This is a genomic window from Saliphagus infecundisoli (assembly GCF_020177375.1).
GTDB classification, from domain to species: domain Archaea; phylum Halobacteriota; class Halobacteria; order Halobacteriales; family Natrialbaceae; genus Saliphagus; species Saliphagus infecundisoli.
This window is the reverse complement of the sequence record NZ_JAIWHV010000006.1, coordinates 54,599-109,143: the sequence shown is the minus strand read 5'-3', so window position 1 is coordinate 109,143 and position 54,545 is coordinate 54,599. Positions and strand designations below refer to the sequence as shown.

Genomic DNA, 54,545 nt, shown 5'->3' with positions numbered 1-54,545 from the left:
TCGACGAGGGCCTTGTCGGTCTCGACCTCGGCGACGGGCTGGTCCTCGCTCACGGCGTCGCCTTCCTCGACGAACCAGGAGACCAGTTCGCCCTCCGCGACTCCCTCCCCGACGTCGGGGAGTGTGAACTCCCGGACCATCAGAACTCCACCGCCTCCCTGATGCCCTCCGTGATCCGTGCCGGTTCGGGCAGGTAGTAGTCCTCCAGGCTATACAGCGGGAACGGCGCGTCGAACCCTGCGATGCGCTCGATGGGTGCCTCCTGGTAGAGCAGCGAGTGCTCCTGGAGGGTCGCGACGATTTCGGCCCCAAAGCCGCCCGTCTTGGGCGCCTCGTGGACGATCGCCGCCCGCCCGGTCTTCTCGAAGGACTCCACGATCGTTTCTTCATCGAGCGGCGAGAGCGTCCGGAGATCGACCACCTCGACGTCGATCTCGCCAGCGAGTTCCTCGGCAGCCTCCATCGTCGGCCGGGCCATCGCGCCCCAGGTGTAGACCGAAATATCCGTTCCCTCGCGGCGGACGGCGGCCTCGCCGATCGGCACCTCGTAGGGCTCGGTCGGAACGTCCTCGCGGAACGCCCGGTAGATCAGCTTCGGTTCGAGAAAGATCACCGGATCGGGGCTGCGGATCGCGCTCGCGAGCAGCCCCTTAGCGTCGTGTGGGGTACTCGGGACGACGACGGTGAGCCCGGGCTGGTGGGCGAAGAAGGCCTCGCTCGATTCGGAGTGGTGTTCGGGCGCCCTGATTCCCCCGCCGTAGGGGGCACGAACGACCATCGGACACGTGAATCGCCCGCGCGAGCGCGTTCGCAGGCGTGCAGCGTGGGAGACGATCTGGTCGAATCCGGGGTAGATGAACCCGAGGAACTGGATCTCGGCGACCGGCTTCAGTCCGTAGGCGGCCATCCCGATGGCGGTGCCGACGATTCCGGATTCGGCGAGGGGGGTGTCGATCACCCGGTCGTCGCCGAACTCGGCGTGGAGGCCCTCCGTCGCCCGGAAGACCCCGCCGTTCTCGCCGACGTCCTCGCCCATCACCAGGACGTCCTCGTCGCGCTCTAGCTCGCCGGCGAGGCCGTCGCGGACCGATTCGACTAGCGTGCGTGATTCGGTTTCGGTTTCGCCCATCTTACTCCTCCAGAAGCGCGTCGTCGCCGTGTTTCTCGCGGATCGAGTCGAACCACTCCATCTGGCGCTGGAGCCGTTTGGGCATCCCCTCGTAGACGTGTGCGAAGATCTCCTCGGGTTCGGGCCGTTCGACCTCCTCGGCGGCCTCGATCGCGTCGGCCACCTCGTCCTCGATGCGCTCCCCGATCGTCTCGACGCGGTCGTCGTCCAACATCCCGTTGTCCCGCAGGAACGTCTCGAGACGGGGGATCGGGTCCTTTGCCTTCCACTCCTCGACTTCGTCGTCGTCGCGGTACGCGGAGGGGTCGTCGGCGGTGGTGTGGGCGCCAAAGCGGTACTGGACGGCCTCGATCATCGTCGGCCGGAGTTCGTCCTCGGCGGGATCCTTCGCCTTTCGGATGGCGTCTCGGGTGACGTTGTACACCGCGAGCGGGTCCATCCCGTCGACCTGGACGCCCTCGAAGCCGTAGGCTTCTGCCTTCTGGGCGAGCGTCGCGCTCGCGGTCTGGCGCTCGCGGGGGACCGAGATCGCCCACTGGTTGTTGTTACAGAAGAAGACGGTGGGGGTGTCGAAGACGCCCGCGAAGTTCAGTCCCTCGTGGAAGTCGCCCTCGCTGGTGGCGCCGTCGCCGAAGTAACAGAGAAAGGCCCTCTCCTCGCCTTTCAGCTTCGACGCCCACGCCGCGCCGGTCGCGTGGGGGATCTGGGTCGCGATCGGTACCGCCACCGAGAAGATGTTGACGTCCTCGGGAATGTAGTTGCCCGTCTCGTGGCCCATCCAGTACAGCAGGGTGCGTTTCAGGGAGAGACCGCGCACGAGCGAGGCGCCGTGTTCCCGGTAGCTCGGAAACATCCAGTCGTCGTCGGCGAGGGCGTAGGCACTCCCGATCTGGGCGGCCTCCTGGCCCGACAGCGGCGGGTACGTCCCCATCCGGCCCTGGCGCTGGAGGCTCACGGCCCGCTCGTCGAACCGGCGAGCCAGACGCATGTCCTCGTAGATCTCGAGGAACTCCTCCTCGGAGAGGTCGGGGACTCGAGCCCCCTCGACGACCTCGCCCGACTCGTCTAACACCTGTACGCGCTCTCGGGGATCGGACTGTAGCGTACTCACGGCGAAGCCCTCCGGCACATATCTTCATCTTCTATCGCTCGCGTTAAAGGCATTTCGTAAATAGCTTGCTCTCGGTACGATTCTTGCCAGCAACCGCCGGATACCGACCTATCGACCACCGAAACCGCCGGTCGGTACCCGATCCGCAGAATACGGGCCGGGGGTCGAACGGTCCACCGTCCCGGCCAGGCTACCGATCCCTCGAACGGGTCCCGTTTCGGGCCGTCCCACATCCGACGCGAGATGCTGGCGACCGATTCCGGGACCCGGTTCGCGAGCGGTGGAACCACCCTCCGGAACCTCCCTGATCCTATATAGGGATACTGGGGGCTCGAGGGCGCTCATAGCCGAATTATATACGTTTAAGCGCCCGTTCGGGGACGTTGACGTGTGTCGACCCGCTTTCCGGGCGGAACCCGACCGACGACCCTACCCATGTCACGAACCGACGACCCGGCCACGATGGAGGAGGAGTCGATCCACGCGGCGTACGTTCTCGACGTCCGCATCGTCGAAACCCGTTCCCGGGACGGCCCCAGCTACCGGTTCGAGGCGCCGGGCCACGAGGGACTCGAGTTCGACGATCCCGACCTCGCCGAGCTGTACGTGGACGTCTACTTCGACGTCAACGGCTTCGAGGAGGCCGGCACCGGCGAACGGGGCGTCCCGCCGGAGATCATCCAGGCCGGACGGGACACCCTCGCGGCGTACTTCCTGACTCAGCCCTTCACCGACGAGAACTGGGTCGCTTCCTTCTACGGCGTGAAGACGGCCCAGGTCGACCGGTACGTCTCCTGGGTCCGCCAACGCGCCGAGGAGATCCGGAACGGAGCGAGAGAGCGGGGGATGGAGTGACTCGCAGCCGGATCCGGCGCACGAAACGGCTACGGCGACGAAACCGGCGATAGTCACGTCGACCGGGTTTTCCGTTCACCGATCCCGGCAGTTCTCGGACCTGTTATCGGGAGTCCCCCGCGGAGTACGTCCCGAACGGACCGCTATATATCGGTCCCGATACCCACCGATGGGTCGGATTCGTACGGAGTGATATTATAAAACGTCTTTAAAATAGATGCGGTGGAATCGACCGCATGGTCGAGTTCACCAGGCGGAAGCTGATGGCGACGTCGGTGGCGGCCTCGCTCGGCGCGAGCGTGGCAACCACGGCGAGCGCCCAGGAAGACGGGGACACGCCGCACGCACCGCACGTGCGGGGCGAGCTCAAACGCTTCTCCTCGACGGCGCTCGGCGCCGAAGTGACGGGACCGTTCGTCTTCGAGGACGGGACGCCGCTGTACAGCGTCCAGCATCCGAGCCGCGAGAACCCCGGTCCCTACGCCGAGGCCGGGATCGGCTACTTCAGCGGCTTTCGGTTCACGATGAACGGGGAGAGCGACGAGTTCGACGAGCTCTCGACCCCGCAGACCAACGAGGAACGGGGGGTCGTCCGCGGCGGTGGCGGCGGATTCACGTATCTCGCACACGGCCACGATCCGATCAACGGCGGGAGCGAGGAACTCGGCGTCGTCCAGACGCCCGACGGCGTGAACATCACGTCGGCGACCGGCTCGACGCCCGACGGCGAGGCCGTGAACTTCGCGGGGACCCAGTACGGCGACGCGGCGTACAACCCCGACTGCAACCAGTTCGTCGCCACTGACGACGACGGAACCGAGGGCTATCTCTTCACCAACTGGGAGAACAGCCCGGGAAACGTCTCGCGGATCCCGATCTCCTGTGTGGACGGCGAGTGGGAGGCCGACCTGGAGCACGCGATCAACATCGCGAACACCGAGGCGTTCCGCGAGATCGGCGGCACCCGAATCAACTGCTACGGCGACTTGAGCCCGTGGAACACGATGCTCTCCTCCGAGGAGAACTACGCCCATCCGCGAGTCACGCCGATGGCGACCGCCGGCGAGATCGTCGAGACCGGCTCGGGCGAGGGGCTGACCGGCGCCGCCCAGTTCTGGAACCGGCCGAACCCGAGTGCGATCCAGGAGGCCGTCGACGGCTACTACGGCGACGACGCCTGGAGCGTCCAGGGTTCGTGGGCGCTGACCGGCGTCGAGTTCCTCGCGTACTACCTCGGAGCCGACCCGGTCGATCAGGGCGGCGACGAGAGCGCCACAACCCCGATCGCTGACGTCTACCCCAACCCCTACGACTACGGCTACCACGTCGACATCCGCGAGCCAACGGCCGACACCCCGGAGCCGGTCAAGTACTACGTGATGGGACGGGCCTCCTGGGAGGCACCCGACGTCCAGTCGGACCTGAAGACGGTCTATGGCTGTTCGGACGGCGTGAACAAGGGCATCTATAAGTTCGTCGCCGACCGGAAGATCACCTGCTACGACGACCCGATGGCGCTCTCGGGAACCCTCTATGCCCCGCTCGTGACCAACGCGGCCGCTGCACGGGGCGGGTCGCCCGCGGACGTCCCCCTCGAGATCGAATGGATCCCGATGGCCCACGGCTCGAACGCGGAGATCGCCGGCTGGATCGAGACGTACGACGACGTCACCCAGGCCAACTACCTCGAGGCCCACTCCGACTGGAACGAGGGCGACGAGGTCACCGAGGAGATCATGGAGGAAGCCGACCGGGAGGTGATCGAGAACGGGAACCGAAACTACGTCACGAACGAGGAGATCGTCGAGTGGGCGAGCCAGTACGAGAGCGAGGGCTACGACGGCGTCGACGACGAGCTCCGGAAAGTGCCGTTCCTCGAGACCCGCGCGGCCGCAAAGGAGATCGGCGCGACGATCGAGTTCCGGAAGGCCGAAGGCGTCGACAGCGTCGACGGCGCCGGTCCCGGCGACTACGTCTACTTCGGCATCTCGGAGCTCAACGAGGGGATGGCGGACGACGACGGCGAAATCCGGCTCGACCGCGTCGACGGCGGTATCGTCTACCGGGGGCGACTCGACGAGGAGTACGACGTCTCGACGCTCGAGCCCGTCATCGTCGGCCCCGACGCCACCGATCCAGCCGACGTCGCCGACGACGCGCTGATTAACGTCGACAACGTCTACGTGATGGACGACGGGCGGGTTCTCTGTTGTGAGGACGCCGCCCAGCTCGGGCGGTCGTACTCGAACGACTGCCTCTACGTCTACACGCCCGAGGAGGGTCGTGGTAACGGGACCGGAAGCGACGCCGGAGCGGCGGACGGCGATGATGACGAGGCTGACGACGGAGACGATGGGAACGACGACCAGGACGCCAGACGCGGAGTCGGGCCAGCGGTGCCATCGAGAACGAGCCCCGCACGTCCGCTCCGATAACGTCAGTTTCCGACCGCGTGGGCTCGCTCGCGGGCCCGCTCGACGCTCTCTCCCTCCCGGAGGACGGCCTCGACGAACAGCTCGCCGGCACGGTACGACGATCGGACCATGGGGCCGCTGGCACAGTACAGAAAGCCCAGTTCCTCCTCGGCGACCCGGCGCCAGGTCTCGTACTTCCCGGGGTGGTCGTACCGGCGCACGGGGAGATGGGACTCCGAGGGCCGGAGGTACTGGCCCAGGGTGACGACGTCGACGCCGGCCTCCCGGCAGTCGGCGAGGGTGCGATAGACCTCGTGGTCGTACTCGCCGTGGCCGAGCATGATCGAGGTCTTGGTGTAGATCTCGGAGACGCGATCGACGTACTCCAGTACCGAGAGGCTCTGCTCGTAGCCCGCTCGCCGGTCCCGAACGGGGGTCTGGAGCCGGGAGACGGTCTCGACGTTGTGGGCGATCACGTCCGGGTCTGCTTCGACGATCTTTTCGACCAACTCCTCCTCGCCCCGGAAGTCGGGGATTAGGACCTCCACGAGGATGCCGGGATGGCGCGCTTTGATCTCGCGGATCGTCTCGGCGAAGTGGCCCGCGCCCTGGTCGGGCAGGTCGTCGCGGTCCACGCTCGTGAGGACGACGTAGTCCAGGCCGATCTCGGCGACGGCCTCGGCGACGTTTTCGGGTTCGTCGGGATCGAGTGCTTCCATTCCCCCGGTCTCGACGTCACAGAAGTTACAGCCCCGCGAGCAGCGATCGCCCATCAGCATGAACGTCGCCGTGCCGCCCTCGCTTCCTCCCTCGCCCCCGCTCCAGCACTCGCCCAAGTTCGGACAGTTGGCTTCCTCACAGACCGTATGGAGGTCGTGGTCGCGAAGCGTCTCCCGGATGTCGGCGAACTCCCGGCCCGAGGGCGGTCGCGTCTTCAGCCAGCCGGGCTTTCGCGAGCGGCTCATACCGTCACTGGTGTCTCGGTGGTGAAAAACCCACCTCCGTGACCCGCCACGACTCCTGTTTGTAAAGGAAATATCCAAACGTATATATGCGGATTCGCGGGATATACTGAGGAACCTTCCCGAACAGATGTTGGACGTATCCCGCGAGGAGATAGTCGAGGGCTCGCTCGCGCGGGCACTGCTGGTCCTCGCGGCACCGCTGCTCGTCCAGAACCTGGTGCAGGTGGCCCAGCAGGTAATCGATCTCTTCTGGCTGGGCCGGCTGGGCGCCGACGCCGTCGCCGCGGTCGGACTCAACTTCCCGCTGGTCGCCCTGCTCGGCGTCGTCGCGATCGGGACCCTCGTCGGCACCCAGATCCTCGTCTCCCAGCGGGTGGGTGCCGACGACCTCGTCGCCGGCCGGCGGGCGGCGGTCAACGGCACGATACTGGGATTCGTCCTCGGACTCGTCGTCGGCCTCGTCACCGCGGTCTTCGCCGGTGAGGTCATCGGCCTCTTCGATACGACTCCCCGCGTCGGCGAGATGGCCGCGACCTACCTCACGGTCTACGCGCTCGCGATGCCGATATTCTCGGCCAGCGACACCTTAGAGAGCGGCTTCGTCGGCTGGGGTGACACCCGGGCCGCCCTCTACATCAACGTCCTCGCGATCGGTACGAACGCCGTCCTCGACCCGTTCCTGATCTTCGGCTGGTGGCTCTTTCCCGAACTCGGCGTCGCCGGCGCCGCGCTCGCGACCGGGATCGGCTACACCGGCGGCTTGCTTCTGGGGATCGGGATGGCCCTCCGCGGGCGCAGCGGCCTCCTGATCGACCGCTCGGTCCTCGTCTTCCACACGAAGGACCTCCGCGAGATCGTCTCGATCGGCTGGCCCAACGCCGCCCAGTCGGCCGCGAGCCAGGCGGTCCGGGTCGTGATGATCGCCATCGTCACCGTCGCCGGCGGGACCGCCGGGGTCGCCGCCTACACGATCGGCGCCCAGGTCGCGACCGTCTCGTTCGTCCCCGCGACCGGCCTCCAGCACGCCGCCCAGAGCGTCATCGGCCAGAACCTCGGGGCCGAACGCCCCGATCGGGCGAGCCGGACCACCTGGATCGGGGTCGCACTCGCCGCGGGCACTCTCGTCCTCGTCGGCGCCGTCCAGTGGTTCGTCCCCGAGACGCTGACGCTCGTGTTCGTCCCCGACGCGACCGGCACGGAACTCGAGCTCACCGCCGACTACCTCCAGATCTTAGCCTACGGCTACTGGGCGATCGGCGCGACCTACCTTCTCAGAGGTGGGTTCAACGGCGCCCGCCGGACCCGGACGAGCCTGGTCGCGACCCTCCTCCAGTACTGGGCCGCCCGGCTGCCGATCGCCGCCGTCGGCGTCTACGTCCTCGGGGCGGGCGTCGTCGGGGTCTTTTGGGCGGTGACGCTCTCGAATATCGTCGCGGCGATCGGGCTCGGGCTCTACTACCGCCACGAGGTCGCGGACGGGATGTACGAACGAGCCGCGGAGGTCGCCTCGGGCGAGGAAGGGGACGACGGGGAGAGACCGGACGCGGAAACCGACGGGAACGGCGACGAAGGAACGAGCGCCGCGGCGGCGACCGACGGCTCCGGGGCGGGCTGAGTCCGTCGGTTCCTCGGGAAACTGGAGGGGAGTTAACTGCCCGACCGGAGCCGCCGTGGCGGATCGATCCGCTTGCTCGCCCAGCCGCCGATGCTCCCTCCGATCCAGCCGATGACGAGCAATATAACCACTACGATGAGGGTGGACAGCAGGGCCGCGAGGACTGCGGCGACTGCGGCGATCGAGTTTCCGGCGACCTCCGTCAGGGGAGGATAGCCCCACCACTCGACGAGCGTCGTCGCGCTCCCCCAGACGAGGATCGGCGCCCCACCGACGAGCCCGGTGAGCGTTCCGGCATGGACGGGGGATTCTCCCCGGATCCCGTACAGATACCCCGAGATCACGCACGCGGCCAACAGGGAGGTGGCCTCGACGGAGTCGGGCGTCAACAGCCAGTTCGCGCCGACGGTAAACGGGATCGAAGCGAGTCCCAGGAGGACCGCCGTCCGGAACCGCTCGTCGGTCGCGTTGACGAGCAACATCCGTGCCGTGTTCATGATATGATGATAACCACTGAATGACATATCCGTTCGGGCGAAAGAGGACCCTGATCGGAGACAGAAACCCCTTTGGCTCGCCGACCCCCCTCTCCGCTCGATGGAAGTCGCCGAGGTGCTCCCCGACTTTGCCGACGCCTTCGCCTTCGAGGAGTTCAACCGGATGCAACGGGAGACGGTGCCCGCGATCCTCGAGCAGGAGGGGAACGTCGTCGCCTCCGCGCCGACGGCCTCGGGGAAAACGGCGATCGCGGAGCTGGCGATCTGTAAATGTCTGGACGACGGCGGGACCGCCCTCTTCATCGCCCCGATGCGGGCGCTGACCAACGAGAAGGAAGGCGAGTGGGATCGTTTCGAGGACCTTGGCTACTCGGTGTACGTCGTCACCGGCGAGCGCGAACTCAACCCCCGCCGCGCGCGCCGCGCGGACATCCTCGTGATGACCCCCGAGAAGGTCGATTCGGCCACTCGAAAACACGATTCGCGCAGGTACGACTTCGTCACCGACGTCACGTGTTGCGTGATCGACGAGGTCCACCTGCTCGACGCCGACCGCCGCGGGTCGGTCCTCGAGGTCACCATCTCGCGGCTCCGGCGGCTCTGTAGCCCCCGGATCGTCGCGCTGTCGGCGACGATGAAGAACGTCGACGACGTCGCGGCCTGGCTCGACGCCCCGCCGGAGTGTACCTTCGAGTTCGGCGACGACTACCGCCCGGTCGATTTAGAGACCGGCGTCAAGACCTACACCCACGGCGAGAACGCCTTCGCCGACAAGTACCGCCGCCTGTATCGGGCGCTCGACCTGGCCGAACCCCACCTCCGGGAGGACGGCCAGGCGCTCGTCTTCGTCGCCTCGCGCCAGGACACCGTCCGGGCGGCCGAGAAAGCCAGAGACGAGATCGCCGAACGCGACGTCCCGATGGGCGCCCGCGGCGACTACGAGTTTCATACCGAGAGCGAACGCCTCGAGAACGAGACCCTCAGGAACTCGGCGCTGGATGGAGTGGCCTTCCACCACGCCGGTCTCTCGAAGAACGACCGGGATCTGACCGAGCAGTGGTTCAAGGAGGGCAAGATCGAACTCCTCTTTTCGACCTCGACGCTCGCCTGGGGCGTGAACCTCCCAGCCCGGTGCGTGGTGATCAGAGACACGAAGTACCACGATCCGCTCGAGGGCGAGGTCGACATGAGCCCCCTCGACGTCCTCCAGATGCTCGGGCGGGCCGGACGACCGGGCTACGACGACGTCGGCTACGGCTGGGTCGTCGCCGACAGTCAGGAGGCCGACAAGTATCGACGGCTGCTCCGAGAGGGGAAAGAGATCGAGTCCCGTCTCGCCGAGAGCCTCGATTCGCATCTGAACGCCGAGATCGCTATGGGAACCCTGACCGACCTCGAGGAGGTGATGGCGTGGCTCGAAACGACCTTCTACTACGTCCGGGGCCAGTCCGATCCCGAGGCCTACGGCTTTCCCGATCTCCGGGGACGGGTCCGGGACTGTCTCGAGGGGCTGGTCGAGCAGGGGTTCGTCGAGACCGGCGATGACCTCTCGATCGAAGCCACTCCCCTGGGAGTGCTCGCGTCGAAGTACTACCTCAGACTCGAGACCGCCGCCCGGTTTCACGCGGTCTGCGGGCCGGAAGAGCCCGACGAGGAGGCCCTCCTCCGGGCGGTCGCGGCCGCGGCGGAGTTCGATTCCGTCTCCGCACGCCAGTCCGAACGCGATTCGATCAATGCCGTGCTCGTCGGCCGCGACACCGGCGACCTCGACGCCGGCGGCCGGAAGGTGCTCGCGGTCCTTTCGGGTGCCGCGAGCGGCTCGGTCCCCGCCGAACTCAGGAGCGACGCCTGGGCGATCCGCCGAAACGCCACCCGGCTTTTGTCGGCACTTCGGGCCTTCCTCGATCGGTTCGCTTCCCCGCTTGCGGCCAACCGCGCCCGACGCCTCGAGGCCAGAGTCGAGAACGGGGTCGCGGGCGACGCGGTCGGGCTGACCGCCATCGACGGCGTCGGCCCCGGCCGGGCGAGCAAGCTCGCCAAGGAGGGGATCGCGACGCCGGGGGACGTGGCGGACGCGGGGGTCTCCGGCCTCGTGGAGGCTGGACTCTCGGAGTCGGTCGCCGAGCGGGTCCTCGAGGGCGCCCGGTCGTTGCCCGCCATCGAGATCGAGTGGGGCGAGTTTCCCGACCGGATCGAGGTGAAGAAAAACGACGTCCGGGACGTGACGGTCCGAAACGAGGGTGGACCCGCCCGGGCCGGGATCTCGGTGACGGTAAACGACGTCGAAATGACCGAGAGCGGGACCTACCTCCGGAGCGAGGAGGCGGTTCCGGTAGGGGTCTTCGGCGCCGACGAGGACGAACTCGCCTACACCGTTCGGGTCGCGTTCCCAGAACTGCCCTTGCTCCCGATTTCCGAGACTCGAACCGTGGCGGTCGTCTGAAACCCGGTCAGTTCTCGAGGGCGCCCCGATCGGCGTACGCGAGCACCGTCTTCCGGAGTTCTTCGGGCGAGTCGACGACGGCGTCGGCCGGCGAGAGGTCGGGGTTGTCGTGGGCGGCGATCCGGTAGGCGACCGTGTGGACGCCCGCGGCCGCGGCGGCGGCGACGCCGTGGCCCGAGTCCTCGACAGCGAGGGCGTCCTCGGGGGCGACGCCGACGAGTTCGGCGGCGTGCTCGTAGATGTAGGGGTCGGGCTTGCCCGGCCCGTCGATCCCCTCGGCGCTAACGACGGCGTCGAAGGCGTCGGTGAGGTCGAAGCGCTCGCGGACGACGTCGATCCAGTCGTGGGGCGACGAGGAGACGATGGCGACCGGAACCTCCCGCTCCTCCAGGTCGGCGAGGATCCCATGAAACCCCTCCAACAGGGCGACCCGATCGGCGTAGATCCCGCGGGCGACCGCCTCGAAGCGCTCTATGAACTCCTCGCGGGTGACCGCGGTGCCGTACTCGCGTTCGAGGTAGTCGTAGATCTCGCGGTAGTTCAGGCCGGTGACCTCCGAGACCGCGACGTCGTGGTCGGGAACGACCGCGGGGAGCAGTTCCTCGCGTTCGGCCGCGACCCAGTAGTCCTCCGAGTCGACGATCACGCCGTCCATGTCGAACAACACGGCACGCTGGCTCATTCGTCGGGTCCTCGACGGCCGAGCCCTATAGCCGTTCGGCTCCGCGATCCGACTCCCCGGATCTCGGGGCGCACGGGCCGTGGAGGGTTCGGGACGGAGAAAAAGCCCGACGGTCGGCCAGCGCCCCCGGGTGTTCTACGCGAACAGCGCGCGGATGCTGCCGAAGAACCCGCGGATCGACGACGTGTCGTCGCCATCGTCACTACCGTTCCCGGTCTCGTTTGTCCCGTTCGTCTCGTTCATCATCCCGTCGTCGCTGTCCGTCCCGTTCATCGTCCCGTCGTCGCTCTCTCCGTCGTCGGTTTCCGCTTCGTCGTCGCCCGAGGCGTCGTCCTGGTCGTCGTCCGTGTCGTTCCCGTCGTCTCCCTCCTCGGACCCCTCTCCGCCCTCCATCGGGGCGTCGTCCTCGTCGTCGTCCATCGCCTCGGTGATGGCCTCCTCCGTGTCGGCGTCGGGGCGGATCTGGCCGCGGATCTCGCCTGCGGGGTGGGTTTCGGTGTGGACGTTGACGTAGGCGTCTTCCTCCATCAGCGTCGTCGCGACCTCGTTCGAGTCGGCGCCCTCCAGGGGACCGACGAGGTCCGAAAGCGAGATGGTGCCCTTGGCGAGGGTGCCGTCGAACCGGCCCTCGAGGAGTTCGGGTTCGGTCCCGTCCTCGGGGTAGAGCCAGGAGACGACCGGGCCGTCCTCGGTCTCCTCGCCGAGGTGGACGTGGGCCTGGGTCGTATGACAGAGGTGGCTCACGTCGATCGTGTACTGGATCTCGTGGGAGTCGGGCGGGATCTCGAAGGTCGCGTGCCCGCTCGCGGGCGTCTCGACCCCGTGGTCCTCGCCGGTCAACTCGGCGTGGAACGTCCAGGTCTCCTCGTGGGACGCGCTCGCGGTCCCCAACAGGACTGTGCTCCCGACGGCAATGCCGGCGGTTTGTAGGAACCGCCGCCGCGTGTTGTGTGTGTCTGCCATGGTGGTATCGTCCCCACGAACGCGCGGAGACAGACGGTCGTCTACGTTCTTGCGGATAGTCTTTGGCGCTGCCAGTGTAGGTCCCGACGGCGAGCGATCCCGGGGGCTTTTGGCCCGGAATCCCCACGCCAGGACATGGACGCACAACGGGAGGTCGCGGCGTTCGTCGCCCAGAACGGTCTCGAGAGCCCGCCGGAGTACCGACTGCTCGACCTCGCGAGCGAGGTCGGCGAGCTCGCAAAGGAGGTCAACGAGTCGACCGGCTACGGCACAGGAGGGGAGGTCGAGATCGCAAGCGACGAGATCGGCGACGCCGTCTTCGCGCTGCTCGCGCTCGCCGAGTCGGCCGATATCGACGCCGGGGAGGCCCTCGAGGAAGCGATGGAGAAGTACGAGCGGCGCCTGGAGGAGAGGGAGACGCCGGGATCGGGTGCGTAGCGAACAGGGGCGGAAAGGGGCGAACCGGGCTGTTGACGGGGATACCGACGAACACTGGCGCCCTGCTTCGTGGACACGAGGGATCGCCACGCCCTCCCAGCCGATTCGCTCGCTCGCAACTGCTCGCTCTTTCCTCGCGTAGCGTCGCCAGCGTGGGCCACCGTACAGCGGGGCCGGTGTTCGGTTCGATCCCTCGACTTACGGCGCCACGTCGGCTGCGAGCCCGAGGACCGACTCCGTCGCCTCCCGGACCGCCGCGAGGTCGTCGGCGGGAGCGTAGACGCCCAGCCGCCAGATCTCGCGGGCGCAGGCGTCGAGGCCGGCGACCAGCGAGGAGCGCTCCTCGAGGCGGGCGAGGTCGCCGTCGGCGGCGATCCGGGCGCGGGACTCGGGGGAATTCGGCTCCGTGGGGCTGTCCACGATCACGGCCGCCGGTTCGACCTCCGCGCCGGCTGCGATCTCGCGTTCCAGCGCCCCCGTCCGGCCGTAGTCGATCCCGACGAGGTCGTCGGGGACCGCTTCGCGGTCGATCCAGACCGCGCGCTTGTAGAGGTCGCGGTCGCGGATCCGGGCCGCGAGGTCAGCCGTCGGGCCGTACTCCTCGAGGGCGGCGAGCAGTTCGGCGTCGGTGAGGCGGGCGAAGCGCTCGGGGGCGACGGCGCCGTCGGCCAGCAGGGTCTCGCTGGCCCGGTCGAGCATGGCGCCCGCGATCCGGGAGACGTGGTGGCGGTAGACCGTCGCGTTCATCAGCGTCCGGGCGATCAGCGCGCTCTCGGCGGTCGCGACGTCGCCGTCGGCGATCGCGAGCTCGCCGTCGACGGTCCGGAGGGCGTAGACCAGCCGGTCGTGGTCGATGGTGCCGTAGGGGACCCCCGTGTGGTGGGCGTCCCGGACGAGGTAGTCCATCCGGTCGACGTCGAGCGCGCCGGAGACGAGTTCCCCGAGCGGGCCCCGGCCGTCGACGCTTTCGGCGACGGCGTCGGGATCGAGGCCCTGTTCCTCGAGAACTCCTCCGAGCTCCGTCTCCGCGAGAAGCCAGCCGATCTCGTCGTGGTGGCGCCCGAGGTGGCGCTCGATGGCGGCCTCGGTCTGGTGGCCGAAGGGACCGTGGCCGACGTCGTGGACGAGGGCGGCGGCCCGCAGGCGGGCGGCGAGGTCGTCGGCGACGTCGAGGCGGTCGGTCGCCCGCGAGGCGAGGTGGTAGACGCCCAGGCTGTGCTCGAAACGTGTGTGGTTCGCCGAGGGGTAGACGAGTTGGACCGTCGAGAGCTGGCGGACGTACCGCAGCCGTTGCATCGCGGGCGTATCGACGAGTGCCTCGGCCAGGGAGCCGAGTTCGATGTAGCCGTGAACGCCGTCCTTGACCGGGGTCATCGGACCTGAGACTCGCGGGAGCGCGGACTTATACTGTCGGATGCGCGCCCGTCGTCGGAGTCGAGGGCGCGGCGGGCTACCTGGTTCAGCGAGAGAGTCCCGCCGTAAACAGTAGTTGCCGAACCTAACTGGCGGCTCAGTTCGTAGTCGTCGGCATGGTCGACACCGACGAGGCAAAACAGGTCTGTCGTGCCGCCTCAAGCGTCGTCTATCCGGAACTGGATTTTGGTATCAAACCCTGTGGATCCTACCCGAGAGAGGACTTGCTCGAAGTCCTCTCTTGGATCGCCTTCACTCAAGAGTTCGCTAACACGGGTGGCAAGACTGTCCAGTTGGATTGATCCGAGCCGGTCGACGTCACGTCGACGGCTCGGAACCTGCTCGCGAAACCGTTGCTCTATCATCTTCGACACCTCACCGCGGACGCCATCGACGCTCAGTTCGATAGCGTCCGCGATCGTCTCTTTGAGATTCTTCGCTCACGTCGGTTGCTTCCCTCTCGTGTTGACGTCGCGATCGACCTTCACGAGTGGCGGTTCTACGGCTCAGCCGATACTGATCACGTTCTCACTACCTATCCTGATCTTGAAACGACCCGAGCGTACTGTTTTGCGACGCTGTGTATCGTTGCTTCCAGTGTTCGATTTACTCTCGCTGTGATCCCGTTGGACGCGAACGGCTTCCGTGCGAAGCAGGAAGCCGTTCGCTCACTCATCGTCAAAGCGCGCCAGTACGTCTCGATCAGACACGTCTATCTCGATCGAGGCTTCTACCAGGTGCATGTCGTTACAGAACTGGAACAGTTAGAGATCGACTACATCGTCCGTGCACGGCCAAGTAAGGGAATGAAAGACCGTCTCAGCGCCGGCGCTGAGACGGTCGTCGATGCCTACCGGATGCAGCGAAACCGGCCACCGACAGCTGTAGCCGATGTCACCGTATTCGCTGTGCCACATCGCACGAACGAGGACGATCACGTCTGGTTCGTCACAAACCTCGACGTAGAACCTGAGACAGCAAGAGCGTACGCGGCGGCGTTCGGCCGCCGCTGGGGCATCGAAACGTCGTATCGCCAGATCGGTGATTTCTTGGCGAGAACGTCGTCGAGTGATTAGCGCAATGGATGAATACGCATCACAGGCTCCAGCTCAAAGCGCTTCTCACCACGAGTGGATTTCCCGATTAAACAAGCCTCCGAGCGTCGCTGAGAACTAGATCGCCACGTTCCTTCTGAATATTCAAGTGTTGCAGTGACCACTCAACGCCGGGGAGGATGTCATAGCACGTCCCGGTCGATCTGCCGGTAGGTCGCCTCGAGGCCTCCCGAGTTGTCGACCGCGACGTGGTCGCGTTCGAACGGCGCGAACGCCTCCCGGAGGGCGAGGTGGACCTCGAAGTCGGCGTCGCTTACGTCCTCGCGCTCGGCGATGCGTTCCCGAACGATCTCGGCCGGACAGGTGACGTGGACGAACGCGAGGTCGGCGCCGGTCCCCGACGCGACGTCGGCCACGCGCTCTCTGGCCTCCCGCGAGCCGAAGGTGGCGTCGGCGACGACGTCCCGGCCGGCCTCGAGGTCGGATCGCACGCGCGCGAACAGTTCGTCGTAGGTCGCCGCGCTCTCCTCGGCGGAGTACGTCGGCTCGTCGAACAGTTCCTTGCGGATCTCGTCGCTCCGGTACCGGGTCGCCCCGCTCTCCTCGGCGGCGTACGCCGAGGCCGTCGACTTTCCGACCCCCGGCAACCCACAGAAGACGATCAGCCTTGGACGGGCCACGTCCGGGGATTCGGGTACGCCCACTTAGTCGGATCGGGTTGGGATCGATGGACGAACGGTCGATACGGGGATGTAATACCATCTCTATGGAGGAATCAATAGCCGAATTACAGTGCGTTTATAACGGTGGGGTAACGGTAAGGAGATATGGCACTGACGCCAGACGGTGGCGACGACACCCGGCGACGAGCGTTTCTCAAGGCATCTGGCGGCGCGGCGTTGACGGGCCTGCTGGCCGGCTGTTTGGGCGACGACAGTGGGAACGGGAACGGAAACGGAAACGGAAACGGAAACGGCGGGAACGAAAACGAGACCGAGGAGACCGAGACTGAAGAAGAGACGGAAACGGAGGACAACGCGACCGAGGTGAACGAGAGCGAGGACAACGCGACCGGCACGGACGGCAACGAGAGCGACAACGAGACGGGCAATGAAAGCGGGAACGAGAGTGGGAACGAAAGCGACGGAGAGACGACGGGCGAGGTCGAGAGTACGACGGCGCAGTTCATCCTGAACCCCGCGGAGGCCGACGTCGCGATCGAAGAGCAGTACCAGCCGATGTTCGAGTACCTCGAGAGTGAGGTCAACGTCGAGATCGAGTCGACACGCGCCGAGTCGTACACGGCGACGCTCCAGGCGATGCGCAACGACCGGGGAGAGATCGCCGACATCTCCCCCTCGGCGGTCATCGCGGGCGAGGGGGTCGTCGACGTCGTCGGCATCCGGATCGCCTACGGCGCCTCCCAGTACTTCTCGACGATCACGACGATGCCCGACCGGGGAATCAGCGAGCTGGCCGACCTCGAGGGCGAGCAGGTCAATCTCGGCGACATCCTCTCGGTTTCAGGTACGCTCGTTCCGCTGACGATGCTCCAGGACGCGGGACTGGATATCGGGAACGCCCCCGACGGCGACGCGGCCGGCTTCGAGGCGGCGTACTCCGATCACACGACCGCCCGCGAGCAGATGGTCAACCGCGACGACGTGGCGGCCGCGTGTACGGGTGCCTTCTCCTCGGCGCCGTACGTGCCCCAGGAGCAGTTCGACGAGGTCTCCCAGGACTTCGTCGACATCTCCGCGGAGTATGAGGGTGCCGGCGACGCAATCGAGGAAGAGGGCGTCGAGCTCCAACTGCTCGCGGTCTCGGACCCGATCCCGCGCGCGCCGTTGGTGACCCGCAGCAACTGGGATCACCCCGCCAAAGCCGAGATTGAGGAGGCGATCCTCAACGTCACCGAGGAGGACCTGAGCCACGGCGACGACTACGACGGCGAGCCGCTGTGGTTCACCGGCGTCGAGGAAGGGAACGTCGACGACTACCAGATGATATCCGACGTGATGGACCAGCTCGGGCTGGAGTTCGAAGACCTTTCCTGAGCCCCCACAGTATCCTCTCCTACCCCCTCATGAGTCGCATTACGGTCGACGGGCTCACCAAGCACTACGGCGAGACCGTCGCGTTGAACGAGGTCTCCTTCGAGATCCCCGAGGGCGAGTTCGTCATCGTCCTCGGTGTCTCGGGATCGGGGAAGTCGACGCTCTTGCGGTGTATGAATGGGCTGACCCCGATTACCGGCGGCGAGGTCCGCATCGACGGCACGCCCGTGACCCAGCCCCGAGAGGACACGGCGATGATCTTCCAGCAACACAACATCATCGGCCAGCTCAGCGCGTACGGTAACGCGTTGACCGGCTCGCTCAACCGGAACGGATACCTCCGGAGCGTCCTCCAGTTTCAGCCCCGTGAGGACAAATACCAGGCTCTGGAGGCCTTAGAGACCGTCGGCCTCCTCGACGAGGCCCGCCAGCGCGCCAGCCGGATGTCCGGCGGCCAACAACAGCGCGTCGGGATCGCCCGCGCGCTCGTCCAGAACCCGGACATCCTGCTGGCCGACGAGCCCGTCGCCAGCCTCGATCCGGGAAGCGCCCAGCAGGTGATGGGCTATCTCCGGACCGCCGCCGAGCGCCGCGACCTCACCGCAATCAGCAGCCTCCACCAGGTGAACCTCGCCCGGAAGTTCGGCGAGCGGTTCATCGGCCTCCGGGACGGCCGGAAGGTGTTCGACGGCTACCGCGAGGACGTCACGATGGACGTCATCGACGAGATCTACGGCGACATCGACACCGAGGGACTGTTCGCTCGGACCGACGCCGACAGGGAGGCGACCGCATGAGCGGAGAGGAAGGGACGGCGTCGACCGAGGTCGAACGCCAGTACGACCGGATCGTTCGCGGTCGGCGAGTGCGTGCGGTGCTTGCGGGGCTGCTCGTTATCGTCATCGGCTACTTCTTTGCGAACGCGCTGTACGCAGCCGAGTTGCCACAGGCGAACCTGCCCCAGTACGTCGGGGACTTCATCGGGGCGCTTCAGGACTACTTCCCGTTTCTCGTCCCCGTCGAGGGGTTCCCCTGGATCACGTTCGACCCCTCGGGGTTCGGTGACTACTGGGCGTTCATCCAGGAACGGAACCTCATCTACGACCCCGAGGCGTCGCTGACCGATCCGAGCACCGGCGGTCCGCTTGGGCTGTTCGGCCAGGCTGGCCTCACGCTCTCGATGGGGTTCGCCGGTACGATCCTCGGCTTTCCGCTCGCCTTGCTGTTCGGCGTGCTCGGTTCCGGTCGCGTGACGCCGTTTCCGTTCAACTTCATCTTCCGCGGGACGATGAGCGCGATCCGCGCGATCCCGGCGCTCGTCTGGGCACTGATCTACGTCCCGCTCGGCGGACTCGGGCCGGCGACGGCAACGCTTGCGATCGCCACCGACACCGTCGGGAACCTCGGACGTCTGTTCACCGACGAGTTAGAAGAAGTCGAGGACGGTCCGATCGAGGCGATGCGCACGACCGGCGCGAACAAGCCCCAGACGATCACGTTCGGGATGCTCTCGCAGGTGACGACCCCGTTTATCGCCTGGACGCTCTACATCTTCGAGATCAACGTCCGCATCGCGGTGACCCTCGGTATCATCGGCGGCGGCGGACTCGGACGGATCCTCAGCGTCCAGCAGGGGCTGTTCGCATTCACCAACATGATGGCGACCATCCTCGTCATCCTGGTCCTCATCGTCTCCGTCGAGATGTTCTCCCAGCGGCTTCGCTCGTATCTGCGCGCGGACGACGAGCCGATGGGGCTGTGGGAACTCATCACCGGCTTCCCCCAGCGGATGGCCGATGCCCTGCTGAAGTGACGCCGGGGCGTTCGGCGGACGAGGGAGATTCTTCGGGCGCCACTGGGTGCCGACCCGGCGCCGCGGGTTTAAGTACGAAGAGGGGACCAGCGGGCCCATGCTCGAGGAGACGATCCAGGTGCTCGCGGGCGACTGTACCGTCGTCGCCGACGGCGCCGACCGCGAGGAACACCGCGGGCGGATGACCGCCGTCGTCAAACCCGACAACACCGTGCTCGTCCACGACGGCGAGAGCTACCAGCCCGTCGCGTGGCTCACGCGGGCCGACAGCGTCTCGACGACGAGCGGCCCGCCCGAGGGGTTCACGCTGGTCGCCCACAAGGACGAGATGACCCTGCGACTCGCGGCCCACGAGCGCGACGGCTTCGGCCAGTATCCCGTCTCGACCGCCGGGACGCCGGTCGGGCGCTGTCCCGACTGCGCCGGCGCGCTCGTCCGCGTTGACGGCGTTTCCTGTGTCGGCTGTGGCGAGCGCTACGGCGTCCCCGACGACGCGACCGTCCGCGACGACCGCTGTTCGTGTGGCCTGCCCCGGATGCGCGTCGAACGGGGGTACGCCTTTGACGTCTGTCTCGACCGCGACTGTGAGTCCCTCGACGCGGCCGTCCGGCGGGCGTTCGACCGCGAGTGGGACTGTCCCGACTGCGGGGGCGACCTCCGGATCCTCCGCCGGGGCGGCTTGCTCGCGGGCTGTGAACGGTATGCCGACTGCGAAACCGGCTTCGTCGTCCCAGCGGGCGTCGTAGACGGGGAGTGCCCGTGTGGCCTGCCGGCGTTCGAGACCGAGAGCGGGCGGCGCTGTCTCGACTCGACCTGCGAGCGGGTGGCGGCCCCCGCAGCCGGCGACTGATAGGGACGGATGTGACTGTGTCGCGATCGATCGAACGGCCGGGTTGCGATCGCCGGTGCACTGACTCACATCCGACCCTATGATCGCAGTCCCTTTGTGGCGAGCGAATCACTCGGGAGTATGGAACTCGAGGGTCGCTTCGACGGGGAGGTCGTCCGGGTCGCTGGCGACGCCCGCCAGCGGTTTCACGACGCCAGCGGCTACGGCTACCCCCTCGAGGGCAACGAGATCGCCCTCGCGCCCGTCGAGGCCGCCCACCTCCTCTTTCGCGAGCGGATCGGGGTCGTCGCCGACGGCGAACGCCTCGACTTCCGGTCGTTTCTGGCCCGCGAACCCGCCGAGGACTTCGTCGTCCGCTATCTCGTCTACGCCGACCTCCGCTCGCGGGGCTTCTATCTCTCGCCCGCCCGCGAACCCTGGATCGAGGAGCCGCCCGACGCCGACTTCGCGGTCTTTCCCCGCGGGAACGGTCCCGACGACGGCGAGGTCGAGTACGCCGTCCGGGCGGTCGGCGAGCGTGCTTCTCTCCCTGCCGGGGAACTCGCCGAGGGCGTGCTCGCGGTTGTCGACGAGGAAAGCGAGATCACCTACTTCGAGCGCGCCCGGCTCGAGCCCTCGGGAACGAGCGGGATCGACCTCCCTCGGGGAGTCGAGGCCGACCTTCTGGAGGACCGCGTCGTCGTCTGGAACCCGCCCCGAGAGCTGTACGAACGCGGCTTTTATGGCCAGCCCCTTGAGGGGCGGGACTACGACCGGCCGACGTTGCAGTGTTCGCTCGTCGAGGCCGCCTTCCTCGCCGATCGGGGGACGATCGATCTCTCGACGGAGGCGGTGGTCGATCGCGGGCGGGCCGTCGAGGGCGAGCGCTTCGACCGCCGGCTCGCAGTCTACGGCGCGCTCCGCGAGGCGGGGACCGTCCCGAAGACGGGCTACAAGTTCGGTGCGGACTTCCGGACCTATGCGGACGTCGAGAGCGTCGAGGAGTTGGGCCACTCCGAGCTGCTCGTCCGGGTGCTGCCCGCCGACCACGTCTTCGAACCCAGGGACCTCGCGCTCGACGTTCGGCTGGCCCACGGCGTCCGGAAGACGATGTCGTTCGCGCTCGTCGGGGAGGGAATCGACTGGTGGTCGCTCGAGCGGCTGACGCCCTGAGCTCGGGGCGGAAAACGAAGGTTTTTGCGGCTCACGGCGCCAGTACCGACAATCAATGACGGGCGATACCGAAGGCGGGCGGGGGGGCGACGGCGGTGTGGCCGGCGATGCCGACGGTGCCGACGGAGCCGAGGGGGCCGACGAGGTGGCGCTCGATCCGTGGGGCTCCTCGGCGGTCGGCGACTACCGCGAACTATTCTCCGAGTTCGGCATCGAGGAGTTCGAGGGGATCCTTCCCCGGGTGCCGGACCCTCACTACCTGATGCGCCGGGGCGTGATCTTCGGCCATCGCGACTACCGCCCGGTCGCCCGAGCGATGGACGAGGGCGACCCCTTCGCCGTGCTCTCTGGTTTCATGCCGACCGGGGATCCCCACATCGGTCACAAGCTCGTGTTCGACGAGATCATCTGGCACCAGGCCCAGGGCGGGGACGCCTACGCGCTGATCGCCGATCTGGAAGCGAACTCCGCGCGGGGGATGTCCTGGGACGAGATCGACGAACACGCCCGGAACTACTTGCTCTCCTTGCTCGCGCTCGGGTTCGATCCCGAGGAGGGCACCCTCTACCGCCAATCGGAAAACCGCGAGGTCCAGGACCTTGCGTTCGAACTCGGCGCGGAGGCCAACTTCTCGGAGTTCCAGTCGATCTACGGCTTCGACGGCGAGACCGACGTCTCGCACATGCAGTCGGTCGTCACCCAGATGGCCGACATCCTCTACCCCCAACTCGAGGAACCAAAACCCACCGTGATCCCGGTCGGCCCCGACCAGGACCCCCACGTCCGACTCGCGCGCGATCTGGCCGCCCGAACGCGGTATTTCGGGGTTCGGACGGCGTACGCGAGCTTCGAGGCGACCGACGACGAACTCGCCTCCCTTCGGGAGGCCTACGAGGCCCGCGAGGCCTACGCCGAGGACGCAGACCAGCCCCGCTGTGAGGAGGCCGCCGAGTGGCTCGCAAGCGAGGAGACCGCTGCCGAGGGAGCGATCGAGAAGCTCGAGAACGCCGGGATGGAGCCCCTGCGTCCGCGCACCCGGTTCGTCGATCGGCGGGCGACCGACGACGCCTTCGAGGCCCTGATCGAGGCCGTCGACGGCGAAAAGCGGGTGTTCGAGGCCCACGTCGACGCCTTCGAGGTGAACCTGGCGGAAGCCGAGGAACTCGCCCGGGAGGTCGAGGTCGCCCACGGCGGCCACGGCTTTCTCCCGCCGTCGTCGATCTACCACCGGTTCATGACCGGCCTCACGGGCGGGAAGATGTCGTCGTCGATCCCGGCCTCCCACATCTCCCTGCTCGACGACCCCGAGGAGGGCTACGAGAAGGTGAAGTCGGCGACGACCGGCGGGCGCGAGACCGCCGACCTCCAGCGCGAACTCGGCGGGAGAGCCGACGAGTGTCCCGTCTACGAACTCTACGCGTATCTGCTCGCGGGCGACGACGACGAGTTCGCCACCGAGGTCTACGAGGAGTGCGTCGGCGGCGAGCGCCTCTGTGGCGACTGCAAGGAACAGGCCGCCCGACTCATGGAGGAGTTCCTCGAAGAGCACCAGGAGAAACGCGATGAAGTCGAGGGGCTACTCGAGGAGGCAGAGATCGAACTCGAGTCGTCCCGTCGATGACGCCGGAACCGTCGCCTTTACTCGCGACCTTCCCGGAGGGTCGGCCATGACCGACAGCGAGGCGTTCCCGGAGTTCGAGGTGATCCCCGCGGTCGACGTCGAGGGCGGCGAGGTCGTCCAGTTAGTGGGTGGCGAGCGCGACACCGGGAAACGGTACGGAGAGCCCGTCGAGGCCGCGCGGAAGTGGGTCGAGGCCGGCGCCTCGACGCTTCACCTGGTCGATCTCGACGGCGCATTCGAGGGCGAACGCGGGAACGCCGGAGCGATCGAGGCGATCGTCGAGAGCGTGGACGTCCCGGTCCAACTGGGCGGCGGCATCCGGACGGCCGAGGAGGCGATCGGCCTGCTGGAAGCGGGAGTCGATCGGGTGATTCTCGGGACCGCCGCGGTCGAGAACCCCGAGATCGTTCGGGAGATAAGCGAGGTCCACCCAGGGAGCGTCGTCGTGAGCCTCGACGCGAAAGAGGGCGAGGTCGTCGTCGACGGCTGGACCGAGGGAACCGGGCTCGAGCCGGCCGACGCCGCCGGCCGGTACGAGGACCTCGGCGCGGGCGCGATCCTCTTTACGAACGTCGACGTCGAGGGCCGCCTCGAGGGCGTCAGGACCGATCCCGTCGCCGAGCTGGCCGACGCGGTCGGAATTCCGGTGATCGCGAGCGGCGGCGTCGCGACGGTCGAGGACGTCCGCGCGCTCCGGAAGGCCGGCGCCGCCGCGGTCGTCGTCGGGAGCGCCCTCTACGAGGGTCGCTTTACGCTCGCGGAGGCCGCCGCTGTGCTCGAGTGACCGTCGCCTCCGTCGTCGCGCCGACCACCGGGCCCGACCGGCAACCGTGGGGTGACGCGTGCGGCGTCGCGACGAGCCGGCGGCGAGACGCGGCGCGATCCCGTGCGAGGGGCGAGTGAGCGACCGCGGAGCGAGCGAGTCGGCTGGGGAGGCCGTGGGTCCCCTTAGATGCCCGTTCGAGGGCGGGTGGTCGCTGTTAGCGGTCGAATCACCAGCAGATCAGTCGTCGTGAGCGGTCGACTCACCGGCAAGCCGGTCGTCGTGAGCGGTCGGGTCGGCGTGGTTCGAGCGCCGACCGCGAGCCGTCGGGATGAAAAGACAGTTGCCACCTCGTCGCCAACACGGCACAAATGCGCCTCGCCGTCCCCAACAAGGGTCGCCTCCACGAGCCGACGATCGACCTCCTCGAGCGGGCGGGCCTCCACGTCGAGAACGGCGCCGACCGGAAGCTCTACGCCGAGACCGTCGATCCCGACGTCACCCTGCTGTTCGTCCGGGCCGCCGACATCCCCGAGTACCTCGCCGACGGCGCCGCGGATCTCGGGATCACGGGTCTGGATCAGGTCCGGGAGTCGGGCCACGATCTCGCCGACCTGCTCGACCTCGAGTTCGGGCGCTGCCGGCTGGTGCTTGCGGTTCCCGAGGACGGCGACGTCGCCTCTGTGGAGGATCTCGCCGGGAAGACCGTCGCGACGGAGTTCCCGACGATCACGCGGGAGTTCTTCGCCGAGACCGGCGTGGACCCCTCGATCGTCGAGGTGACGGGCGCGACCGAGCTCACCCCCCACGTCGAGATGGCCGACGCGATCGTCGACATCACGAGCACGGGGACGACGCTGAAGGTCAACCGACTGCAAGTGATCGAGGAAGTGCTCTCGAGTTCGGTCCGGCTGTTCGCCCGCGAGGACGTCCGAGAGGAGCCGAAGGTGCGAGAGATCAGAACCGCGCTCTCCTCGGTGCTTTCTGCGGACGGCAAACGCTATCTGATGATGAACGTGCCCGAGGACCGCCTTGAGGACGTCCGCGAGGTGATTCCGGGTCTCGGTGGTCCCACAGTAATGGACATCGCCGACGGGGACGGAACGGTCGCGGTCCACGCCGTCGTCTCCGAGCGGGACGTCTTCGAGACGATCACCGAGGTCAAAAAGCGTGGGGCGAGCGGGATCCTCGTGACCGAGATCGAACGGCTCGTCAAGTGATCAGGTCGGGGCGCCCCCGAGCAGGGTGAGGACGTTGACGACGACCAGTCCGACGAGAAAGGCGACCGTGTAGTAGATCACCGCGACGAGGGCGGTCAGCCTGTGGCTCAGGTCGTAGACGACGTGGATCGCGACGTAGGCGACGGCGACCGTGACCGCCGCGGTGATCGCCGGGCCGGCCCGCTGGAGGGCAAGCGAGAAGACGCCCAGCAGCGGCGCGACCGTAAACGCCCGGCGCACGGGGACGTCCCCGAGGACGTACCGCGCCGCGATGTGGAGGGTGACGCCGTAGAACAGCGTCGCGAGGAGGACGGTCCCGAGGTAGGCGATCGGCCCGCCGGCCGCGGGATCTATCTGTGCGACGACCATGCTCGGCGTTCGACCTCCCCGGCTTTGTGCCTGCCGGAGTCCGATTACTCGAGCAGTCCGAGGTCCTCGAGCCGGGAGACGATCTTGTCGACGGCGTGTTCGGCGTCGACGGGCTTCTTGCCGCCGGTGATGACGAGCTTGCCCGAGCCAAAGAGGAGGGCGACGACCTCGGGGTCGTCGAGGCGGTAGACGAGGCCGGGGAACTGTTCTGGCTCGTACTCGATGTTTTCGAGCCCGAGGCCGATCGCGATCGCGTTCAGGTTGAGGTTCCGACCGAGGTCGGCCGAGGTGACGATGTTCTGGACGACGATCTCGGGATCGTCGTTGACCTGAATCTGGAGGTCACGGAGCTTGTCGAAGACGATCCGGAGGCTCTCGTGGACGTCGTCGGTCGATTTCGCGCCGGTACAGACGATCTTCCCCGACCGGAAGATCAGGGCGGCGGATTTCGGTTCTTGGGTTCGGTAGACGAGGCCGGGGAACTGTTCGGGGTCGTAGTCGGCCCCCTCGAGGTCCATCGCGACGCTCTGGAGGTCGAGTTCCTGCCCGATTCCCGTCGACGCGACCACGTTCTCGATGTTGATGGTGTCCTTCGGATCCGTCATCAGTCGCTTAAAAGGACGTATTTAAGGTTTATAAAGGTTGGTGCCGCGGCCCGATGCGAAACCGATAGGGCCGTAGACGGCCGAGGGAGGCCGTGTACCTCCTCGAGCTCGCCGGCGAGGACGACGGCTTCGCCCGCAGGGAGGCCGAAAGCGCCGCCGCCGGTGTCGAGGAGTTCGCCCCGGGACTTGCGATCGCGGGCGGGCTCGCACCCGACCGAATCGCCGGGCTCGCCTACACCCGACGGGCGAGCGAGCTGATCGGACACACCGATGCCAACGTCGAGAGCGCGCGGGCGCTGCTCGCAGCGGGCGCGCCCGACCGGGAGGGAAGCGTCGCGGTCCGCGCGCGGGACGTCCGGGGGACGGCCGGGATCAGCACGGAGGAGGCCGAGCGGGTGCTCGGAACCTGCCTCGTCGATCGGGGGTTCGCGGTCGATCTCGACGATCCGGACCACGTCCTCCGGGCGGTCTTTTCGGGCGAGGTCTGTGCGCTCGGATGGCTCGCGGGCGAGAGCGTCCGGGACTTCGGCTCGCGGGCACCTACGGGGAAGCCCTTTTTCCAGCCCGGAAGCATGGACCCCCTGCTCGCGCGGGCGGTCGCGAACGTCGCGGGCGCGGGTCCGGGCGCTATCGTGGTGGACCCAATGTGCGGTACCGGCGGGATCCTCGTGGAGGCCGGCCTCATCGGCAGCGACGTCGTCGGGATCGATGCCCAGGCGAAGATGGTCCGCGGTTCGAGGGAGAACCTCGCACACTACCTCGCGAGGGGGGTCGCGGACGGATCGCCACTCGGCGGTCCGGGTACGTTCGCCGTCGCCCGCGGCGACGCGACTCGGCTTCCGCTGGCGGACGGCGCCGCAGACGGCGTCGTCTTCGACGCGCCATACGGTCGCCAGTCGAAAATAGAGCGCCACCGATTGGCGGACCTCGTGGCGGGCGCGCTGGCGGAGGCCCGGCGCGTCGCCGACCGGGCGGTCGTCGTCGGCGACCGCTCGTGGGCGGACGCGGCGAGGGAGGCCGGATGGGCAGTCGAGTCGACGTTCGAGCGGCGGGTCCACCGATCGCTGGACCGGCACGTGCTCGTTCTGGAGTGATTACTCGAGGGTCTCGTAGGCCCGTTCTCGCAGCCGCTCGCCCTCCTCGCTCTCGATGGCGAGGTCGGGAACCGGGACGGGCGAGCCCTCGGCGTCGATGGCGACGAAGACGAACGACGAGCGGGTCGTGAGCTCGGTCTCGCCGGTGGTGGGCTCCTCGCGCCAGGCTCTGAGGGCAACATGGACGCTCGTCCGGCCGGCCTCGTAGACGTAGCCCTCGACGAGGGCGGTGTCGCCGATGAGGATCGGCTGCTCGAAGTCGAGTTCGTTGACGCGGGCGGTCACGCAGGTCTCGCCGGCAAAGCGCATCGCCGACATCGCCGACACCTCGTCGAGCCACTTCATCAGGTTCCCGCCGTGGAGGGTCTCGTAGTTGTTCGCGTGGTGGGGTTGGACGCGAAACCGGTTTCGGATGCGGGTCTCTTCGAGCGTGGGCATGGACTCCCTGGACGGGCGAGGGCCATAACGCTCCCGCTCGCGTTCGAAACGGTGTCGAGGCCGACGGTCAGCGCACCGTCAGCACCGGCACCGGCGAGTTCCGGACGACCTGTTCGGCCGTCGAGCCGACGATCACCTCCGATATCGACTGGCGGCCGTGGGTCCCCATCACGATCTGGTCGAACCCGTGTTCGTCGGCGTACTCCGCGATCACGTCGCTGGGCGAGCCCTGTTCCACGGCCGTCTCGAGCTCGTAGCCCTCCTGGACCGCCCGCTCTCTTGCCTCTTCGAGGACCGCCTCGGCCTCGTCGGAGTCGGGGACGTCGTCGGTCCCGCCGCCGAAGGCGCTCGCGTCGTAGGTGGTCGGATCGACCTCGGCGACGTACAGTGCGACCAGCTCGTCGTCGCCGTAGCGGGAGATGGCCAGACCGAGGGCCGTCTCCGCCGCGGGCGATCCGTCGTACGCCAGAAGGATGCGCATCGCCGGACGTTCGGGGGTTCAGTGTATAAACGTTGACCCGTCCCGCCGCCGGAGTCGCCGGAGGCGGTCCCCACAAGCTCTCGAACCGATGAAATTTATACGGTGCCCGTCGTACGGAGGTCGATGGCTACGATCGCGGAGTTCCACGTGAGCGCGGAGGATACTGCCCTGGCGGAGTCCTTCGAGCGGTGTCCCGACCTCACGTGCGAGCTCGAGCGCGTCGTCGAATCGGCCTGGCCGGGCGTCTGGCTCGCCGGCGCCGACGACGACGAGATCGCGGCCGCCCTCGAGGCGGACCCGACCGTCGAGGAGTTCGAACGGGTCTCGGGCGACGACGACCGGACGCTGTACGAACTCGAGTTCGCCGAGGCGGTCTGTTCGGTCGTCGAGATGGTGCTCGACGAGGGCGGGACGCTCGTCAGTGCGAAGGCGGCGAACGGCCGGTGGGCGGTCCGGATGCGGTTTCGGGACCGCGAGCAGCTCCGGACGGCCTACGAACGCCTCCGCGAGCACGGGGTCGACGTCGAGATCGGCCACCTCTCGGAGCTCACCGACTCCTCCTGGGAGGAGATCGGGCTGACCGCCCAGCAGTACGACTCGCTGGTCGCCGCGATCAGACGCGGCTACTTCGAGATCCCCCGGAAGGTCTCGATGCAGGAGCTCGCCGAGGAGCTCGAGATCTCCCACCAGGCGCTCTCCGAGCGGCTCCGGCGGGCCTACGGCACCCTCGCGCGGGCCGAACTCGACATGCCCTTCGAGCTCGAGCCCGAGGCAGATGGCGAGGGGAGCGGCGAAGTGGCGGCGGATCGTGTCGAAAACGACTGATGGGGTCGGTTACACGGATTTCTCGTTCGGTCGCACCAGCGTGTTGCCGCCGATAGTGCACTGACCCGTAACCGACCCACGACGCCCGTCCGGAACCGCAACGCTCAATGTGGGTTCGCGAGTAGCCGGCGCTACGACCGGGCGATGGGGCCCGCCCGACGCAACCGCCAACGGCTGACGGCCCCCGTATCACTCGGATGGCCCGTCACCCTCTCGCCCGACTCGAGACGGTCGCCCTGGTCGCCATCGGCGGGTTCGCCGGGGCGAACCTCCGTTTTCTGGTCGCCGGCTTCCTCCCCGAAACCGTGACGGTCCTCGTGGTCAACGTCGTCGGGAGCTTCCTGCTGGGATTCCTCGTCTACGAGGCCCGGTACACGGGGATCGTCGATCCAACCGCTCGCGTCGTCTTCACGACGGGGGTACTCTCGTCGCTGACGACCTACAGCACGTTCGCGCTCCAGGCCGCCCTCGCGGCGCGCCCGCTCGGAGTCGCCGCCGTCGTCACCGGCAACTACGGCCTCGGCTTCGCGGGGGTCCTCGTCGGCCGAACCGTCGCCGCCGCCGTTCGCAATCGGAGGGCGAGAGCGTGATCGGGCTCGGGCCAGCCCACCTCGTCGGGATCGGTGGCGCCGTCGGCGCCGTCGCTCGCCACGCCGTCTATCTCCGCCTGGCGAGCGATCCCGACGACGGACTCCCGCTCTCGACGCTCGCGGTCAACGTCGCCGGCAGCTTCGTCCTCGGGCTCGTCGCGTTCGCTGGCGCGGGGGAGTCGGCGATGCAGTTCCTCGGGATCGGCGTCTGTGGCTCGTTCACGACGTTCTCGTCGTTTTCCGTCGAAACCGTCCGGCTCTGGGAAGCGAGCGAGCGACGCCTCGCGCTCGTCTCGGCGGCCGGGAACCTGGTGTGTGCGCTTTCGGCGATCGGTCTCGCCCGGCTGGTCGCGACCGCGCTGTTCTGACCGTCACCCGCCGACACACATCCGACACGACTTTGCCGGGTCGCGGGGAAGGAGATAGCGATGCTGGACCGGAGCTCCCTTCGCGAACGCCCCGAGGCCGTCGCCGAGGCCATCGCAAACCGCGGGGCCGACGTCGATCTCGAGGCGATCCTCGAACTGGACGAGCAGTGGCGCGACCGGAAGGCGCGGGGGGACAGCCTGCGACACGACCGAAACGAGGTGAGCTCCCGGATCGGCCGGCTGAAAGGCGAGGGCCGCGAGGAGGAGGCCGAGGAGGCGATCGAACGCTCGCAGTCGCTGAAAGCCGAGATCGAGACGGTCGAGCGAGAGGCCGCCGAACTCGCCGAGGAGTTAGAGGAGGCGATGCTCGAACTCCCCCAGATCCCCGACGAGAGCGTTCCCGTCGGCGAGAGCGAGGACGAAAACGTCGAGCGCCGCCGGTGGGGGTTCGACGATCTCCGAAAACTCCCCGAGGAAGTCGTCCCCCACTACGACCTCGGCGAAGAGTTGGATATCATCGACGAGGCCCGGGGTGCGAAGACGAGCGGGGCGGGCTTTTACTTCATGAAGGGCGAGGGCGCACGACTGGAACACGCCCTGATCCAGTTCATGCTCTCGGTCCACCGCGAGCAGGGCTATCTCGACGTCGTCCCGCCAGTCCCGGTCAACAGCGAGTCGATGCGAGGCACCGGCCAGTTCCCGAAGTTCGTCGAGGACGCCTACCGGCTCGGCGGGGCGAACGACGAACCGTACGACGACGACGACCTCTGGCTGTGTCCGACCGCCGAGGTCCCCGTCACCAATATGTACGCCGACGACATCCTCCTGGGCGAGGACCTCCCGCTGAAACACCAGGCGTACTCGCCGAACTTTCGCCGGGAGGCCGGCGAACACGGCACCGAAACGCGGGGAATCGTCCGGGTTCACCAGTTCAACAAGGTCGAACTGGTGAACTTCGTCGAACCGGATGAGAGCTACGACCGTCTCGAGGGACTTCTGGGAGAAGCCGAGGAGGTCCTCCGGCGGCTGGGGCTTCCCTACCGGATTCTCGAGCTCTGTACCGGCGACCTCACCTTTGCGAGCGCGAAGACATACGACATCGAGGTCTGGGCCCCCGGCGACGATCTCGAGGACGGTCCCGACGAAGGCGGCCGGTGGCTCGAAGTCTCCTCGGCGTCGAACTTCGAGGCGTTCCAGGCCCGGCGGGCGGGAATTCGGTATCGGCCGGAACACCACGAGTCGGCTGACTACCTCCACACTCTCAATGCGTCGGGGCTCGCGCTCCCGCGCGTGGTGGTGGCGATCCTCGAGTACTACCAGAACCCGGATGGCACCGTGACGGTTCCCGACCCCCTGCGGGAGTACATGGGCACCGACCGGATCGAGGGCCACGAGGCCGTCGGCGAGAGTGCACTCGGCGAGGGCGAATGAACCCGACGACGGGTCTTCGGTGACCCGCTATCGGGTGTAGGTCTCGAGCGCCACGAGCCGCCCCCCCCGAGCCGAGAAGACGTCGGCGAACCCGAAGACGGACTCGCCGTCGCCGTCGAGGAGTTCGCCGCGGACGACCGCCTGGCCGTCGGCGACGATCACCTCCTCGAGCCGGTGGCTCGTGTCGGTCATCGGGCGGTCCTCGCGCATGAACCGGACGAACGACTCCCGGCCCTCGATCGTGCGGTCGGGGCGGCGCTGGACGAACCCGGGCGCGAGCAGCGCCTCGAGATCGCCGTACGCTCCTGCGTCGATCGCGCGGTAGTACTCTCGAACCGCCGATTCGACCCTTTCGCCGGCCGCCCCGTCCGTCTCGTCCGCCGACCCGGTCATAGCCCTGCTTGGTCGTCGGGGTACAGAAGGGCTGTGGCCGGTGTCAGGCCGGGTACAAAAACCCGTTTCGGCGAACCGTTTAGTAGCCCTGCGTCGAACCCCTTCTATGGCAGTCGATGACACGGGCCGGCTCGTCGAGGTCGGTCCGGCCGACGACCTCGCGGACTCGGGCCGGGAACTCGTCTCGGCGGGAGGAACCGCCATCGCCGTCTTCCACCACGAGGGGGAGTTCCGGGCGGTCGACAACCGCTGTCCGCACATGGGATTTCCCCTCTCGGAGGGCAGCGTCGAGGACGGCTTACTGACCTGTCACTGGCACCACGCGCGGTTCGAACTCGCCTGTGGCGACACGTTCGACCCCTGGGCCGACGACGTCCCGACCTACCCCGTCGAACGCCGCGAGGGGATGGTGTACGTCGATCCGAACCCGCCCCGCGAGCGCCCGCCGGCCAAGCGGTGGGCCGACCGCCTCGAAACCGGCCTGGAGGAGAACCTCCGGCTCGTGATCGCGAAGTCGTCGATCGGGCTGCTCGATGCGGGCGTCGACTACCGCGATCCGATGGCCACGACTCTCCGCTTTGGCACCCGCTACCGGGAACCGGGATGGAGTTCCGGGCTCACGATCCTCGGCTGTCTCGGGAACGTAATGGGGGACCTAACCCTCGAGGACCGCAAACGCGCCCTCTACACGGGCGCGCGCCACGTTGCGAGCGACTGTGCGGGCGAGGCGCCGAACTTCGACCAGCCCGCGCTACGGACGACCGAGACCGGGTTCGACCGGCTGAAGACCTGGTTCCGGGACTGTATCGAGGTTCGCGATCGGGACGGCGCCGAACGCTGTCTACGGACGGCGGTCGCGGCGGGCTACGGGACCGACCGGCTCGCGGAACTCGTCGTCGCCGCCGCGACCGACCACCCCTATCTCAGCACCGGCCACGTCCTCGACTTCGCGAACAAGGCCTTCGAGTCCATCGAACGCGTCGGTGACGAGCACGCCGCGGACGCGCTGGCGAGTCTCGTTCCCCCGCTCGCGACCGCCGACCGAAGCGACGAGCGCTCGGCGTGGCGCCGTCCGGTCGACCTCGTCGCCCTTCTGGAGGACGTCTACGGGGGGGACGTCGGCGCGACGGACGGGCTCGACGAACTCGTCGCCGCGGGCGAGGGCGAGGTGTGGGAGCCGACTGCCGAGTTCCGGGAGACGCTCCTGGGAGAGGACCCGGACGCGATCGTCGACGCGCTCGCCGGCGCCGTCCGCGGGGGCGCCTCGAGTACGGCCCTCGCGGACGCGGTCGTCGATGCGGCCACAAAGCGGGTCGCGCAGTTTGGGACGGCAAACGAGTTCTCCGACTGGAACACCGTCCACCACACGTTCACCTACGCGAACGCCGTCCGTGGCTTTGCCGGCCGGACCGACGCGATCGAAACCTACAGAGGGGTGTTCGACGCCGCGATCAACGTCTACCTCGATCGCTTCCTGAACACTCCGCCCGCGCCGATCCCCGAACCCGGGGAGAACGACACCGGGCGAGATCCCGAAGCGGTGCTTTCGGATCTCGAGGAGACGTTCGATCGGGAGGGGGAGGTCAACGAGGCCGGCAGGCTCGTCTGTGAGTTCGAGGACTGTGGGGGGGATCCCGCCGACCTGCGGCGGAGCCTCGGGGGAGCGCTCCTCCGGGAGGACGCCGGCTTTCACACGATCCAGAACGTCGAGGCCGCGTTCGCGACCGCCGACCGCGCGGACGGGGACCGCGAGCGCGTTCCGCTGGTTGCGACGGCACGATACATGGCAGCACACTTCCCGACTCGCCGGGAGGCCGAGCAGACGTTCACGATCGCGAGTCGACTGAACCGCGGCGAGAACATCCACGACGGCTGAATTACGCGGTTCGTGCCGTGCGAGCGCCCGACCGGGCCGCACGGTATTAAACGAGCCCCCGACAGTCGCAAGGGATGCGGTATGGATTATGGAACCCGTATAGACGGTCTCGACGGTGCGAACGTCATGCTTAATTTACCTTCAGCCGAATTAACCGCTGTTCATTTCCGTGTTTAAACGGGCAATAATCGGAGTAGAGGCATCGAAGGCGGTGAAATCGATCGAATTAGCTGGAGCGTCGAGACCGTTTATAACCATCCCCCTTCGTAGCGGTGACCGAATGCGACGCAACCTAACGCGACGTGAGTGGCTTACCGCAGCGGGCAGCGCATCACTTCTCGGCTTCGCCGGAATGGCACAGGCTGACACGACGGTCTCGGACGTACCCGTCGTCGCGAGCGCGGATCGACCCACGATGGGGACCGACAGCTCCAACCCGACCGCGACCGTCTACGGCAACTTCAAGTGTCCGGTCACGCGCGGGTTCGTCCTGGAGAACTTCCAGACCATCATCGATGAGTTCGTCAGGACCGGCCAGCTCAACATCGAGTTCGCGAACCTGGCCTACAATCCCGGCAGCACGTCGTCGTACTACATCTCCAGCAGCGATCCGCGGCTGGCCGCGTTCGGCCGCGCCCTCTGGAACGAACAACCCGGTGCCTACTGGCCGTTCTTCGACGAGATGTTCATCGATCCGGTCTCCGGATACCTCACGTACGACGACATCGCCGACGAGGCCAGCGCCCGGGGCGTCTCGAACGCCGACGCCATCGCAAACGGCGCCAGCCAGTACGAGTCGGCACCCGATGCCGTCTCCTCGGCTGCCGCTTCCGACGGCGTCTCGTGGATCCCGACGATGGAGCTTGCCGGCGACATTACCTCGCCCCACCACAGCACTGAGGGAGTCATCAACTGGATCGACGCGCGCGTCGACGAGGCTCCCTCGGGGACGACGGACGAAGAGCCGGCCGAAGAAGCGGACACGTCCGACGAGGCCAACCAGGAGGACACGTCCGACGAGCCGGATCAATCCGACGAGTCGGAGTCGACTGACGAGAACACCGACGACTCCGGCAGCGAATCGAGCGACGGATCCGACGACTCCGGCAGTTCCGGCGACACCGAGGAACCCGCCGAGGAGACCGGCTCCGAGGACACGTCCGGTGACGACTCCGAGAGCGGTTCGGACGGTAGTTCGGACGACTCCGGTAGCTCGGACGGCTCGAGCGGTTCCGACGACTCCGAAAGCGAACCCGAAGAAGAGTCCGAACCCGAGCCGGAACCCGAACCCGAGCCGGAACCCGAACCCGAGCCGGAACCCGAAGAAGAGGAGGAGCCCGAACAGACGAGCGACACCGACGACGCCGAAACCGGCGGGAGCTGCGTCATCGGCGAGGGCGTCCTGTAGACGCCGCTGAACGCGACCCGACGACCACGAGACTTTTCTTTCGACGCCGCCGACCGATAGCGTGGAGTGTCACGCCTACTACGAGGGCGACGACGACCCCGAGAAGTGTACGGCGCGTCGCCTCGAGCGCTTCGAGCTCGTTACCCTCCATCGGTCGATGGGTCGGGTGCCCTACGGCGTCGTCCTGAACCCCCACGCCGAGCGGGCGCTGTCGCCGGCCGACGCCGCAGATCGGCTCGTCGCCCTGGACTGCTCGTGGGAGTCCGCCGGGGAAGCCGCCTTCGCGATGGACGGCGTTCATCGGGCGCTTCCCTTCCTGGTCGCGGCGAACCCGATCAACTTCGGCCGGCCGTTCCGACTGACGACCGTCGAGGCGCTGGCGGGCGCTCTCAGGATCCTCGGCGAGGACGACCACGCGACGCGAGTGCTCGAGCCGTTCCGGTGGGGGGAGACGTTCCTCGAACTCAACGAGGAACCCCTGGATCGGTACGCCGCGTGTGCGGACTCGACGGAGGTCGTCGCCGTCCAGTCCGAGTATTTGGAGTAGCCCGAATCACAAGCGTTACGTACGCGAGCGCCGACATCGGGACATGGCCAAGTTCGACGCCGCCGAGGAACGGAACTTAGAGAAGCAGATCTGTATGCGGTGTAACGCCCGAAATCCACAGCGAGCGGAAAGCTGCCGGAAGTGTGGCTACGGCAACCTCCGTGTGAAGGCCAAAGAGCCCCGCAACGCCTGACCTCTCTCAGTCGTCGTATTTCGGCTCCCGTTTTTCCGCCCGCCCCAGCGCCGTCTCGACGACGCCACGGACGTCGCCGTGGAAGGCGCCGCCGTGGCCGGCGTACATGTGTTCGACGCCCGGTGGCATCCGCTCGAGGAGGCGCTCGATGCTCTCGATAAGCGTCTCCCGGGACTGGCCCTCCATGTCCGTCCGTCCGAAGCTCCCGTAGTCGAAGGCGCCGTCGTCGTGGACGACGACGTCCCCGCTGTACAGCGTCATCTCCGAAACGAGGGAGACGTGGTCGTCGGCGTGGCCAGGGGTGTAGACGACTTCGAAGGTCTCGTCGCCGATCTCGATGCGGTCCCCGTCGTCGATCGCTCGCGTCCGTCGGGGATGGTCGGCGTAGGCGACGACCTCCACCGGGTCGAACGCCTCGCAGACCGCGTCGAGTTCCGCGACGTGGTCGCCGTGCTGGTGGGTGAGGACGACGGCCGCGAGGTCGTCCACCCGGCCGGCGATCACCTCCTCGACGCCCGCCATCGAGCCGGCGTCGACGAGCGTCGGCCGCCCGCCGGTCGCGAGATAGGCGTTGCAGGTGAACGTCTCGGCGCCCTCGGTGACGTTGTAGACCGCCATACGGACCCCCTCTCGGGCCGACGACAAAACGGTGTCGCGGCTCGTGTCAACTGAAACATAGCCGCCACAGCCTTTTTTCCGCTGGAGGGCGTACACGGGCCCGTATGGGATTTGGAAGCTACGACGAGTCCGAACAACAGGACATCGACGCAGACTTCGACGACGAGGACGCCGTCGAGTCCGAGGAAAACGGCCACACAGGCTCGTTGGAGTTCGATAACGGGGCCTCGAACGACGAACTGCTCGACAAGCTAGAGAGCATCAAAGACGAGGACTGATGGTGAAACCCGGCGCGCGAGCGCTGGGGATCGCTGAATCGGCCCGCGGGGACCGGAGCACCTTTGCCGGAGCGGTGGTCCGAGCCGACCGGGTCGTCGACGGGTTCGCCTTCCGGTCGTGTCCGGTCGGCGGCCGCCACGCGACCGACGCCGTCGGGGCACTCGTCGACGACCTCGCCCGCGAGGACGTCCGTTATCTGTTTCTGGGCGCGATCGCACCCGCCTGGTACGATTTCCTCGATCTCGAGGCGATCACCTCGACCGCCGATCGCCCGACGATCGCGGTCACGTTCGAGGAAAGCGAGGGGCTCGAGCCCTCGCTCCGGGAGGCGTTTTCGGGCGCGGAACTCGAGGAGCGCCTCGACGCCTACCGGTCGCTGCCGCCCCGGCACGAGCGGCGGGTCAACGGCGAGCGGGTGTACGTTCGGTCGGTCGGGATCGACGACGAGGAGGCCGGTGGAGTCGTCGAGGCCTACACCCCGACCGGCGGGCGACCGGAACCCCTTCGGGTGGCCCGGCTTGCCGCGCGGGCCGGCGACGCCTACCGGCTGCGAGGGAAGGAAAACGGGTAGTAGGACGGCGCCGGAACGCGAGGTATGGACGCAGACGACCGCGAGCGGATGGACGGCCTCACGGTGCCCGCCTGCGAGCGCTGTCCCGAACTGGTCGAGTCGCGAAGCCGGATCGTCGACGGAACGGGACCGGACGACGCGGACCTGCTGTTCGTCGGCGAGGGTCCCGGCCAGCGAGAGGACGAGCGCGGAGAGCCGTTCGTCGGCCGGAGCGGGTCGGTACTCGACGACGAACTCCGGAGCGTCGGGCTCGAGCGCGAGTCGGTTCGGATCACGAACTGCGTGCGGTGTCGACCGCCCGAGAACCGCGATCCGACGGCCGAGGAACTCGAGCACTGTCGGGGCTACCTCGAAGTCGAGATCGAACGCGTCGACCCCGAGGTGATCGTCACGCTCGGGAAGGTGCCCGGCGAGCACCTGCTCGGCCGGTCGGTGTCGGTCACGAACGAGTCGGGAAGCGTCGAGGAGGTCCGGATCGGGGACCGCCCCCGGCGCGTACTGATCTGCCTGCATCCCGCGGCGACGCTGTACGACCGGAGCCAGGAGGAGACCTTTGCGGAGGCAATCGAAACGGCGGCCGACCTCGTGGGCGGCGGTTCCTCGGGCGGTCAGTCCCGTTTAGGGGAGTATTAACGGGAGCGGAAGGCACTTGCCGGCCCGGGGAGTAGCCTCCGCCATGAGCATGCAGACGGACGCCCGGCGGGAGGGCGAGGCGGCGGCCTCGGTGGTCGTCGTCGACTACGGCCTGGGGAACCTCCGGAGCGTCACCCGCGGGTTGGAGCGGGCGGGCGCCGAAGTGGAGATCACCGACGATCCGGACGCCTTCGGCGAGGCCGACGGCGTCGTCCTCCCCGGCGTCGGCGCCTTCCGGGAGGGCGTCGAGAACGCCGACCCGATCCGGGAGCACCTGCTCGCGGTCGCCGAAAGCGACACGCCTCTCTTTGGCATCTGTCTGGGGATGCAGATGCTGCTGTCGGGCAGCGAGGAAGGCGAGGACGACGCCGAGGGCGCCGCGAGCGCCGGCCTCGGCCTGATCCCCGGGACGAACCTCCGGTTCGACCAGGGCCAGAAGGTGCCACACATGGGCTGGAACGAGCTCAGCGTCGAGCGCGACCACCCGCTCGTCGAGGGCGTTAGTGGCGAGTACGCGTACTTCGTCCACTCCTACTACGCGGTGCCCGACGACGAAGGGGCGGTCGTCGCGACGACCGACTACGGCCTCGAGTTCCCCGCGATAATCGCCGACGACTCCGGAACCGTCTTCGGCACCCAGTTTCATCCCGAGAAGAGCGGCGAGACCGGGTTGACGATCCTCCGGAACTTCGTCGGTCTCTGCGGGGAGTGAGAGGGAAACGCGTATTGGCTCCCGGGCCCGATCCCCACCGATGCGCCGGCGCTACCTGCTCGCGGTTGCAACCGTTCTCTTCGCTCTCCTCGCGCTCCTGGCGCTCGGGGCCCTCCCCTCCCTGCTGGGCGGCGGCGGCGAGGTCTACTACGTCACCGCGACGTCCGTCGAGAGCGAGAACGGAAACGGGGAACCGATACGGGCGGAGAACCTCTCGGAGAACCGGTTTCCGTACACTCACCAGGCGATCGAGGAGGGGATCTCCGACGCCTACGAGGAGGGGCGGTTCGGGATCAAGGAGTCGTTCACCCACACGCCGAGCGACGAGTTCGGCGAACTCCGGGTCCGTGAGGGGGCGGCGACCCCCGGGGACGAGGAAGGCGTCCTGGTCGTCGAAAACGGCAGTTACTACCACCTGGAGATCACAACCGACCCAGGAGAATGACCGACGACGCCGGCGAGCCCGAGGAGTGGACCGTGATCGAGTCGGTGACCGAGTACGAGACCCCGTGGTACGACGGCGGCTACGACCTCGTCCGCCAGCCCGACGGCACGGAAAAGCGCTACTACTGGGCTTCGCTTCCGCCGGCGGTCGTGGTCGTCGCCCGCACTGACGGCCCCGAGGGACCCGCCGGCGACGAACTGCTCTTCGTCGAGCAGTATCGGCCGACGGTCGGCGAGCACCACCTCGAACTCCCCGCGGGCATCGTCGAGGACGGCGAGTCCTACACCGCGGCCGCGGCCCGCGAACTCGAGGAGGAGACCGGCTTTCGGCCGGAGACGACGGTTCTTCTGGAGGAGTACGCGGTCGCGACCGGCCTCCTCAGACACGATCGGGCGGTCGTCTACGCCGACGGGCTGGTGCCGGGAGAGCGCGCCCTCGACACGAACGAGTTCCTCGAGCTCCGGCGGGTGCCCGTCGAGGACGCTCTGGATCGCGCCCGCGAGGCACCGGCGAACGACGCGACGATCGACGGACTCCTGTTGGCCAAAGCCGACGGCTTCCTGTAGCGGAGCGCTTATTCGCCGGCCGACCTAACAGGCCGGCGATGGACGGCGAGATCACCGTCGAGGACGTCCGCGATCTCCTCGAGAGCGACGGCGTTCGGATCGTCGATATCCGCGACGAACACAGTTTTCGCCGGGAGCGGATCCCCGGCAGCGAGAACCTTCCCTTCCCCGAACTGCCCGGTCGGGTCGAGGAGCTAGACGGTGCCGACCGGATCGTGACGGTCTGTCCCCACGGGAAGGCCAGCGTCCAGGCCGCCCGTCTCATCGGCTCCTACGAGGGGGCGACCGACGCCCGCGTCGAGAGCATGACCGGCGGGCTCGAGGCGTGGGCCGACCGGTACGAACTGGAGTCGGCCGCCACCGCCGACTCCGGCGGAGCCGAGGGGCCCGACGCGCCGTTCTGAGGAGCGGTCGCTCGGCGGTCGAGCGATCGAAAACGAGGTCGGCTGTCGGAGTCAGGCGACGTTGAAGCCGCGGTCCCGGAGGAAGTCCTCGATGCGGCCGGTGTGGTTGCCCTGGAGCTCGATCTGGCTGTCCTCGACTGTCCCCCCGCAGGCGAACTTCGATTTGAGGTCCGAGGAGAGGCTGTCTAGATCGACGTCTTTCGGATCGAACCCTTCAATGATCGTTACTTCCTTGCCGTATCTGCGCTCGTCAATGCGGATGGTGAGCTGTTGTTGGCCCTTGGCGACGTCCTCGCAGACGCAGAGCTCCTCGGGCAGCCCGCACGTCGAGCAGACTTCCGACATTACGCTCGACGGTAGGAAACGACCATATTAAACACTGTCGGGACCCCGATCCCCGCCCGTGATCCTTTTTACGTCGATGCCCGGTATACGGTCGGGCGTAAGCCGTGGACGGTTTTCGCCCATCGACTCGGCGAAAAACTATCGACCGTTACGTCCGGCCGTATAGAGCCGGCCGATCGCCGGCAGTTCCTCCCGGGCCATCCGGTCGACGAGGTCGATCGCCTCGTTGGCCGCCGCCCGGTCGATGCCCCCGCCGTAGGTCGACCGTTCGTACAGTTCCTCGACCCGGCGGGCGCGCGGATCGAACGAGGGCGTCCCCGAGAGCGCCTCGACGTACTGGCGGGTCGACTCCCCTGCCTCGCGGGGCCTGTGACGGCGTTCGAGGAGGATCTCGAGGCGGCGGTAGGCCCGTTCGACGTCCGCGTCGGGGCCCGCCGTCCGGCCCTGGTACTGGAGGCGGGCGCTCCGGCTCACCCGGGCAGTGGCGCCCGTCCGGTGGGCGCCGGCGGCCAGGCCGACGAGGACGGCGATCCCGACGATGGCGGTTTCGGGCGAGGAGGGCGGGAACTCCCGCTCGCCGTCGCCCTCGCCGTCATCACCGTCGGTCGCGTTCGCACTGCCGTTTCCTCCCTCGGGGTCGAGACTGTCGATCCCGGGCTCGGCGCTGCCGTTGGGCCCGCGATCGTTGGGAAGCGCCCCGTCGGGAATCTCCGACGGCGGCTCGGTCGGTCCGACGCCGCCTCCGGCGGGCTCGGAGACGTTGATCGGGGCGTTTTCGACCTCGACGCGGTCGAGGTCGGGGCCGTCTGAGGTGTTGCCCTCGGGCCCGGCGGCGACGTCCTCGCTCGCCCCGGTGTCGACGCCTGATTCATTGTTCTCGCGGGCGTCCTCGAGCCGGTCGTAGTGGACGTCGTCGCGGTCGCCGCCGGGCGTGGGGTCGAAGGCGACCCAGCCGTGTCCGGGGAAGTAGGCCTCGACCCAGGCGTGGGCGTTGAGTCCGCGGACGACCCACTCGTTGTCGTCGACCTGCTGGCCGCTCGTGTAGCCGGTGACGTAGCGCGCCGGGATCCCTTCGGTCCGGAGCATCTGGGTCATCGTCGTCGCGAAGTAGACGCAGTAGCCCTCCTCCATCTCGAGGAGGAACCCCTCGGCGACGTTGCCGTCGGGTCGGGTGACGTTCAGCGAGTAGCCCTTCTCGGTCCGGAGGTGCTCCTCTATCGCGCTCGCGGCCTCGTGGGGGTCGTCGGCGTCGGCGACGACCTCCGCGGTCGCGTCCTCGAACTCTGCGGACACCCCTTCGGGCTGTTGGAGGTACTGTGCCGTGACCTCCTCGGGGTAGTCGGTGCTCGCGTTCGCCAGCTCCTCGCTCGAGGCGTTGAGCACGGCGCTCTCGACGTTGTACCTGTCGCCTTCGATCAGCGCCTCGCTCGGGTGGAACTGGCCGTGGTCCGTCCGTTCGGTGATCTCCCGGACGTCGCCCTCGATCTCGACCGGGGAGGCCGCCGCCGGCAGCACGCGGGCGTCGTCCTCGACGGTCACCGTCTGGTTCACCGTCTCGGTCTCTCCTGGGGGCGCCTCGAGGCGGCCGTCGAAGGCCTCCTGCTGGCCGGTCCGCACCCACCCCTCGCCGGTGAAGCGGTCGTAGACGCCGGTGCGCCAGTACGATTCGCGCTCGCTGCGGACGGTAAAGCGGACCTCCGGCGACAGCGAGACGTTGCCCGCGATCGTCGTCTCCTCGGGCGCCGTCGCGGAGTTGGCCTCGAGGCTCCCGTCGGTGCCCTGGCCCTCGATCAGCACCGTCGGCCCGGGCGTCCCGCCGGGGACCAGCGAGACCGAAAGCGAGAGGACGACCATCGCCGCGAACAGGACGGCGAGCACGTCCGCCTGGGCGATCGTCCCCCGGCGGAGCTCGAGCTCGCCGAAGCCGACGGCGGCGATCCCGCCGACGGTCCCCGCGAGCGTGGTCGCGACGCCGGCGTCCCCCGAGAGCACGAGGAAGGCAAGCGCGATCCCGCCCGCGAGGACGCCGAGGACGTACCGGCGGCGGACGGCGAGATACCACGAGAGAAAGACCGGTCCGGGTGCGAACGCCAGCGCCCAGCTGTCAACCGCCATCATCCGCAGCAGCGGCATCCCCGTTGTGATCGCGATCGTATCCGAGGCCAGTCTGTCCAACGAGCCGAGAGCGGTCCCGACCCCGACCCCGGTGACGGTGAAGTAGTAGCCGAAGCCGACGGCACCGAAGAGGAGGGCCGTTCCCACCGCGGTCCGGACGGCGATCGCCCGGGCGAGCAGCGTCGCGGCCGCGAACACGACCGCGACGACGGCCAGCAGTCGGGCCGTCCCGCCGACGACCCCCGTCACCTCCAGCAACACCGAGACGTACGACGCCGTGAGCACGAGCACGCCCGCGAGCGCCCCGGTCCGGAACGCCCGGTCGGGGATCGCCCGGTCGACGTCGACCGACCGGCTCGCGGTCGCATCGGTCGTGCTCACGCGACCACCTCCCGGCCCTCATCCTTCGAATCCGGGGCGATTCCGGTCCGGAGATCGCCCTCCCGGAACCGGTCGAAGGGGATCGTCTCCTCGCCGACCGCGACGACCGTTCCCGTTTCGTCGGCACGGACCACCACGTCGGCCTCGCGTCTCGCCCGGTCGGTGGCGATCCCGTCGCCGGTCCGGGCGAGCAAGCGAAGCGCCTCGAGGTGGTGGTCGTGGCCCGCCCGCGATGGCAGTGAGCCCGCGGGCGTGGCGACCGAGACGCGGACGCCAGACTCGAGGAGGTAGGTCGCGACGCTCGCGGTCGCCGTCGCCATCTGGTCGGCGCGGTCGCGACCCGCCTCCGCGAGGAGGGCGACCTCCCCGACGTCGTCGTCGGCGACGAACTCTTTGACGACGAGTTCGCCGTCGGCACGTTTCGCGGTCGACTTCCAGTGGACGTCCCGCAGCGAGTCGCCCCGGTCGTACTCCCGGAGGTGATCGAACTCCTCGCGGCTCCCCTCGCGGATCGCCAGCGCGAGCGTCCGCAGGTCCCGCCGCGAGGCCCCCCGCAGGTCGTATACCTCGGGGTAGACGAGGACCCGGCCGGTCGCGGCCACCGAGAACTCTCGGGAGACGAGCCCGAGGACGTCCCGGACGGTCACGGTGACGGGACCGACCGTCCGCTCGCCGCGGGCGGTCAGCCGGACGTCGTACGTGACCTCGCTTCCCTCGGCGATGGTGAGCTCGGCGACGGCGTCGGCCTCGGGGTCGGCAACGATTCCCTCGCGCCAGGACTCGCTCGGTGCCTCCCGGATCGTCGCCAGCCCGTCGCCGACCTCGTCCTCGACGGTCGCGGCGATCGGGTTCCCGGCAGTGAGCGACAGCGAGACGGTCCGGCGCTCGCCGACGAACCCGTCCTCGACGGCGGCCCGCTCTACCGTCGGCGTCTCCGCACGGGAGACCGCCACGACCGCCGCCAACAGGGCGAGCAAGAGGGGAGCGACGAGCGCGTTCAGCGACCGGGCGCCGTAGAGCCAGGCCATCACGAGACAGCCGGCGACGACGGCGACGACGGCGTAGCCACGGCGGGTGAGCTTCATCTATTCCACCGCTACCCGCTCCAGGGCCCGCTCGACGATGGCCGTCCCGTCGACCTCGGGGTCGTCGGAGCCGGCCCTGATCCGGTGGGGGAGAACGACTGGGGCCTCGTACTGGACGTCGTCGGGGATGACGTAGTCCCGCCCCGAGAGCACCGCCCGGGCCTGGGCGGCCCGCAGCAAGGAGATCGTTCCTCGGGGACTGACCCCGAGACGAGCGTGGTCGCGGGTGTAGCCCGCAAGCCGGGTCGCGTACTCACGGACCGGGGCCTCGACGCGGACCCGGGTCGCCGTCTCGCGGGCCCGCCGGACCGACTCGAGGTCGGTCACCGGCTCTAAGTCCTCGATGGGGTGGTGGCCGACGGTCCGGGCGAGCATCTCGGACTCCTCGTCGGGGTCGGGATAGCCGAGCCGGAGTTTCTTGACGAACCGGTCGACCTCCGCGAACGGCAACTCGTAGGTGCGATCGGGCTCGACCGCGTTCTGGGTCGCGATGACCGTAAACGGCCGCGGGAGGGCCCTGGTCTCGCCGTCGACGGTCACCTGGGCCTCCTCCATCGCCTCGAGCAGGGCCGACTGGGTCTTGGGCGGCGCCCGGTTGATCTCGTCGCCCAGGACGACGTTGGCGAAGACGGGACCGGGCTGGAACTCGAACTCGCGGGTCTTCTGGTTGAAGACGTTGACGCCGGTGACGTCCGACGGGAGGAGATCGGGGGTGAACTGCACCCGGCGGAACCGGCAGTCGATCGAGCGTGCAAGCGAGCGGGCGAGCATCGTCTTGCCGACCCCGGGGACGTCGTCGAGCAGGACGTGGCCCCGCGCGAGGATCGCCGTGACGACGTGTTCGACCGCCTCGTCGTGGCCGACGATGACGCCGGCGACGTTGTCGGTGACGGCCCGACAGAGGTCGGCGGCCTCCTCGGTCGGTAGCGGCTCGACGGCTGTCGGGCGGTCCTCCTGGATCGGATCGTGAGGGCGGTCCCTCGTGTTGGCGTCGGTCATCTGTTCTCTCCCGGCGCCACGGCGGGTACGTGGCGTGGTCTTCTTACCCCTCGTTGGGGTCGTGACGGTGATATGTGTTCCGTCGACTCTCGAACTGCCTGCGGTTGGCGGGTGTACGCACTCCCCACTAATATAACTCGGACCGAACGATGCAGCCGCTTTCGGTGTGACGGTCGAAGAACGATGCCCCGACGGTCGGCCCCTTAGAGCCGTTCTACATTCGACGCCCGTGGCCCCTTCTCGGCCTCGACGATGTCGAATTCGACTTCCTGTCCCTCCTCTAGGTCCGGGCCGCCGACGTCTTCCATGTGAAAGAAGACGTCGTCGTCCGCGTCGTCCGTCTCGATGAACCCGTAACCGCCCGTGTCGTTGAAGAACGCGACCGTACCTTGCGCCATTGCGTCCGCATAAACTCCGGACAACCTCATAAATGTTCTGGGGGTATCGCCGCGAAACTGCCTGCACTTGCCGGTTTTCGGGGGTTCACAGAAAACACAGCGCGGATGCCCCGAGGCTCGACCTCGGGGAGGAAGCGCGTCGATACTCGACACAAACCTCCGTTCTCAGACTATCACACTCCCGAACGTGGACCTAACACACATCCGCGAGAACATCCCGCAGGCGACGTGGCAACACGTGTGGGCGTTCCGTCGATTGTTCCAATATGTCGAGTACAAGGCGGCAGAGCACGGCGTCGAAGCTGCCCAAGTCCCGCCAAACCATACGTCCCAACGGTGCTCGACGTGCGGCTGGACCCACGAGGACAACCGTGATAGCGAGCACTTCGAGTGCTTAAAGTGCGGGTATCAGAACCACGCGGATTACAATGCGGCGAAGAACATCGGTTTCCGGTATCTCCGCCGGCGGCAAAACGCAGCCGACGGAGGCGCACCCGTAGACGTGCGCTTGAATCGCGGGACGTTGAACGTGAGTGGGGAGTACGTCCCCCCCTACCTCTGTTGAGGCATAGAACGGGAGCCCACGCGAAAGCCTCGGGGCTTGACCCCGAGGCAGTTTACCACTCCTTGCAGTCCGAGCAGACGACTCCCTCCTCGCCCCTCCAAACTCGCTCGGTCGCCGACCCACAGCGGGCACAGTCGTACGAGCCCCATCCGTACGTCGCTCGCGCGGGCTCGGCGGCATCCGGATCGCTCCCCTCCCGGCCGCCCGTCGTCGATGCCCGCCGTCGGGATTCGTCCCCTTCCGTATCGGTCCTGGACTCCTCGTCGCCGTCGCCCCCGCTCGTGCAGTCGGCGATCGTCGGCTCCCTGGTCACGACCGGACGTCGGGCGGCGGGCGCCTTAATCCCCGGGCCCGCACCGCACCAGCGGCACCGTAGACCGGCATGGCCAAGTGCGCCGGGCGAAAACTCCCGGTATGGACCCCGTCCCGCTGAACGTCATCGTCGAGAACGTCACCGAGATGACCGAACTGTTCGCCGAGGTCGCGACCGGCGAGCTTCTCGCGCCGCTTCTGTTCCTCGTTGGCGCCCTGCTGGTCGCCTTCAGCCTCGCCGTCTTCGGCGGCCTCACCCTCGGTGCGGTCGGCTCGCTGTTCAGTCTCGAGTAGCCCGCGCCAGAGCCTCGCCGGCGAGCTCTACCCCCCGACCGAGGTCGGGCCCCAGCGGCGAGCCGACGACGATCCCGTCGACGTGTTCGAGGACGGCCTCGAACCGCTCCTCGACCTCTCTCGGGGTCCCCGCGATCGAAAAGGCGTCGAGCATCGCGGGCGTGACCCGCTCGAACGCCGTCGAGAACTCGCCGGCCTCGAGGGCCTCGCCGACCGAGCGGGCGTCCTCGCCGGCGATCCCGTGGCGCTCCAGGACGGGCTCTGCGACGTCGGCCGCGATGAACGCGACCGGCGGCCGGGCGGCCTCCCGTGCGTCGTCGCGGTCCTCGGCGACGCTGACGGAGGCCCACGACAGCGCTTCGAACTCGCCGTCCCGACCGCGCTCGGCTCTCCCCTCCTCGAGCCGTTCTTCGGCCCACGCGAGGTCGTCGGGGTGGGAGGCGTTGACCAGGACGCCGTCGGCGTGTTTGGCGGCCATCCGGAGCATGTCGGGCCCCTGGGCGCCGACGTAGACCGGGATCGCCGCCGAGGGCGTGTTGAGCGACGCTTCGCGGACCTCGAAGGTCCCCTCGCGCGAGACCGTCTTTCCCTGCCAGAGGTCCCGGACGACGTCCATCGTCTCCAACACGCGCCGGAGCGGCCGGTCGCGGTCGATTCCCAGAGCGGCGAGCGCCGAGCGGTCGCCCGCGCCGAGGCCGAGCAGCGCGCGGCCGTCGCTTACCTCCGCTACGGTCGCGACGCGGGCCGCGAGCGTCGCAGGGTGGCTCTCGTAGGGGTTGACGACGCCGGGTCCCAGCCGGATTTCCTCGGTCGCCGCCGCCATCCGCGAGAGCGTGACGAAGGGATCGCGGTTGAAGTAGTGGCTGCTCGCGAAGGCCGCCTCGAACCCCTCTGCCTCGGCGAGAGCGGCGAGATCCGCGAGCTCGTCGGGCGGGTGTTCGGGCGTGAACTCGATTCCCTTCATGGCTCCCACTGCCACTCCCGGAGGGCTTGGCGAACGAAGTCGCTCTCGAGATCACGAAAGAGGTTCTCGCTGCCCGCATGATCGCCAAAGTCCCAGTCCCGGACGACGACGGCGGGGGTGCCGCCGGCACCTTCCCCCGTGACGAGGTTCGCGGCGGCGGCGAGTTCGTCGACGACCGACTGGACGGTGACCGCGAGTTCGTGGCCGTCGCGGTCCTCTTCGCCGCGCCAGTCCCGGCTCGCGGGGATCCCGTCCCAGCCGATCGCCACCCCGCGCTGGCCGTAGCGGAAGGGTCGCCCGCAGGTGTCGGTGACGATCACCGCGACGTCTTCGGGAAGCGCCTCCCGGATCCGGCGGGCGCTCTCCCCGGGTCGTTTCGGGAGCAAGAGGAGGTCGTTGTCGGGGACGTTCGAGCGGTCGATCCCCGCGTTGACACAGACGTGGCCGAAGCGGGTTTCGGTCAGCAGGAACGGCTCCTCCATCACGAGGTCGGTGCTCTCCTCAAGGACTGCCTGGGCGAACCGGGGATCTTTCTCCTCGTCGGTCCGCTCGGAGAGCCGGGTCGCGATCTCCTCGGCCCGCGGGCCGGCGGGGAAATCGGCGAGGTCGGCCACCCGGCTCTCGGCTTTCGAGACCACCGTGCTGGCGACCGTCAGCACGTCGCCGTCGGCGAGGTCCGTCCGTTCGGCGACGAGGGATGCGAGGTCGTCGCCGGGGCGGATCTCGGGGATCCCTTCGACTGCGTCGAGTTCCATACCGTTCGTGGGGGAAGCGCCAGGAAAAGGCCACCGTCATCGGCGGGCGAAACCGACTTTCGGGTTCCCGTCGTGGGGGGACGTATGACCGACGACGGTCCGACCGACGTCGTCACCGCGTTCCTCCGGAACCGGAGCGAGGTCCTGGTCCTCCTGCGAAGCGAAAACGCGGGAAGCTTCCGGGGCCAGTGGGGCGGGATCTCGGGGGACGCCGAGGACGACCCCGACGAGCAGGTCCGCCGGGAGATCCGTGAGGAGGCGGACCTCTCGACAGACGAGACCGATGCCGTCCGGGCGGGTCGCCCCCTCACCGTCGAGAGCGAACGCTGGCGGGTCCACCCCTACCTGTTCGACGCCGGGAACCGCGAGGTCGAACTCGGCGAGGAACACGACGAGGCGGCGTGGGTCTCCCCGACCGGGATCGCCACCGGGGATCGCGAGACCGTCCCCGGTCTCTGGAACGCCTACGAGCGGGTCGCGCCCACGGTTCGATCGATCGCAGTCGACGGCACGCACGGCGCTGCCTTCCTCTCGATTCGCGCGCTCGAGGTCCTCCGGGATCGCGCGGGTCTCCTGGTCGCTGAAGGGAGCGACGATGGGGGGAACGAGGCGAGCGAGGAGTGGGACGAACTCGCTTCCCTCGCCGACCGGCTGATCGAGGCCCGACCGAGCATGGCGGTCCTCCGAAACCGGGTCAACCGGGCGATGGCAGGAGCGGACGACGACGGCCAGGACGCGTCGGCGGTCCTCGATAGCACCCTCGAGGCGATCGACCGGGCCCACGCGGCCGACGACCGGGCGGCCGACAACGCCGCCGGGGAGGTCGGCGGACGGGTGTTGACCCTCTCGCGGTCGGGCACCGTCCGGCGGGCGCTTCGGGCGGGCGACCCCGACCGCGTTTTTGTCGCCGAGTCCCGGCCCGCCTGCGAGGGGCGGGCGGTCGCCGAGGAACTCGCGGCGGAGGTCCCGGGAACGGCGGTGACGCTGCACACCGACGCCGCCGTCGCCCACCTCCTCGCCCGCGCGGACGTCGATACCGTCCTCGTGGGTGCCGACACGGTCCTTCCCGACGGTCGGATCGTGAACAAGACTGGGACTCGAGGGGCCGCGATCGCTGCCGCCCGCGAGGGAGTCCCCGTCTACGCGGTCGCCGCGAGCGACAAGGTCTCGACCCGCGAGGCGGTCAACCTGGAGTCGGGTTCCCCGGAGACGGTCTACGACGGCGAGGCACCGATCGACGTCGCCAACCCGACCTTCGACGTCACTCCCGCGGATTGCCTGACGGGAATCGTCACCGAGGCGGGCGTCGTGGAGTCCGGCGAGATCGAGGCCGTCGCCGAGGAACTCCGGGAGTACGAGCGGTGGGCCGAGAGGTAGGAGCGACAGACCGAAACCCCCCTGGACCCTACAGCAGGCCGGGCGGCGGTGACGAGGAGTTACCCCCACCGAGCCCCGTGTGACGAGGACCCTCTCCCGAGCCGCCCCTCGTATTGAGTAGCCGGCCCGCGTAGCCCGCGGCATGGAGATCGACCGACTCGGAATTCACGACTCCGTCGCGGCCGTCTTCCCGCCCGAGCGGCTCCGCGAGTTCCTCGCGAGCGAGACGCATGGGGGGATCGACGTCGCGGTGATCGGCGACGACGGGCTCGGCGGCGTCGACGGGGTCGTCACCCTGGAGCACCGCGATGCGTTTCGGGACCTCGAGTGGATCCACTCGATCCAGGCGGGGATCGATCGGTTTCCCCTCGAGGCGCTCGATGAGCGGGGCGTCGTCCTCACGAACAGCACGGGGATCCACGGCCGGTCGATCGGCGAGACCGTCGCGGGCTACCTGCTCGCGTTCGCCCGGCGGCTCCACGACCACGTCGCCGCCGGGGAGCGACGGGAGTGGAACCGCCCCGAGTGGGACGAGGCGTTTACCCTTTCGGGGACGACGGCCTGCATCGTCGGCACCGGAACCCTGGGTCGGGGAGTCGCCGACGTCGTCGGCTCGCTGGGCGTTCGTACTGTGGGGGTCCGGCGCTCTCCAGACTCACTGCCGGAGTTCGAGGAGATGTACGCGACCGAGACGCTCCACGAGGCGATCGCCGGCCCGGAGTTCGTTGTCGCGACCGTCCCGCTGACCGCCGACACCGAGGGGCTGTTCGACCGGGCGGCGTTCGAGGCGATGGCCCCCGAGGCTCGCTTCGTCAACGTCGCCCGCGGCGGGGTCGTCGACGAGCCGGCGCTCGTGGCGGCCCTCGAGTCGGGGTCGATCGCGGGGGCGGCCCTGGACGTCTTCGAGACCGAACCGCTTCCCGAATCATCGCCGCTGTGGGGGTTCGAGGAGGTGATCGTCACGCCCCACTGTGGCGCCTACACCCGGGACTACTACCGGGACGTCGGGGAGATCGTCGCCGACAACGTCGTGCGCATCGAGCGGGACGGCGAGTTTCGAAACCGGGTGGTCTAGAAGAACGTGAAGAGGTCGTCCCTCTCCTGGTCGTGGAGGTGGGTCCGGACCGCTTTTTCCAGGGGGTCGAGCTGGCCCCGCTTGGCGCTGATCGGGGCGACCGTCTCCTGCCACTGTTTCCAGGGCGGGAGCAGGCCGAGGCGGTCACAGATCGCGTCGAGGCGTTCGTCGCGGTCGTCGACCTTGTCCATCTTGTTGACCGCGACGACCGTCGGGATATCGAGTTCCCGGAGGAAGTGAAACAGCTCGACGTCGTAGGGGATCTCTTCGCCGCCGCTGTGGCGGTCGATGATATCGACGACGCTCTTGCCGTCGACGACGTGGATCGCGACGAGGATCTTCTCGGCGTTGTCCTCGAGATAGCGGACGATCCCGGTCTTGATCTCCTCGCGGCGCTCCTCGGGAACGCCGCTCATGAACCCGTAGCCGGGGAGGTCGGTGATCACGAAGTCCTCGGGGGCCCAGTCGTAGTGGTTCGGCGAGCGCGTTACCCCTGGATTCCGGCCGGTGTCGAACGTGTGGCCGGTCAGCTCGCGCATCAACGTGGACTTGCCCACGTTCGAGCGGCCGACGAGGACGGCCTCGCTTCCGCGGTCCGGGCGGGTGTCGAACATACCCCGCCTACGGGCCGTCGGGCAAAAGACCCGGCGTTCGCGGCCCCTGGCGATAGTTCGACGGTCGTCGTCCGCGCCGGGGCCGTCCCGACCCCTCGATTCACTCGTCGGCGTCGGGATAGGGGATCTCGACGGCGTCGCCGTCGTCGGGGGCGAACACCTCGCCGTCGAAGACCTCGCGGGCCTGCGCGAGGTGGTCCCCGGTCCGGCCGGCGTACCGCGAGGAGAGGTGGGTCAGTGCGAGTCGGCGGGCGCCGGCCTCGCTCGCGATGGCGCCGGCTTGACGGGCCGTCGAGTGGGCAGTCTTGCCCGCGCGCTCGACACCGTCGTCGGCGAACGTCGCGTCGTGGATCAACAGGTCGGGCTCGTCGGCGGCCTCGACGGTCCCAGCCACGGGCCGGGTGTCGCCGGTGTAGACGACCGAGCGTCCGGGGCGGGGGTCGCCGACGACCTGCTCCGGCCGGACGACGGCGCCGTCCTCGAGCTCGACGGGGTCGCCCTCGTGGAGCTGCGAGAACTTCGGGCCGACGGGGACGCCCAGTTCCTCGGCCCGTTCGCGGTCGAAGCGGCCCTTGCGCTCGTCCTCGACCAGCGCGTAGCCGACCGAGCGGGTGTCGTGGTCGGCGTCGAACGCCCGGACCTCGTACTCGTCGGCGCGGTAGGCGACGTCGCCGGGAGCGACCTCGTCGATCCGGACCGGAAAGGAGGGTCGGGTTCCGCCCGCGGCGATCAGCTCCTCCAGTCGGCGCCGACAGCCCCGTGGGGCGTGGACGGCGAGGGGGGCCGCACGCTCGTTGAAGTCCATCGTCTGGAGCAAGCCCGGGATCCCGAAGACGTGGTCGCCGTGGAGATGTGTGACGAACAGCTGCGAGACCGAAAACCCCGTCGAAAAGCGCATCATCTGGCGCTGGGTTCCCTCGCCGGCGTCGAAGAGGAGCTCGTCGCCCTCGCGGGCGACGTGGATCGCCGTCGGATTCCGCTCGGCCGTCGGGACGGCCCCGCTGGTCCCCAGGAACGTCACGCGCAGTGCCATCACCCGGGACTGGGAGCGGCCGGGGTAAACCGGCTTCGATCCAAGTGGTTGCATATGCGTGGTCGAAAGGGTGAAATTTACATCACTGCGGGACGAACGCAGGGATAGACTGGAGACAACCGCGAGAATGAGTAGACTACCCGAGCTCGGCACGGTAAAACGGATCGGCGCCATCCTGGTCGCCCTCGTCGTCGTCCTCGCGGCGGGGACGGTGGTCGGGCAGGCACCCGCACTCTTCGGCGCCGACGTCACAGAGGAGCCCGAAGGCTCGATCGAGTTCTCGGATCAGACCGGCGACGGCACGAGCGCCACCGTCGACAACGTCACCCTCTCTGACGGCGGCTTCGTGGTCGTCACGTCGGAAGGCGAGATCGTCGGCGTCTCGGAGTATCTCGGCGAGGGAGACCACGAGAACGTCACGGTCGAACAGCGCGGCGAGGGGGAGCTGCTCGGCCAGCTGACGGCGACGGCCCACCAGGACGTCACCGGCAACGAGACGTTCGTCGGCCCCGAGGAGGCCGGCGAGGACGAGGACCACGACCGGCCCTACATCGGCGCGGACGGCTATCCCGTAAGCGACACCGCGACCGTCTCGATGCCCGACGGCCCCGAGGAGGGCGCCACGAGCACCTCCTTCATCGTCGAGTCCGCGAACGCGACCGATCGGGTTCCGGTAAACGACACCTTGGAGATCACGAGCGAGATCCGCAACCCCAACGACTTCGAGGACCAACAGCCAGTCGACTTCCGGATCGACGGCGAGGTCCGTGAACGCCAGATCGTCTCGCTCTCGGCCGACGAGACCCGCCAGCTCAACTTCACGATCGACCTCAGCGGCGTCGAACCCGGCGAACACGGCTACGGGATCTACACCGACGAGGACGGCGCCGTCGACGACTTCCTCGTCGAGTACGCGCCCGCGGACGTGACCGTCGTCGAGGCCACGCCCGAGGAGGTCGTCGCCGACGCGACGCTCCCGATCGACGGGTTCCTCGCCGTCGAGGACGGCAACGGCTCCGTCGTCGCGACCTCCGACGCTCTCGAGTACGGCGACCACGAGAACGTGACGATCGACGTCGGGGACGAACTCGCCGACGGCGAGACCGCGACCGTCGTCGTCTACGGCGGCGACCCCGGGGAGGTGGCGACGACGGTACCGTACGTGGATGGCGAGGGCGACCCTGTCCAGGCGACCGCGACCGTCGAGGGCGAGGCCGACGACGCCCTCTCGCCCGGCGGCGGGATCGGGGACAACGAGTCGAACGGAACCGACGATGGCAACCAGACGAACGAGACCAACGGGACCGACGCGACCAACGAAAGCGACGGGGCGGACGGCTCGAACGAGTCCGACGACGGGAGCGGAAACGAGACCCAGGCCGAAGGCGAGGACGACGCGTAACCGACCGATTCTTACCGCCAGCCGCCCTACAGATCGGCGATGGACGGGCCACTGTGGACCGAGGCGCACGCGCCGGAGCTGTCGGAACTCCCCCAAGACGGCGCCCGAGAGTATCTCGAGCGAGCGATCGAGGAGCCGATCAACCTGATCCTCCAGGGGCCGACGGGAAGCGGAAAGACCGCGGCCGCACGCGCACTCGCCCGCGAGGCCCACGCGGATCCCGACAACGACTTCGTCGAGATTAACGTCGCGGACTTCTTTGAGCGGACGAAAAAGGAGATCCGCGAGGACCCCCGCTTTGCGCACTTCCTCCAGGGCCAGACCGAGTTCTCCAAACAGTACCGCCGGAGCGGCGACCGGTCGAACAAGTACAAGCGAAACTGGTCGAAACGGGACATGATCGCCCACGTCCTCAAAGAACAGGCGGGCTACGCGCCCTCCTCGGGGACGTACAAGACGATCCTGCTCGACAACGCCGAGACGATTCGGGAGGACTTCCAGCAGGCCCTTCGCCGGATCATGGAACAACACCACCGGACGACCCAGTTCGTGATCGGGACCCGCCAGCCCACCAAGCTGATCCCGCCGATCCGTTCGCGGTGTTTCCCGGTCACGATGCGCGCGCCCACCAGCGAGGAGACCGTCGCGGTACTCGAGCGGATCGCCGAGCGCGAAGGCGTCGAGTACGACGCCGACGGCCTCGAGTTCGTCGCGGGCTACGCCGACGGCGACCTCCGCCGGGCGATCTTAGCTTCTCAGACCGCCGCCGTCGAGGAAGGCGAGATCACGATGGACGCCGCCTACGAGACCATCGGGAGCGTCGGCTACGACGACGAAGTGGGGGAGATGCTCGAGGACGCCGAATCGGGGGCGTTCACCGACGCCCGGAGCACGCTCGACGACCTGCTGGTGGACGAGGGACTGTCGGG

The 54,545-nt window shown here is 68.2% G+C and carries 61 protein-coding genes and 1 pseudogene (2 of these 62 running past the window's edge); 37 read left to right on the top strand and 25 right to left on the bottom strand.

Annotated features, from left to right (window positions below; all coding sequences use genetic code 11):
- The 3 genes in view from LCF40_RS10515 to pdhA are tightly spaced (at most 1 nt apart) and all read right to left on the bottom strand, a layout consistent with a single transcriptional unit that may run on beyond the window.
- Positions 1–140, bottom strand: the start of a protein-coding gene (locus LCF40_RS10515; RefSeq protein ID WP_224828436.1) for a 2-oxo acid dehydrogenase subunit E2. The gene continues 1,438 nt to the left of window position 1, outside the view; only the first 140 of its 1,578 coding nucleotides appear in the window; the start codon lies at positions 138–140; its stop codon lies beyond the left edge, outside the window.
- The gene (locus LCF40_RS10510) at positions 140–1,129 is read right to left on the bottom strand and encodes an alpha-ketoacid dehydrogenase subunit beta (RefSeq protein WP_224828435.1); all 990 of its coding nucleotides are present in this window, start codon (positions 1,127–1,129) and stop codon (positions 140–142) included. The genes LCF40_RS10515 and LCF40_RS10510 overlap by 1 nt, the downstream gene beginning before the upstream one ends.
- Position 1,130: 1 nt before the next feature.
- On the bottom strand, positions 1,131–2,240 hold the full coding sequence (pdhA, locus tag LCF40_RS10505; RefSeq protein WP_224828434.1) for a pyruvate dehydrogenase (acetyl-transferring) E1 component subunit alpha: 1,110 nt from the start codon (positions 2,238–2,240) through the stop codon (positions 1,131–1,133).
- Positions 2,241–2,675: 435 nt separating this feature from the next.
- Here pdhA and LCF40_RS10500 point away from each other — a divergent pair, with 435 nt between their 5' ends.
- Entirely contained in the window at positions 2,676–3,095 is a 420-nt protein-coding gene (locus LCF40_RS10500; RefSeq protein ID WP_114576096.1) for a hypothetical protein, read from the top strand.
- A gap of 236 nt (positions 3,096–3,331) precedes the next feature.
- On the top strand, positions 3,332–5,530 hold the full coding sequence (locus LCF40_RS10495) for an alkaline phosphatase PhoX (RefSeq protein ID WP_224828433.1): 2,199 nt from the start codon (positions 3,332–3,334) through the stop codon (positions 5,528–5,530).
- 2 nt (positions 5,531–5,532) lie between these two features.
- On the opposite strand, the gene lipA is transcribed toward LCF40_RS10495, so the two are convergent.
- Positions 5,533–6,552 (bottom strand): lipoyl synthase, encoded by a 1,020-nt coding sequence (gene lipA, locus LCF40_RS10490; RefSeq protein WP_263623652.1) that lies wholly within the window; start codon positions 6,550–6,552, stop codon positions 5,533–5,535.
- 49 nt (positions 6,553–6,601) lie between these two features.
- On the opposite strand from lipA, the gene LCF40_RS10485 reads away from it, so the two are divergent.
- On the top strand, positions 6,602–8,089 hold the full coding sequence (locus LCF40_RS10485; protein WP_224828431.1) for an MATE family efflux transporter: 1,488 nt from the start codon (positions 6,602–6,604) through the stop codon (positions 8,087–8,089).
- A 32-nt stretch (positions 8,090–8,121) separates the two neighbouring features.
- On the opposite strand, the gene LCF40_RS10480 is transcribed toward LCF40_RS10485, so the two are convergent.
- Positions 8,122–8,586 (bottom strand): DUF5518 domain-containing protein, encoded by a 465-nt coding sequence (locus LCF40_RS10480; RefSeq protein WP_224828430.1) that lies wholly within the window; start codon positions 8,584–8,586, stop codon positions 8,122–8,124.
- 100 nt (positions 8,587–8,686) lie between these two features.
- Between LCF40_RS10480 and LCF40_RS10475 the strand changes: the two genes are divergently transcribed.
- Positions 8,687–11,029, top strand: coding sequence for a DEAD/DEAH box helicase (locus LCF40_RS10475; protein ID WP_224828429.1), 2,343 nt, complete (start codon positions 8,687–8,689; stop codon positions 11,027–11,029).
- A 7-nt stretch (positions 11,030–11,036) separates the two neighbouring features.
- Here LCF40_RS10475 and LCF40_RS10470 read toward each other — a convergent pair whose 3' ends face one another.
- A complete protein-coding gene (locus tag LCF40_RS10470; RefSeq protein WP_224828428.1) occupies positions 11,037–11,711 on the bottom strand; it encodes an HAD family hydrolase in 675 nt (224 codons plus the stop codon).
- A gap of 135 nt (positions 11,712–11,846) precedes the next feature.
- The gene (locus LCF40_RS10465; RefSeq protein ID WP_224828427.1) at positions 11,847–12,674 is read right to left on the bottom strand and encodes a CHRD domain-containing protein; all 828 of its coding nucleotides are present in this window, start codon (positions 12,672–12,674) and stop codon (positions 11,847–11,849) included.
- A 135-nt stretch (positions 12,675–12,809) separates the two neighbouring features.
- Here LCF40_RS10465 and LCF40_RS10460 point away from each other — a divergent pair, with 135 nt between their 5' ends.
- Complete coding sequence (locus LCF40_RS10460; protein WP_224828426.1) at positions 12,810–13,112, top strand: MazG nucleotide pyrophosphohydrolase domain-containing protein; 303 nt, start codon at positions 12,810–12,812, stop codon at positions 13,110–13,112.
- Positions 13,113–13,310: 198 nt separating this feature from the next.
- Here the strand turns inward: LCF40_RS10460 and LCF40_RS10455 are convergent, their stop codons facing one another.
- Positions 13,311–14,486, bottom strand: coding sequence for an HD domain-containing protein (locus LCF40_RS10455; protein WP_224828425.1), 1,176 nt, complete (start codon positions 14,484–14,486; stop codon positions 13,311–13,313).
- 155 nt (positions 14,487–14,641) lie between these two features.
- Here LCF40_RS10455 and LCF40_RS10450 point away from each other — a divergent pair, with 155 nt between their 5' ends.
- Together LCF40_RS10450 and LCF40_RS10445 are read left to right on the top strand one after the other, a co-directional pair.
- A complete protein-coding gene (locus LCF40_RS10450; RefSeq protein ID WP_224828424.1) occupies positions 14,642–14,827 on the top strand; it encodes a hypothetical protein in 186 nt (61 codons plus the stop codon).
- A 51-nt stretch (positions 14,828–14,878) separates the two neighbouring features.
- Positions 14,879–15,601, top strand: a complete 723-nt coding sequence (locus LCF40_RS10445; RefSeq protein ID WP_224828423.1) for a transposase — start codon at positions 14,879–14,881, stop codon at positions 15,599–15,601.
- Between the two features lie 161 nt (positions 15,602–15,762).
- Here the strand turns inward: LCF40_RS10445 and LCF40_RS10440 are convergent, their stop codons facing one another.
- A complete protein-coding gene (locus tag LCF40_RS10440; RefSeq protein ID WP_224828422.1) occupies positions 15,763–16,260 on the bottom strand; it encodes a P-loop nucleotide/nucleoside kinase family protein in 498 nt (165 codons plus the stop codon).
- 147 nt (positions 16,261–16,407) lie between these two features.
- Between LCF40_RS10440 and LCF40_RS10435 the strand changes: the two genes are divergently transcribed.
- The 8 genes from LCF40_RS10435 to hisG all read left to right on the top strand — a co-directional run bounded on the left by LCF40_RS10435 (position 16,408) and on the right by hisG (position 25,056).
- Entirely contained in the window at positions 16,408–17,637 is a 1,230-nt protein-coding gene (locus LCF40_RS10435; RefSeq protein ID WP_224828421.1) for a substrate-binding domain-containing protein, read from the top strand.
- Between the two features lie 29 nt (positions 17,638–17,666).
- On the top strand, positions 17,667–18,434 hold the full coding sequence (locus LCF40_RS10430; RefSeq protein WP_114576107.1) for a phosphonate ABC transporter ATP-binding protein: 768 nt from the start codon (positions 17,667–17,669) through the stop codon (positions 18,432–18,434).
- Positions 18,431–19,450, top strand: coding sequence for a phosphonate ABC transporter, permease protein PhnE (gene phnE / locus LCF40_RS10425; RefSeq protein WP_224828420.1), 1,020 nt, complete (start codon positions 18,431–18,433; stop codon positions 19,448–19,450). The genes LCF40_RS10430 and phnE overlap by 4 nt, the downstream gene beginning before the upstream one ends.
- 97 nt (positions 19,451–19,547) lie before the next feature.
- Positions 19,548–20,300 (top strand): DUF91 domain-containing protein, encoded by a 753-nt coding sequence (locus tag LCF40_RS10420; protein ID WP_224828419.1) that lies wholly within the window; start codon positions 19,548–19,550, stop codon positions 20,298–20,300.
- A gap of 120 nt (positions 20,301–20,420) precedes the next feature.
- Complete coding sequence (endA, locus tag LCF40_RS10415) at positions 20,421–21,452, top strand: tRNA-intron lyase (protein WP_224828418.1); 1,032 nt, start codon at positions 20,421–20,423, stop codon at positions 21,450–21,452.
- Between the two features lie 55 nt (positions 21,453–21,507).
- Positions 21,508–23,073, top strand: a complete 1,566-nt coding sequence (locus LCF40_RS10410; protein ID WP_224828417.1) for a tryptophan--tRNA ligase — start codon at positions 21,508–21,510, stop codon at positions 23,071–23,073.
- Positions 23,074–23,119: 46 nt separating this feature from the next.
- Entirely contained in the window at positions 23,120–23,857 is a 738-nt protein-coding gene (gene hisA, locus LCF40_RS10405) for a 1-(5-phosphoribosyl)-5-[(5-phosphoribosylamino)methylideneamino]imidazole-4-carboxamide isomerase (RefSeq protein ID WP_224828416.1), read from the top strand.
- A 350-nt stretch (positions 23,858–24,207) separates the two neighbouring features.
- Positions 24,208–25,056 (top strand): ATP phosphoribosyltransferase, encoded by an 849-nt coding sequence (hisG, locus tag LCF40_RS10400; RefSeq protein ID WP_224828415.1) that lies wholly within the window; start codon positions 24,208–24,210, stop codon positions 25,054–25,056.
- Here hisG and LCF40_RS10395 read toward each other — a convergent pair whose 3' ends face one another.
- Positions 25,057–25,425, bottom strand: a complete 369-nt coding sequence (locus LCF40_RS10395; RefSeq protein WP_114576114.1) for a DUF7473 family protein — start codon at positions 25,423–25,425, stop codon at positions 25,057–25,059.
- Between the two features lie 44 nt (positions 25,426–25,469).
- Positions 25,470–26,030 (bottom strand): TATA-box-binding protein, encoded by a 561-nt coding sequence (locus LCF40_RS10390; protein WP_114576115.1) that lies wholly within the window; start codon positions 26,028–26,030, stop codon positions 25,470–25,472.
- A 92-nt stretch (positions 26,031–26,122) separates the two neighbouring features.
- On the opposite strand from LCF40_RS10390, the gene LCF40_RS10385 reads away from it, so the two are divergent.
- Complete coding sequence (locus LCF40_RS10385; RefSeq protein ID WP_224828414.1) at positions 26,123–27,124, top strand: methyltransferase domain-containing protein; 1,002 nt, start codon at positions 26,123–26,125, stop codon at positions 27,122–27,124.
- Here LCF40_RS10385 and LCF40_RS10380 read toward each other — a convergent pair whose 3' ends face one another.
- Both LCF40_RS10380 and LCF40_RS10375 read right to left on the bottom strand, forming a co-directional pair.
- Complete coding sequence (locus tag LCF40_RS10380; protein ID WP_224828413.1) at positions 27,125–27,562, bottom strand: acyl-CoA thioesterase; 438 nt, start codon at positions 27,560–27,562, stop codon at positions 27,125–27,127.
- 67 nt (positions 27,563–27,629) lie between these two features.
- The gene (locus LCF40_RS10375) at positions 27,630–28,043 is read right to left on the bottom strand and encodes a universal stress protein (RefSeq protein ID WP_224828412.1); all 414 of its coding nucleotides are present in this window, start codon (positions 28,041–28,043) and stop codon (positions 27,630–27,632) included.
- Positions 28,044–28,166: 123 nt separating this feature from the next.
- Here LCF40_RS10375 and LCF40_RS10370 point away from each other — a divergent pair, with 123 nt between their 5' ends.
- The 4 genes from LCF40_RS10370 (at position 28,167) to serS (ending at position 31,257) form a co-directional block, all read left to right on the top strand.
- A complete protein-coding gene (locus tag LCF40_RS10370) occupies positions 28,167–28,868 on the top strand; it encodes a helix-turn-helix domain-containing protein (protein WP_224828411.1) in 702 nt (233 codons plus the stop codon).
- 197 nt (positions 28,869–29,065) lie between these two features.
- A complete protein-coding gene (locus tag LCF40_RS10365) occupies positions 29,066–29,458 on the top strand; it encodes a fluoride efflux transporter FluC (RefSeq protein WP_224828410.1) in 393 nt (130 codons plus the stop codon).
- Positions 29,458–29,826, top strand: a complete 369-nt coding sequence (gene crcB, locus LCF40_RS10360; protein WP_224828478.1) for a fluoride efflux transporter CrcB — start codon at positions 29,458–29,460, stop codon at positions 29,824–29,826. The genes LCF40_RS10365 and crcB overlap by 1 nt, the downstream gene beginning before the upstream one ends.
- A gap of 60 nt (positions 29,827–29,886) precedes the next feature.
- Positions 29,887–31,257, top strand: a complete 1,371-nt coding sequence (gene serS / locus LCF40_RS10355; RefSeq protein WP_224828409.1) for a serine--tRNA ligase — start codon at positions 29,887–29,889, stop codon at positions 31,255–31,257.
- Between the two features lie 27 nt (positions 31,258–31,284).
- Here the strand turns inward: serS and LCF40_RS10350 are convergent, their stop codons facing one another.
- Positions 31,285–31,650, bottom strand: coding sequence for a nuclear transport factor 2 family protein (locus tag LCF40_RS10350; protein ID WP_224828408.1), 366 nt, complete (start codon positions 31,648–31,650; stop codon positions 31,285–31,287).
- 106 nt (positions 31,651–31,756) lie between these two features.
- Here LCF40_RS10350 and LCF40_RS10345 point away from each other — a divergent pair, with 106 nt between their 5' ends.
- The 4 genes from LCF40_RS10345 to LCF40_RS10330 all read left to right on the top strand — a co-directional run bounded on the left by LCF40_RS10345 (position 31,757) and on the right by LCF40_RS10330 (position 35,674).
- Positions 31,757–33,526 (top strand): Rieske 2Fe-2S domain-containing protein, encoded by a 1,770-nt coding sequence (locus tag LCF40_RS10345; protein ID WP_224828407.1) that lies wholly within the window; start codon positions 31,757–31,759, stop codon positions 33,524–33,526.
- Positions 33,527–33,806: 280 nt separating this feature from the next.
- On the top strand, positions 33,807–34,934 hold the full coding sequence (locus tag LCF40_RS10340; protein WP_224828406.1) for a DsbA family protein: 1,128 nt from the start codon (positions 33,807–33,809) through the stop codon (positions 34,932–34,934).
- A 61-nt stretch (positions 34,935–34,995) separates the two neighbouring features.
- The gene (locus LCF40_RS10335) at positions 34,996–35,481 is read left to right on the top strand and encodes a DUF367 family protein (RefSeq protein WP_224828405.1); all 486 of its coding nucleotides are present in this window, start codon (positions 34,996–34,998) and stop codon (positions 35,479–35,481) included.
- A 43-nt stretch (positions 35,482–35,524) separates the two neighbouring features.
- On the top strand, positions 35,525–35,674 hold the full coding sequence (locus LCF40_RS10330; protein WP_224828404.1) for a 50S ribosomal protein L40e: 150 nt from the start codon (positions 35,525–35,527) through the stop codon (positions 35,672–35,674).
- A gap of 6 nt (positions 35,675–35,680) precedes the next feature.
- Here LCF40_RS10330 and LCF40_RS10325 read toward each other — a convergent pair whose 3' ends face one another.
- Positions 35,681–36,292: an MBL fold metallo-hydrolase gene (locus LCF40_RS10325; RefSeq protein ID WP_224828403.1), complete on the bottom strand. Its 612-nt coding sequence runs from the start codon at positions 36,290–36,292 to the stop codon at positions 35,681–35,683.
- Positions 36,293–36,396: 104 nt separating this feature from the next.
- On the opposite strand from LCF40_RS10325, the gene LCF40_RS10320 reads away from it, so the two are divergent.
- From LCF40_RS10320 to LCF40_RS10290, 7 genes are read left to right on the top strand one after another with little or no spacing between them, the layout of a single operon-like run.
- A complete protein-coding gene (locus tag LCF40_RS10320; RefSeq protein WP_114576128.1) occupies positions 36,397–36,570 on the top strand; it encodes a DUF5786 family protein in 174 nt (57 codons plus the stop codon).
- Positions 36,571–36,572: 2 nt separating this feature from the next.
- Entirely contained in the window at positions 36,573–37,142 is a 570-nt protein-coding gene (locus tag LCF40_RS10315) for an endonuclease dU (RefSeq protein WP_224828477.1), read from the top strand.
- A gap of 24 nt (positions 37,143–37,166) precedes the next feature.
- Positions 37,167–37,775 carry a uracil-DNA glycosylase gene (locus LCF40_RS10310; protein WP_114576129.1) on the top strand — a complete coding sequence of 203 codons (609 nt, stop codon included), beginning with the start codon at positions 37,167–37,169 and terminating at the stop codon, positions 37,773–37,775.
- A gap of 49 nt (positions 37,776–37,824) precedes the next feature.
- Positions 37,825–38,487, top strand: coding sequence for an imidazole glycerol phosphate synthase subunit HisH (hisH, locus tag LCF40_RS10305; RefSeq protein WP_224828476.1), 663 nt, complete (start codon positions 37,825–37,827; stop codon positions 38,485–38,487).
- Positions 38,488–38,527: 40 nt separating this feature from the next.
- Entirely contained in the window at positions 38,528–38,932 is a 405-nt protein-coding gene (locus tag LCF40_RS10300; protein ID WP_224828402.1) for a hypothetical protein, read from the top strand.
- Positions 38,929–39,498, top strand: coding sequence for an NUDIX hydrolase (locus LCF40_RS10295; protein WP_224828401.1), 570 nt, complete (start codon positions 38,929–38,931; stop codon positions 39,496–39,498). The genes LCF40_RS10300 and LCF40_RS10295 overlap by 4 nt, the downstream gene beginning before the upstream one ends.
- Positions 39,499–39,536: 38 nt before the next feature.
- Positions 39,537–39,902: a rhodanese-like domain-containing protein gene (locus LCF40_RS10290; protein ID WP_224828400.1), complete on the top strand. Its 366-nt coding sequence runs from the start codon at positions 39,537–39,539 to the stop codon at positions 39,900–39,902.
- A 51-nt stretch (positions 39,903–39,953) separates the two neighbouring features.
- Here LCF40_RS10290 and yciH read toward each other — a convergent pair whose 3' ends face one another.
- The 5 genes from yciH to LCF40_RS10265 all read right to left on the bottom strand — a co-directional run bounded on the left by yciH (position 39,954) and on the right by LCF40_RS10265 (position 45,225).
- The gene (yciH, locus tag LCF40_RS10285; RefSeq protein ID WP_114576134.1) at positions 39,954–40,247 is read right to left on the bottom strand and encodes a stress response translation initiation inhibitor YciH; all 294 of its coding nucleotides are present in this window, start codon (positions 40,245–40,247) and stop codon (positions 39,954–39,956) included.
- Positions 40,248–40,385: 138 nt separating this feature from the next.
- Positions 40,386–42,743 (bottom strand): transglutaminase TgpA family protein, encoded by a 2,358-nt coding sequence (locus LCF40_RS23415; protein ID WP_224828399.1) that lies wholly within the window; start codon positions 42,741–42,743, stop codon positions 40,386–40,388.
- Entirely contained in the window at positions 42,740–43,828 is a 1,089-nt protein-coding gene (locus LCF40_RS10275) for a DUF58 domain-containing protein (RefSeq protein ID WP_224828398.1), read from the bottom strand. The genes LCF40_RS23415 and LCF40_RS10275 overlap by 4 nt, the downstream gene beginning before the upstream one ends.
- Entirely contained in the window at positions 43,829–44,827 is a 999-nt protein-coding gene (locus LCF40_RS10270; protein WP_224828397.1) for an AAA family ATPase, read from the bottom strand.
- A 203-nt stretch (positions 44,828–45,030) separates the two neighbouring features.
- Positions 45,031–45,225, bottom strand: a complete 195-nt coding sequence (locus LCF40_RS10265; protein WP_114576138.1) for a cold-shock protein — start codon at positions 45,223–45,225, stop codon at positions 45,031–45,033.
- 190 nt (positions 45,226–45,415) lie between these two features.
- On the opposite strand from LCF40_RS10265, the pseudogene LCF40_RS10260 reads away from it, so the two are divergent.
- Positions 45,416–45,790: pseudogene (locus LCF40_RS10260) on the top strand (zinc ribbon domain-containing protein); the annotation flags it as partial.
- Positions 45,791–45,842: 52 nt separating this feature from the next.
- Here the strand turns inward: LCF40_RS10260 and LCF40_RS10255 are convergent.
- Entirely contained in the window at positions 45,843–46,103 is a 261-nt protein-coding gene (locus LCF40_RS10255; protein ID WP_224828396.1) for a DUF7573 domain-containing protein, read from the bottom strand.
- A 101-nt stretch (positions 46,104–46,204) separates the two neighbouring features.
- Here LCF40_RS10255 and LCF40_RS10250 point away from each other — a divergent pair, with 101 nt between their 5' ends.
- Positions 46,205–46,396, top strand: a complete 192-nt coding sequence (locus tag LCF40_RS10250; RefSeq protein ID WP_114576141.1) for a DUF8024 family protein — start codon at positions 46,205–46,207, stop codon at positions 46,394–46,396.
- Here the strand turns inward: LCF40_RS10250 and LCF40_RS10245 are convergent.
- Together LCF40_RS10245 and LCF40_RS10240 are read right to left on the bottom strand one after the other, a co-directional pair.
- Positions 46,383–47,360, bottom strand: a complete 978-nt coding sequence (locus LCF40_RS10245) for a 5,10-methylenetetrahydromethanopterin reductase (protein ID WP_224828395.1) — start codon at positions 47,358–47,360, stop codon at positions 46,383–46,385. The genes LCF40_RS10250 and LCF40_RS10245 overlap by 14 nt on opposite strands.
- Entirely contained in the window at positions 47,357–48,115 is a 759-nt protein-coding gene (locus tag LCF40_RS10240; protein ID WP_224828394.1) for a coenzyme F420-0:L-glutamate ligase, read from the bottom strand. Before LCF40_RS10240 ends, LCF40_RS10245 begins: the two co-directional genes overlap by 4 nt.
- Positions 48,116–48,199: 84 nt before the next feature.
- On the opposite strand from LCF40_RS10240, the gene LCF40_RS10235 reads away from it, so the two are divergent.
- Positions 48,200–49,492 (top strand): eIF2B alpha/beta/delta subunit family protein, encoded by a 1,293-nt coding sequence (locus tag LCF40_RS10235; RefSeq protein ID WP_224828393.1) that lies wholly within the window; start codon positions 48,200–48,202, stop codon positions 49,490–49,492.
- 142 nt (positions 49,493–49,634) lie between these two features.
- Entirely contained in the window at positions 49,635–50,567 is a 933-nt protein-coding gene (gene ddh / locus LCF40_RS10230; protein ID WP_224828392.1) for a D-2-hydroxyacid dehydrogenase, read from the top strand.
- Here ddh and engB read toward each other — a convergent pair.
- Both engB and rnz read right to left on the bottom strand, forming a co-directional pair.
- Positions 50,564–51,181 (bottom strand): GTP-binding protein EngB, encoded by a 618-nt coding sequence (gene engB / locus LCF40_RS10225; protein WP_224828391.1) that lies wholly within the window; start codon positions 51,179–51,181, stop codon positions 50,564–50,566. The genes ddh and engB overlap by 4 nt on opposite strands.
- A gap of 100 nt (positions 51,182–51,281) precedes the next feature.
- The gene (gene rnz, locus LCF40_RS10220) at positions 51,282–52,214 is read right to left on the bottom strand and encodes a ribonuclease Z (protein ID WP_224828390.1); all 933 of its coding nucleotides are present in this window, start codon (positions 52,212–52,214) and stop codon (positions 51,282–51,284) included.
- A 127-nt stretch (positions 52,215–52,341) separates the two neighbouring features.
- Here rnz and LCF40_RS10215 point away from each other — a divergent pair, with 127 nt between their 5' ends.
- Both LCF40_RS10215 and LCF40_RS10210 read left to right on the top strand, forming a co-directional pair.
- Positions 52,342–53,616, top strand: coding sequence for a DUF7282 domain-containing protein (locus LCF40_RS10215; RefSeq protein WP_224828389.1), 1,275 nt, complete (start codon positions 52,342–52,344; stop codon positions 53,614–53,616).
- A 39-nt stretch (positions 53,617–53,655) separates the two neighbouring features.
- A protein-coding gene (locus LCF40_RS10210; RefSeq protein WP_224828388.1) for an AAA family ATPase crosses the window boundary here: on the top strand, positions 53,656–54,545 show its 5' portion. The gene runs 169 nt beyond the window's last position; the window shows 890 of its 1,059 coding nt (coding positions 1–890); it begins with the start codon at positions 53,656–53,658; the stop codon falls past the right edge of the window.

Bases quoted from the DNA above. Each gene is read 5' to 3' on its own strand.
- LCF40_RS10510 (WP_224828435.1), bottom strand. From the start codon at position 1,129: ATGGGCGAAACCGAAACCGAATCACGCACGCTAGTCGAATCGGTCCGC.
- LCF40_RS10500 (WP_114576096.1), top strand. From the start codon at position 2,676: ATGTCACGAACCGACGACCCGGCCACGATGGAGGAGGAGTCGATCCAC.
- LCF40_RS10495 (WP_224828433.1), top strand. From the start codon at position 3,332: ATGGTCGAGTTCACCAGGCGGAAGCTGATGGCGACGTCGGTGGCGGCC.
- LCF40_RS10485 (WP_224828431.1), top strand. From the start codon at position 6,602: ATGTTGGACGTATCCCGCGAGGAGATAGTCGAGGGCTCGCTCGCGCGG.
- LCF40_RS10480 (WP_224828430.1), bottom strand. From the start codon at position 8,586: ATGAACACGGCACGGATGTTGCTCGTCAACGCGACCGACGAGCGGTTC.
- LCF40_RS10475 (WP_224828429.1), top strand. From the start codon at position 8,687: ATGGAAGTCGCCGAGGTGCTCCCCGACTTTGCCGACGCCTTCGCCTTC.
- LCF40_RS10470 (WP_224828428.1), bottom strand. From the start codon at position 11,711: ATGAGCCAGCGTGCCGTGTTGTTCGACATGGACGGCGTGATCGTCGAC.
- LCF40_RS10465 (WP_224828427.1), bottom strand. From the start codon at position 12,674: ATGGCAGACACACACAACACGCGGCGGCGGTTCCTACAAACCGCCGGC.
- LCF40_RS10460 (WP_224828426.1), top strand. From the start codon at position 12,810: ATGGACGCACAACGGGAGGTCGCGGCGTTCGTCGCCCAGAACGGTCTC.
- LCF40_RS10455 (WP_224828425.1), bottom strand. From the start codon at position 14,486: ATGACCCCGGTCAAGGACGGCGTTCACGGCTACATCGAACTCGGCTCC.
- LCF40_RS10450 (WP_224828424.1), top strand. From the start codon at position 14,642: ATGGTCGACACCGACGAGGCAAAACAGGTCTGTCGTGCCGCCTCAAGC.
- LCF40_RS10435 (WP_224828421.1), top strand. From the start codon at position 16,408: ATGGCACTGACGCCAGACGGTGGCGACGACACCCGGCGACGAGCGTTT.
- LCF40_RS10430 (WP_114576107.1), top strand. From the start codon at position 17,667: ATGAGTCGCATTACGGTCGACGGGCTCACCAAGCACTACGGCGAGACC.
- phnE (WP_224828420.1), top strand. From the start codon at position 18,431: ATGAGCGGAGAGGAAGGGACGGCGTCGACCGAGGTCGAACGCCAGTAC.
- LCF40_RS10420 (WP_224828419.1), top strand. From the start codon at position 19,548: ATGCTCGAGGAGACGATCCAGGTGCTCGCGGGCGACTGTACCGTCGTC.
- endA (WP_224828418.1), top strand. From the start codon at position 20,421: ATGGAACTCGAGGGTCGCTTCGACGGGGAGGTCGTCCGGGTCGCTGGC.
- LCF40_RS10410 (WP_224828417.1), top strand. From the start codon at position 21,508: ATGACGGGCGATACCGAAGGCGGGCGGGGGGGCGACGGCGGTGTGGCC.
- hisA (WP_224828416.1), top strand. From the start codon at position 23,120: ATGACCGACAGCGAGGCGTTCCCGGAGTTCGAGGTGATCCCCGCGGTC.
- hisG (WP_224828415.1), top strand. From the start codon at position 24,208: ATGCGCCTCGCCGTCCCCAACAAGGGTCGCCTCCACGAGCCGACGATC.
- LCF40_RS10395 (WP_114576114.1), bottom strand. From the start codon at position 25,425: ATGGTCGTCGCACAGATAGATCCCGCGGCCGGCGGGCCGATCGCCTAC.
- LCF40_RS10390 (WP_114576115.1), bottom strand. From the start codon at position 26,030: ATGACGGATCCGAAGGACACCATCAACATCGAGAACGTGGTCGCGTCG.
- LCF40_RS10380 (WP_224828413.1), bottom strand. From the start codon at position 27,562: ATGCCCACGCTCGAAGAGACCCGCATCCGAAACCGGTTTCGCGTCCAA.
- LCF40_RS10375 (WP_224828412.1), bottom strand. From the start codon at position 28,043: ATGCGCATCCTTCTGGCGTACGACGGATCGCCCGCGGCGGAGACGGCC.
- LCF40_RS10370 (WP_224828411.1), top strand. From the start codon at position 28,167: ATGGCTACGATCGCGGAGTTCCACGTGAGCGCGGAGGATACTGCCCTG.
- LCF40_RS10365 (WP_224828410.1), top strand. From the start codon at position 29,066: ATGGCCCGTCACCCTCTCGCCCGACTCGAGACGGTCGCCCTGGTCGCC.
- serS (WP_224828409.1), top strand. From the start codon at position 29,887: ATGCTGGACCGGAGCTCCCTTCGCGAACGCCCCGAGGCCGTCGCCGAG.
- LCF40_RS10350 (WP_224828408.1), bottom strand. From the start codon at position 31,650: ATGACCGGGTCGGCGGACGAGACGGACGGGGCGGCCGGCGAAAGGGTC.
- LCF40_RS10345 (WP_224828407.1), top strand. From the start codon at position 31,757: ATGGCAGTCGATGACACGGGCCGGCTCGTCGAGGTCGGTCCGGCCGAC.
- LCF40_RS10340 (WP_224828406.1), top strand. From the start codon at position 33,807: ATGCGACGCAACCTAACGCGACGTGAGTGGCTTACCGCAGCGGGCAGC.
- LCF40_RS10330 (WP_224828404.1), top strand. From the start codon at position 35,525: ATGGCCAAGTTCGACGCCGCCGAGGAACGGAACTTAGAGAAGCAGATC.
- LCF40_RS10325 (WP_224828403.1), bottom strand. From the start codon at position 36,292: ATGGCGGTCTACAACGTCACCGAGGGCGCCGAGACGTTCACCTGCAAC.
- LCF40_RS10320 (WP_114576128.1), top strand. From the start codon at position 36,397: ATGGGATTTGGAAGCTACGACGAGTCCGAACAACAGGACATCGACGCA.
- LCF40_RS10310 (WP_114576129.1), top strand. From the start codon at position 37,167: ATGGACGCAGACGACCGCGAGCGGATGGACGGCCTCACGGTGCCCGCC.
- hisH (WP_224828476.1), top strand. From the start codon at position 37,825: ATGCAGACGGACGCCCGGCGGGAGGGCGAGGCGGCGGCCTCGGTGGTC.
- LCF40_RS10300 (WP_224828402.1), top strand. From the start codon at position 38,528: ATGCGCCGGCGCTACCTGCTCGCGGTTGCAACCGTTCTCTTCGCTCTC.
- LCF40_RS10295 (WP_224828401.1), top strand. From the start codon at position 38,929: ATGACCGACGACGCCGGCGAGCCCGAGGAGTGGACCGTGATCGAGTCG.
- LCF40_RS10290 (WP_224828400.1), top strand. From the start codon at position 39,537: ATGGACGGCGAGATCACCGTCGAGGACGTCCGCGATCTCCTCGAGAGC.
- yciH (WP_114576134.1), bottom strand. From the start codon at position 40,247: ATGTCGGAAGTCTGCTCGACGTGCGGGCTGCCCGAGGAGCTCTGCGTC.
- LCF40_RS10275 (WP_224828398.1), bottom strand. From the start codon at position 43,828: ATGAAGCTCACCCGCCGTGGCTACGCCGTCGTCGCCGTCGTCGCCGGC.
- LCF40_RS10270 (WP_224828397.1), bottom strand. From the start codon at position 44,827: ATGACCGACGCCAACACGAGGGACCGCCCTCACGATCCGATCCAGGAG.
- LCF40_RS10265 (WP_114576138.1), bottom strand. From the start codon at position 45,225: ATGGCGCAAGGTACGGTCGCGTTCTTCAACGACACGGGCGGTTACGGG.
- LCF40_RS10250 (WP_114576141.1), top strand. From the start codon at position 46,205: ATGGACCCCGTCCCGCTGAACGTCATCGTCGAGAACGTCACCGAGATG.
- LCF40_RS10245 (WP_224828395.1), bottom strand. From the start codon at position 47,360: ATGAAGGGAATCGAGTTCACGCCCGAACACCCGCCCGACGAGCTCGCG.
- LCF40_RS10240 (WP_224828394.1), bottom strand. From the start codon at position 48,115: ATGGAACTCGACGCAGTCGAAGGGATCCCCGAGATCCGCCCCGGCGAC.
- LCF40_RS10235 (WP_224828393.1), top strand. From the start codon at position 48,200: ATGACCGACGACGGTCCGACCGACGTCGTCACCGCGTTCCTCCGGAAC.
- ddh (WP_224828392.1), top strand. From the start codon at position 49,635: ATGGAGATCGACCGACTCGGAATTCACGACTCCGTCGCGGCCGTCTTC.
- engB (WP_224828391.1), bottom strand. From the start codon at position 51,181: ATGTTCGACACCCGCCCGGACCGCGGAAGCGAGGCCGTCCTCGTCGGC.
- rnz (WP_224828390.1), bottom strand. From the start codon at position 52,214: ATGGCACTGCGCGTGACGTTCCTGGGGACCAGCGGGGCCGTCCCGACG.
- LCF40_RS10215 (WP_224828389.1), top strand. From the start codon at position 52,342: ATGAGTAGACTACCCGAGCTCGGCACGGTAAAACGGATCGGCGCCATC.